Annotated in this window: 40 protein-coding genes (1 of these 40 cut by a window edge); 17 read left to right on the top strand and 23 right to left on the bottom strand. The window is 73.9% G+C overall.

Annotated elements, in window-relative coordinates:
- From AB0J55_RS03725 to AB0J55_RS03705, 5 genes are all read right to left on the bottom strand, one after another.
- Positions 1-296, bottom strand: a 296-nt coding sequence (locus AB0J55_RS03725) for an STAS domain-containing protein (RefSeq protein WP_364242305.1), incomplete at its 3' end; no start/stop codon positions are given.
- A 27-nt stretch (positions 297-323) separates the two neighbouring features.
- Positions 324-2138, bottom strand: a complete 1815-nt coding sequence (locus tag AB0J55_RS03720) for an AGE family epimerase/isomerase (protein ID WP_364242302.1) — start codon at positions 2136-2138, stop codon at positions 324-326.
- A gap of 45 nt (positions 2139-2183) precedes the next feature.
- The gene (locus AB0J55_RS03715) at positions 2184-2816 is read right to left on the bottom strand and encodes a DJ-1/PfpI family protein (protein WP_364242299.1); all 633 of its coding nucleotides are present in this window, start codon (positions 2814-2816) and stop codon (positions 2184-2186) included.
- A gap of 13 nt (positions 2817-2829) precedes the next feature.
- Positions 2830-4446, bottom strand: a complete 1617-nt coding sequence (locus tag AB0J55_RS03710) for a thiamine pyrophosphate-binding protein (RefSeq protein ID WP_364242297.1) — start codon at positions 4444-4446, stop codon at positions 2830-2832.
- Between the two features lie 25 nt (positions 4447-4471).
- Positions 4472-5296, bottom strand: coding sequence for a type 1 glutamine amidotransferase domain-containing protein (locus tag AB0J55_RS03705; RefSeq protein ID WP_364242294.1), 825 nt, complete (start codon positions 5294-5296; stop codon positions 4472-4474).
- A 208-nt stretch (positions 5297-5504) separates the two neighbouring features.
- On the opposite strand from AB0J55_RS03705, the gene AB0J55_RS03700 reads away from it, so the two are divergent.
- Positions 5505-7145 carry an FAD-dependent oxidoreductase gene (locus AB0J55_RS03700; RefSeq protein WP_364242291.1) on the top strand — a complete coding sequence of 547 codons (1641 nt, stop codon included), beginning with the start codon at positions 5505-5507 and terminating at the stop codon, positions 7143-7145.
- Between the two features lie 52 nt (positions 7146-7197).
- Here AB0J55_RS03700 and AB0J55_RS03695 read toward each other — a convergent pair whose 3' ends face one another.
- Entirely contained in the window at positions 7198-7932 is a 735-nt protein-coding gene (locus tag AB0J55_RS03695) for a hypothetical protein (RefSeq protein WP_364242288.1), read from the bottom strand.
- Between the two features lie 173 nt (positions 7933-8105).
- On the opposite strand from AB0J55_RS03695, the gene AB0J55_RS03690 reads away from it, so the two are divergent.
- Positions 8106-9569: an MFS transporter gene (locus AB0J55_RS03690; RefSeq protein ID WP_364242286.1), complete on the top strand. Its 1464-nt coding sequence runs from the start codon at positions 8106-8108 to the stop codon at positions 9567-9569.
- Between the two features lie 68 nt (positions 9570-9637).
- Here AB0J55_RS03690 and AB0J55_RS03685 read toward each other — a convergent pair whose 3' ends face one another.
- Entirely contained in the window at positions 9638-10819 is a 1182-nt protein-coding gene (locus AB0J55_RS03685; RefSeq protein WP_364242284.1) for an amidohydrolase family protein, read from the bottom strand.
- Between the two features lie 67 nt (positions 10820-10886).
- A complete protein-coding gene (locus AB0J55_RS03680) occupies positions 10887-11573 on the bottom strand; it encodes an EthD domain-containing protein (protein WP_364242281.1) in 687 nt (228 codons plus the stop codon).
- A 165-nt stretch (positions 11574-11738) separates the two neighbouring features.
- Here AB0J55_RS03680 and AB0J55_RS03675 point away from each other — a divergent pair, with 165 nt between their 5' ends.
- Genes AB0J55_RS03675 through AB0J55_RS03660 form a run of 4 tightly spaced genes read left to right on the top strand, consistent with a single transcriptional unit; the run spans position 11739 to position 15407 of the window.
- Positions 11739-12533, top strand: coding sequence for an SDR family oxidoreductase (locus AB0J55_RS03675; protein ID WP_364242278.1), 795 nt, complete (start codon positions 11739-11741; stop codon positions 12531-12533).
- Complete coding sequence (locus AB0J55_RS03670; RefSeq protein WP_364242275.1) at positions 12533-13741, top strand: aminotransferase class I/II-fold pyridoxal phosphate-dependent enzyme; 1209 nt, start codon at positions 12533-12535, stop codon at positions 13739-13741. Before AB0J55_RS03675 ends, AB0J55_RS03670 begins: the two co-directional genes overlap by 1 nt.
- Positions 13738-14667, top strand: a complete 930-nt coding sequence (locus AB0J55_RS03665) for a diiron oxygenase (protein ID WP_364242272.1) — start codon at positions 13738-13740, stop codon at positions 14665-14667. Before AB0J55_RS03670 ends, AB0J55_RS03665 begins: the two co-directional genes overlap by 4 nt.
- Complete coding sequence (locus tag AB0J55_RS03660; RefSeq protein WP_364242269.1) at positions 14667-15407, top strand: tryptophan 2,3-dioxygenase family protein; 741 nt, start codon at positions 14667-14669, stop codon at positions 15405-15407. Before AB0J55_RS03665 ends, AB0J55_RS03660 begins: the two co-directional genes overlap by 1 nt.
- A 5-nt stretch (positions 15408-15412) precedes the next feature.
- On the opposite strand, the gene AB0J55_RS03655 is transcribed toward AB0J55_RS03660, so the two are convergent.
- The 5 genes from AB0J55_RS03655 to AB0J55_RS03635 all read right to left on the bottom strand — a co-directional run bounded on the left by AB0J55_RS03655 (position 15413) and on the right by AB0J55_RS03635 (position 20314).
- Positions 15413-16222, bottom strand: coding sequence for an alpha/beta hydrolase (locus AB0J55_RS03655; protein ID WP_364242266.1), 810 nt, complete (start codon positions 16220-16222; stop codon positions 15413-15415).
- 110 nt (positions 16223-16332) lie between these two features.
- Positions 16333-17301, bottom strand: coding sequence for a methyltransferase (locus tag AB0J55_RS03650; RefSeq protein ID WP_364242264.1), 969 nt, complete (start codon positions 17299-17301; stop codon positions 16333-16335).
- Positions 17298-18512: a hypothetical protein gene (locus tag AB0J55_RS03645; protein ID WP_364242261.1), complete on the bottom strand. Its 1215-nt coding sequence runs from the start codon at positions 18510-18512 to the stop codon at positions 17298-17300. Before AB0J55_RS03645 ends, AB0J55_RS03650 begins: the two co-directional genes overlap by 4 nt.
- A 27-nt stretch (positions 18513-18539) precedes the next feature.
- Entirely contained in the window at positions 18540-18848 is a 309-nt protein-coding gene (locus AB0J55_RS03640; RefSeq protein ID WP_033262363.1) for a muconolactone Delta-isomerase family protein, read from the bottom strand.
- A gap of 23 nt (positions 18849-18871) precedes the next feature.
- A complete protein-coding gene (locus AB0J55_RS03635) occupies positions 18872-20314 on the bottom strand; it encodes an ankyrin repeat domain-containing protein (protein WP_364242258.1) in 1443 nt (480 codons plus the stop codon).
- Positions 20315-20549: 235 nt separating this feature from the next.
- Between AB0J55_RS03635 and AB0J55_RS03630 the strand changes: the two genes are divergently transcribed.
- A complete protein-coding gene (locus AB0J55_RS03630; RefSeq protein ID WP_364242256.1) occupies positions 20550-22016 on the top strand; it encodes an FAD-dependent monooxygenase in 1467 nt (488 codons plus the stop codon).
- Between the two features lie 72 nt (positions 22017-22088).
- Positions 22089-22601 carry a VOC family protein gene (locus AB0J55_RS03625; protein ID WP_364242253.1) on the top strand — a complete coding sequence of 171 codons (513 nt, stop codon included), beginning with the start codon at positions 22089-22091 and terminating at the stop codon, positions 22599-22601.
- A 59-nt stretch (positions 22602-22660) separates the two neighbouring features.
- Here the strand turns inward: AB0J55_RS03625 and AB0J55_RS03620 are convergent, their stop codons facing one another.
- The 8 genes from AB0J55_RS03620 to AB0J55_RS03585 form a co-directional block, all read right to left on the bottom strand.
- A complete protein-coding gene (locus AB0J55_RS03620; protein WP_364242251.1) occupies positions 22661-23506 on the bottom strand; it encodes a nuclear transport factor 2 family protein in 846 nt (281 codons plus the stop codon).
- Positions 23503-24396 (bottom strand): alpha/beta fold hydrolase, encoded by an 894-nt coding sequence (locus AB0J55_RS03615; protein ID WP_364242248.1) that lies wholly within the window; start codon positions 24394-24396, stop codon positions 23503-23505. The genes AB0J55_RS03620 and AB0J55_RS03615 overlap by 4 nt, the downstream gene beginning before the upstream one ends.
- Before the next feature lie 51 nt (positions 24397-24447).
- Positions 24448-24690 carry a hypothetical protein gene (locus tag AB0J55_RS03610; protein WP_364242245.1) on the bottom strand — a complete coding sequence of 81 codons (243 nt, stop codon included), beginning with the start codon at positions 24688-24690 and terminating at the stop codon, positions 24448-24450.
- Positions 24687-25730, bottom strand: a complete 1044-nt coding sequence (locus AB0J55_RS03605; protein ID WP_364242242.1) for a phosphotransferase — start codon at positions 25728-25730, stop codon at positions 24687-24689. Before AB0J55_RS03605 ends, AB0J55_RS03610 begins: the two co-directional genes overlap by 4 nt.
- Positions 25730-27412 carry a maltose alpha-D-glucosyltransferase gene (gene treS / locus AB0J55_RS03600; protein WP_364242239.1) on the bottom strand — a complete coding sequence of 561 codons (1683 nt, stop codon included), beginning with the start codon at positions 27410-27412 and terminating at the stop codon, positions 25730-25732. Before treS ends, AB0J55_RS03605 begins: the two co-directional genes overlap by 1 nt.
- A complete protein-coding gene (locus AB0J55_RS03595) occupies positions 27409-29364 on the bottom strand; it encodes a maltotransferase domain-containing protein (protein ID WP_364242236.1) in 1956 nt (651 codons plus the stop codon). The genes treS and AB0J55_RS03595 overlap by 4 nt, the downstream gene beginning before the upstream one ends.
- A gap of 113 nt (positions 29365-29477) precedes the next feature.
- A complete protein-coding gene (locus AB0J55_RS03590; RefSeq protein WP_364242233.1) occupies positions 29478-30482 on the bottom strand; it encodes a DUF5914 domain-containing protein in 1005 nt (334 codons plus the stop codon).
- A gap of 400 nt (positions 30483-30882) precedes the next feature.
- The gene (locus tag AB0J55_RS03585) at positions 30883-31755 is read right to left on the bottom strand and encodes a MerR family transcriptional regulator (protein ID WP_364242230.1); all 873 of its coding nucleotides are present in this window, start codon (positions 31753-31755) and stop codon (positions 30883-30885) included.
- A 268-nt stretch (positions 31756-32023) separates the two neighbouring features.
- Between AB0J55_RS03585 and AB0J55_RS03580 the strand changes: the two genes are divergently transcribed.
- From AB0J55_RS03580 to AB0J55_RS03540, 9 genes are all read left to right on the top strand, one after another.
- On the top strand, positions 32024-33097 hold the full coding sequence (locus AB0J55_RS03580; protein ID WP_364242228.1) for a polyprenyl synthetase family protein: 1074 nt from the start codon (positions 32024-32026) through the stop codon (positions 33095-33097).
- Positions 33094-34569 (top strand): phytoene desaturase family protein, encoded by a 1476-nt coding sequence (gene crtI, locus AB0J55_RS03575; RefSeq protein ID WP_364242225.1) that lies wholly within the window; start codon positions 33094-33096, stop codon positions 34567-34569. Before AB0J55_RS03580 ends, crtI begins: the two co-directional genes overlap by 4 nt.
- Positions 34566-35528: a phytoene/squalene synthase family protein gene (locus AB0J55_RS03570; protein WP_364242222.1), complete on the top strand. Its 963-nt coding sequence runs from the start codon at positions 34566-34568 to the stop codon at positions 35526-35528. Before crtI ends, AB0J55_RS03570 begins: the two co-directional genes overlap by 4 nt.
- Position 35529: 1 nt before the next feature.
- Positions 35530-35871 carry a lycopene cyclase domain-containing protein gene (locus tag AB0J55_RS03565; protein ID WP_364242219.1) on the top strand — a complete coding sequence of 114 codons (342 nt, stop codon included), beginning with the start codon at positions 35530-35532 and terminating at the stop codon, positions 35869-35871.
- A complete protein-coding gene (locus AB0J55_RS03560) occupies positions 35868-36188 on the top strand; it encodes a lycopene cyclase domain-containing protein (protein ID WP_364242217.1) in 321 nt (106 codons plus the stop codon). The genes AB0J55_RS03565 and AB0J55_RS03560 overlap by 4 nt, the downstream gene beginning before the upstream one ends.
- Positions 36185-36916 (top strand): class I SAM-dependent methyltransferase, encoded by a 732-nt coding sequence (locus AB0J55_RS03555; protein ID WP_364242214.1) that lies wholly within the window; start codon positions 36185-36187, stop codon positions 36914-36916. The genes AB0J55_RS03560 and AB0J55_RS03555 overlap by 4 nt, the downstream gene beginning before the upstream one ends.
- A complete protein-coding gene (locus tag AB0J55_RS03550) occupies positions 36913-38457 on the top strand; it encodes an NAD(P)/FAD-dependent oxidoreductase (RefSeq protein ID WP_364242211.1) in 1545 nt (514 codons plus the stop codon). Before AB0J55_RS03555 ends, AB0J55_RS03550 begins: the two co-directional genes overlap by 4 nt.
- A gap of 205 nt (positions 38458-38662) precedes the next feature.
- On the top strand, positions 38663-39892 hold the full coding sequence (locus AB0J55_RS03545; RefSeq protein WP_364242208.1) for an NAD(P)/FAD-dependent oxidoreductase: 1230 nt from the start codon (positions 38663-38665) through the stop codon (positions 39890-39892).
- Positions 39893-40209: 317 nt separating this feature from the next.
- The gene (locus AB0J55_RS03540; protein WP_364242205.1) at positions 40210-42084 is read left to right on the top strand and encodes a Calx-beta domain-containing protein; all 1875 of its coding nucleotides are present in this window, start codon (positions 40210-40212) and stop codon (positions 42082-42084) included.
- A gap of 44 nt (positions 42085-42128) precedes the next feature.
- Here AB0J55_RS03540 and AB0J55_RS03535 read toward each other — a convergent pair whose 3' ends face one another.
- Complete coding sequence (locus AB0J55_RS03535) at positions 42129-43106, bottom strand: 3-oxoacyl-ACP synthase (protein WP_364242202.1); 978 nt, start codon at positions 43104-43106, stop codon at positions 42129-42131.
- On the bottom strand, positions 43103-45184 hold the 3' end of the coding sequence (locus AB0J55_RS03530; RefSeq protein ID WP_364242199.1) for a condensation domain-containing protein. Its footprint extends 3285 nt past the window's final position; only the last 2082 of its 5367 coding nucleotides appear in the window; its start codon lies off the right edge, out of view; its stop codon occupies positions 43103-43105. The genes AB0J55_RS03535 and AB0J55_RS03530 overlap by 4 nt, the downstream gene beginning before the upstream one ends.

Raw genomic sequence — 45184 nt, 5'->3', positions numbered from 1 at the left:
CTCACGGTGAAGAAGCCGAGGAACCCGGTCGCCGCCATCACCTCGCGCACGTCCGGCGGGGCGCACGCGAGCGCCAGCCGGGCCCCGTTGGCCTGCGCCTGCCGGTAGACCAGCAGCAGGACCCGCAGCCCCGCGCTGGACATGTACGACGTCTTGCCGAGGTCGATGAGCACCAGCCCGCGCGGCGGCACCAGGTCGCCGAGCTGCTCGTGCACCCGGGCGGCGGTGCTGCTGTCGAGTTCCCCGTCCAGCGCGATCACGGTGACCGCGCCCTGCATGTACTTCGCGACTTCCATGGCGTTTCTCCGGTCTTCATCGGGCGATCAGCGGTCCACCGGCGAGAGGTGGGCGCAGACGGTCAGTTCGCTGTCGCTGCCGGGCAGGCGCACCAGCAGCCGTTCGGGGTCGTAGTCGGCGTACGGGCGGCCGTCGACCTCGACCCAGTCCAGCCGGACCCGGCCCGGCGGCAGCGCGTCCGGCGCCACCCGCAGCACCCGGCCGGGGAAGCCGTCCGGGCGCGGGCGGAACCACAGGGACAGCGGCTCGCCGCCGATCAGCAGCCGCTGGTACACGGTGGCCAGGTAGCACAGCTCGGAGGCGTGGTACATGCTCATCGAGTGGCTGCCCTTCAGCCGCTCGGTGCCGAGCAGGTAGGGGATGCCGGAGGCGAGCACGTTGAAGTAGACGCCGCCCTCGTCGTGGTCGAGGAAGAAGGCGTTGTAGAACGCCGAAGCCTGCCGGGCCTGGTCGAGGAAGGCCGGGTCGCCGCCGTTGCCCGCGAGCACCAGGTAGGCGAGGATCGCCTGTTCCTGCTGCCACCACGCCTTGCGGTCGTGCCAGACGAACCGGTGCCGGCCGTGCCCGGGCGCCGGTGTCCGCTCGACGACGTCGTACCAGCCGCCGCGGCGGAGGTCGGCACCGTACTCGGGCAGGGACTTGCCGATCCGGGCGGCCAGTTCCCGGTAGGCCGCCTTGGGGCGGATCGCGTTCATCCGCATCAGGTTCCAGGCGATCTTGAGGTTGTGCCCGACCACCGCGCGGTCCTGCTGCCAGCCGTGGCCGGTGTCGGGCGTCCAGTCGGCGTGGAAGCGTTCGCGCACGAAGGGGCTGCCCTCGTCCGGGAAGTGTTCGACGATCAGGTCGAACGTCTCCTCCAGCATGTCCGCGTGCCGCTCGTCGCCGGTCGCGAGGAACAGGTTGACCAGGTACGCCGGGGCGTGGTCGCCGATCGAGTTCCAGTTCTTGCGCGCGCGGTTCGGCCCGAGCGACTCCTCGTGCGGGCTCAGCCGGAGCGGGTCGATGTGCGAGAAGTAGCCGCCGTGCTCGGGGTCCCGGAAGAAGCGGCGGAACAACCGCAGCGTCGCTTCGGCGTCCTCGGCGATCCGCGGGTCGCCGGTGATCCGGTAGGTCTGGGCCGGGCCGGCGAGGGCGTAGATCTGCTCGTAGGCCGGGATGGCGTGGTAGTCGTCGCCGAACTCGGAGGTGAACAGCTTCTCGTGGTAGCCGCCGCGGACGTCGATCCCGTGGTACCAGTAGACGACGTCCTCGTCGCGGTCGACGAACCGCATGTGCTCGCGCAGGTACTCGGTGCCGCTCTCGGCGACCCGCAGGTAGTCCTCTTCGCCGGTGAGCAGGAACGCCGACGCCATCCCGTAGACCAGCCGCGAGATCGTGTCGGTTTCCTGCACGTGGTGGTCGCTCTTGTCGCCGCCCAGGCGCAGGACCGTGCGGTAGTCGGCGAAGTCGGCGTGCGCGGCGGTGCCGAACTGGGCCCGGCGGTAGAACCGGGCCAGCTCGGCCAGCTGCCGGACCCACCACCCGCGCTGTTCGAACGCGTACTCGGTGGCGCCGCGGCCGCAGAACACGATGTCCTTGGCCTCGAACACGTGCCCGCCGCGGTCCGGGTAGAACACGCCGTAGGCGAACAGCGGGCGGCCCGGCTCCAGGAGCTCGTCGAGCTCGCCGGTGGCGTCGGCGCCGGGCTCGCCGAGGTTGTGCAGGAACCGGGCCGACGTCGTCGGGGTCAGCTCGGCGCGGACCGGCCGGCCGTCGTGCGTGCGCAGGTCGGCCACCCGGGTGCGGCGGTCGTAGCCGGTGACGCGCGCGGCCACCAGGTCGGAGAAGGGGAAGTCGGTCATGGCAGGCACTCCCGGCCGAAAGATCCGAAGTGGACAGTGCAGGGCTCAGCTCGCGCGGCGCCACCGGCGGGGCCGCCGCGCCGAGCGCGCCGCGACCAGGTCGATGAGCGCGCGGGCGAACAGGTGGCAGTGGTCGGCGCTGCGCGCGGTGACCAGGTCGCCGTCGACGACGACGTCCTGGTCGGTGTAGACCGCGCCCATGTTGCGCACGTCGCCGAGCAGGTTCACGTGCGCGGTCACCCGGCGGCCGCGGACGTGCTCGGGGATCGGCGACACGAGCCACAGGCCGTGGCAGATCACGCCCTTGAGCACTCCCGGCATGCCGAACGCCCGGCGCAGCAGGTCCACGGCCGGCGCGAGCCGGGCCGCGTCCTCGGTGTAGCGCAGGCGGTCGGAGACCATGCCCGAGGGCACGATCAGCGCGTCGAACCCGGCGAGGGTGTCGTCGTCGACCTGCTCGAGGTCGTCGTCGACGGTCACCGGCAGGCCGAACTCGTGCCCGGTGAAGGTCAGCGAGTCCTGGCCCCAGAGCCGGGTGAGCCAGCGGACGGTGGCGCCCTCTTCGGCGAACCGGCGTTCGTAGTAGTGCAGTTCCGGTTCGACGTAGTCGGCCTCCAGCAGGATCGCGATCGTCCGCCCGGTCAGCACGCCGCCTTCGCGCGGCACCAGCTGTTTCATCGCGCTCCCCCGCTCACGCCGTCACCAGGTCGATCAGGAACGGCCCGGTGGCGGCCAGCATCCGTTCGACGGCTTCGTCCACTTCGGACGCCTTGGCCACGCGGACGCCGTCGACGCCCATGGCCGCGGCGAGCTCGACGAACCCGATCTCCGGGTCGCCGAGCGCGAACGCGCCGGGGTACTCGTGCGGTTCGATGCCGCGTTCGGCCCGGTACTGGTCGAGGTTGTGGTCCAGCAGCCGGTAGCGGCCGTTGTTGCAGACGACGAACCGGGCGGCGATGCCGTAGCGGGCGGCCGTCCACAGCGCCTGCGGGGTGTACATGCTGCCGCCGTCGCCGGTGAACCCGACGACCTCGGCCTCCGGCCGGGCCAGCTTCGCGCCGATCGCGCCGGTGATGCCGACGCCGAGGGAGCCGCCACGGGTGAGGAAGTAGTTCCCCGGCACGCGCGGCGGGAGGTGCTTGACCAGCCCGGGTGACGCGGTCAGCGCCTCGTCGAACACCACCAGGTCCGGACCGGCCTGCGCGGCCAGGGCGGCGGCGAACCGCTCGGCCAGCGGGCTGTCGTCGGTCACCTCCGGGGCGGTCCAGGTGTGGCGGGCCAGGTCGGTCCAGCCGGTGTCGGGCAGCTCGTCGGCGAGCAGGTCGCCGAGGGCGGCCAGGGTCGGCTTCGGGTCGGCCACCAGCGGCACGTCCACCGGGAAGTTCTTCGCCACCTCGTAGTCGTTCAGGTCGACGTGGACGATCTTCGCGCCCGGCGCGAACGGGTTGCGCAGCTCGGGGAACACCTCGGGGAAGACGTAGGTGCCCGCGATGAGCACCGCGTCGGCCGTGCCGACGATGCCCGCGCTGTGCGTGCCGAACATGTGCCCGAGCTGCCCGCGGTAGAGCGGGTGCGTGGTGTCCATGTTGACCTCGGAGTCGTTGACCCCCCACACCGGCGCGTTGAGCAGCTCGGCCACCCGGGTCAGCTCGGCCTGCGCGCCGGACACCGAGACGCCGTCGCCGAGCAGCACGATCGGCTGCCGCGCCGACGCCAGCAGCGCGGCCGCCCGGTCGAGCTCGCCCGGCACCGGCAGCACCGCGCGGGTCGGGACGACCGTGCGCACCGCGGGCTCGGTGGTGAGCTCGTCGAGCACGTCCATCGGCAGCGAGACGAACACCGGGCCGCGCGGCGGGGTCATCGCGATCTTCACCGCCCGCCGCAGCACCCGCAGCAGCGAGCCGGGGTGCAGCACCCGCGTCGCGTACTTCGTCACCGGGCGCGCCATGGCGACGAGGTCGGCCGCCATCTGCGCGTCGAGGGCGTCGTAGCGGACGCCGGCCTCGCCCGCGATCACGACCAGCGGCGAGTGCCCCCGCATGGCCTGGTAGAGCATGCCGATCCCGTTGCCGAGGCCGACGCCCGTGTGCAGCTGGACGAGCGCCGGCCGGCCGCCGGCCCGGGCGTACCCGTCGGCGATCCCGACGACCGCCGCCTCCTGCAGGCCCAGCACGTAGCCGAGGCCGGGGAAGTTCCCGAGCTCGTCGAGGAAGCCCTGTTCCACCGTGCCCGGGTTGCCGAACATCCGGGTCATGCCGTCGGCGGCGAACTGCTCCAGCATCGCCACCCGGCCCGCGCGTGCGGTCATCGTGCTCTCCTTTGTCCGTCGCTGACTACCAGCCGAAGCGGCGCAGACCCTGTTCCAGCACCTCGACCAGCTTCTGGCCGGCGAGGAACGAGTCCGGCGTGGACCGGGCGGTGATGAACGGGTAGTCGACGATCACCGACGTCTCCTTGCCGACGTTGCCGTGGTAGCGGCCGTCGGGGGCGGTGGCGTCGCGGAGGATGTACTCGAGCGGGTACGGCGGCGGCCCCATGTTGAAGTCGACGCCGACGAACCCGGTGCCGTCCTTGTAGTCGTACTCCTTGCAGTGGCCGGTGACGTGCTTGCCGCGGATGATGCTGGTCCGGTCCTCCCAGTCGCGGGCGAAGGCCAGCGGCGCGACGCCGTAGCACTCGCCGACGACCGGCTTGTCCGCGCGGACGAAGGCGAGGATCAGCTCGTGCAGGCGCCCGTTGTTGGCCAGGTCGACGATCGGGCCGCTGCCGCCGACGATGACCAGCGCGTCGTACCGCTCGACTTCGGCGTCCAGAGTGGACAGTTCGCGGTAGTACGCCTCGATCAGCCGCAGGAACCCGGGCTCGCTGTTGTACGGCCGTTCCGGGATCAGCTCGGCCAGGCTCAGCGGGTCGTCCAGCCGGGCGGACTCGTCGAGTTCGCGCGCGGCGACGGCGACCTCGGGCGTGGTGACCGAGCGGCCCAGCGGCGGGTCGACGTAGCCGGGGTCGAGGCTCGGCGGCAGCGCCTGCGGCCGTTTCCCGTTGGGGGTGGCGAACACGCTCTCGTAGCCGGCCGCGTCGGTGGCGGTCACCGGGCCGAGCAGCTCCTCACCCCAGTAGCCGTACTCGGAGAGCACGTACAGGATCTTCTTGGACATCGGCACTCCCGTGCTGGTGCGGTGGAATCCCGGGATCCGGGCTGAAGCCAGTGAAGCAACCGGATCCGCCGCGGAGCCAGGGAAAAGCCTTACGGCACCGTCACTTCGACAAGTCGGGCCGGGCGCCGGGCGTCGGTTCGGGGGTACCTCGGCGGACTTCGTGACGTCCGGATCGCACCCGCGTGCGTGCGGCGCGGACACTGCGATCATGGTGACCGCCAAGCAGTCCGCACCCGCCCTGCTGGTCGTCGACGACGACCCGACCGTCCTCAGCGCGCTGAGGCGGGACCTCGGCCGCTACCGCGACCGGTACCGCGTCCTGGCCACCGGCACGCCCCGGGCGGCGCTGGGGATCCTCGACACGCTCCGCGAGCGCGGCACCGAAGCGGCGTTGCTGCTGGTGGACCAGCGGATGCCGGAGATGACCGGCACCGAGTTCCTCGGGCAGGCGAAGGAACGCTTCCCCGCGGCCAAGAAGGTGCTGCTGACGGCGTACGCGGACACGGCCGTCGCGATCACCGCGATCAACGAGGTGCGGCTGGACCACTACCTCGTCAAGCCGTGGGAGCCGCCGGAGGAGCGGCTCTACCCGGTGCTCGACGACCTGCTCGCGTCCTGGGAGGCGGCCTACTGCCCGCCCTACGGCGGCATCCGCGTGGTGGGCCACCCGTTCGCGCCCGCCACGCACCGCCTGCGCGACTTCCTGACCCGCCACCAGCAGCCGTTCCGCTTCGTCGACGTCACCACCGCCGGCGGGGCCGACGCCGAGGGCACGGCGTGGCCGCGGGTGCACCTGCCCGACGGGACCCGGCTGTCCCAGCCGACGCACCGGGAGCTGGCCGAGGTGCTCGGGCTCGCCCCGGCGGTGGACCGGCCGCACTACGACACGGTGATCGTCGGCGGCGGCCCGACCGGGCTGGCGGCGGCCGTCTACGGCTCGTCCGAGGGGCTGAGCACGCTGCTGGTGGACGCCTACGTCCCGGGCGGGCAGGCGGGCACGTCGAGCCGGATCGAGAACTACCTGGGCTTCCCGGCCGGGGTGTCGGGCGCGGAGCTGACCCGGCGTGCGGTGGCGCAGGCCCGCCGGTTCGGCACCGACATCCTGGCGCCGGTTTCGGCGGTCGCGTTGCGCGCGGCGGGGCGGGCCCGGGTGCTGTGCCTTTCGGACGGCCGGGAAGTGACGGCGGGCGCCGTGCTCCTCGCGACGGGCCTGGCGTACCAGCGCCTGGAAGCGGCGGGCGCCGAGCGGTTCGAAGGGGCCGGGATCTACTACGGGGCCACGACTTCGGAGACGACGACGTGCGCGCGGGGGCACGCGTGGATCGTCGGCGGGGCGAACTCGGCGGGCCAGGCGGCGCTGCACTTCGCCGAGCACGCGTCGCGGGTGACCCTGCTGGTGCGCGGGTCCTCTTTGGAGGCTTCGATGTCGCGTTACCTGATCGACGAGATCCGCCGCCACCCGGCGATCGACGTCCGCCTGGACACGACGGTGGTGGCGGTGGACGGCGACGACCGCCTGCGCCGGCTGACCCTGTGCGACCGCCGCACCGGCCGGGTGTCCACGGAGGACGCGGAGTACCTGTTCACGTTCATCGGCGCGCGGCCGCGCACGGAGTGGCTGGCGGACGCGGTGGCCCGGGACGGCCACGGGTTCCTCCTGACGGGCCCGGACCTGCCACCGGACGACGGCTGGGACCTCCCGCGGCCGCCGTTCCTGCTGGAGACGAACATGCCGGGCGTGTTCGCGGCCGGGGACGCGCGGGCCGGCTCGGTGAAGCGGATCGCGTCCGGCGTCGGCGAAGGCGCCATGGCCGCGTCGCTCATCCACCGCTACCGCGCCGGATCCTGAGCGCGGAAAAGGCCACCCGGGACGACCCGGGTGGCCTTTTCCACGTGCTCGGTCAGGACGTCACCGTCAGCAGGTACTGCAGCAACGTCACCAGCTCGCCGCGCTCGGCGTCCGAGAGGACGTCGAACACCGGGGCCAGCAGCTGGTTGGTCACGTCGATCGCGCTCTGCCAGCGCTTGCCGACCTGGCGGACGCGGGAGGCCTCCAGCTGGCCCGGCCAGCCGAACAGGTCCCAGATCACCGACGGCGAGTGGTAGCGCAGCGCGTCCTGCGGGGCCAGGTCGCCCGCGAGCACCGCGACCATGTGGCGCGCCCCGCGCAGCTCGCGCAGGACGTTGAGCTGGTGCAACGCGTGCGCCTTCGGCTCGGCCGGGACCTCCAGGGCCCGCCAGCCGGCGAACACCGGGGCCAGCTCGGGGCCGGCCGCCGCGACCACCGGGTCCAGGAGCTCGGCCAGGCGGGCCGCGTCGAACTCGTCCGGGATGTGCTCCTGGGCCCAGTCGGCGGCGCACGCCGCGAACTCGACCGACGCCTCCTGCCGCGGCAGCACGTCGCGGCTGCGCTCCCACACCACCCGCAGCGACTCGGCGTTGACGAACGTGAAGCCCGCCGCGACGACGTCGGAGTCGACGTCGCCCAGTACCCCGCCGCGGCCGACGAAGTAGAAGTCCGACTCGACGAACCCCAGTTCCGCGCCGCGGGCCAGGGTCTTGCTGCCGAGCATGAAGCCGGACGGGATCCGGCGGATCGGGTCCTCGGTCGCCGCGGCGACGTCGAGTGAATGCATGGCTGGCTCCTTCTGGGAGGAGGACTGGGGGATGGCGGCCGGGATCGGCACGGCCTCGAGCCAGCATGCGCCCCGGCCGGCGCGGTCAGCCAGAACCGGCCCATGCTGGTACTGCCAATACCACGACTGGTTCAGGCTCTCCACGCGCGCGACGCGTGCCCCAGGCTGGTCCCATGGCTACTGACGCATCCCGGCCGGACCCGCCCACGCGCTTCGGCGCCCGGCGCTGGCTCCTCCTCATCATGCTCTGCGCATCGCAGTTCATGGTCGCGCTCGACTTTTCGATCGTCAGCGTGGCCCTGCCCGCGATCGGGCACGACCTCGGCTTCACCTCCACCGCGGACCTGCAGTGGGTGATGACCGCCTTCATCCTGTTCATCGCCGGGTTCCTGCTGCTGTTCGGGCGGGCGTCCGACCTGTTCGGCCGCCGCCGCCTGTTCCTCATCGGCGTCGCCCTGTTCACGGTGTTCTCGCTCGCCGGCGGGCTCGCCGAAACGCCGTGGCTGCTCATCCTGGCCCGCGCCGGGCAGGGCATCGGCGCGGCGATGGTCGGCCCGTCGGCGATGTCGCTGCTGACGACGTCGTTCCGCGAGGGACCGGAACGGCAGAAGGCGCTCAGCGTCAACGGCGCGGTGCTGATGCTCGGCTTCATCGTCGGCGTGATCAGCGGCGGCATCATCACCGGCGCCCTCAGCTGGCGCTGGACCATGCTGCTGCTGGCGATCATCGGCGGCGTCGTGTTCGTCGCCGCGATCGCGCTGCTGGAGGAGAGCAAGGACGCGAACGCCGCCCGGCTCGACGTGCCCGGCGCCGTCCTCGCCACGGCCGGCATCCTGGCGCTCGTCTACGGCATCTCGACCGGCGACAGCGCCGGCTGGGGCAGCGCGGCGACGATCGGCACGCTCGCCGCCGGGGTGGTGTTCCTGGGCCTGTTCCTCTACGCCGAAGCGAAACACCCGGCGCCACTGGCACCGTTGGACGTCCTGAAGCGGCGGTCGGTGAAGTGGGGCGGGCTGGCCGGGTTCATCACCTTCGGCATGTGCGGTGGCGCGACCGTGCTGGAGACGCTGTACATGCAGGACGTGCTGGGGTACAGCCCGATGCGCACCGGCCTGTCGCTGATCCCCCTCGGGGGTTCCGCGGTGATCGGCGGGCTGATCGGGAACAAGACGATCGGCGCGCTCGGCGTGCCGCGCGCGCTCGTCTGCGGGCTGCTGCTGCAGGCGGTGTCGACCGGCCTGATGGTGCTGCTGCCGCAGAGCGGCAACTTCACGCTGCTGGTGCTGACCAACATCGGCCTCGGCTTCGGCCACGTGACGGCGGTCATCGCGTTCAACATCACGGTGACGTCGGGGCTGCCGGACGACAAGCAGGGCCTGGCGGGCGGCCTGGCCCAGACGGCGCAGCAGCTGGGCAGCGCGGTGTGGCTGCCGGTGCTCGCGGCGGTGGTCACGGCCCGCACGGCGAGCCTGGAAAGTACAGGCGACACGGTGGCGGCGACGACGAGCGGCCTGCACGCGGGCCTGCTGACGGCGGCGCTGATCGCGTTGTTCGGCGCGGCGGTGGCGACGATCTTCCTGCGCGGCCGGAGCACCGCGGCCGCGACGGCGCCGGTCGCCGCGGGCGTCAACGACTGAACCACCCACCCCAGAGCAGGCGCCCGCCGGTCTTCCCAGGGACCGGCGGGCGCCTCCCTTTCGGGTGCTCAGCCTGCTCCCCCCTCGTGCAGCACACCCTCCCGGCACACCGCGACCAGCCGCCGCGTCGCGTAGATGTCCGTCAGCGGGTCACCCGCCACCACCACCAGGTCCGCCCGCTTCCCCACCGCGATCTCGCCGCGGTCGGCGAGCCCGAACCGCCGCGCCGGTGCCGAAGTCGCCGCCGTCAGGGCCGCCCGGGGGGTGAGCCCCGCCTCGACCAGCAACGCCAGCTCCCGGTGCAGGCTCAGCCCGTGCGCGGTCCCGGGCGCGCCGGCGTCGGTCCCCGCGAGCACGCACACCCCCGCCCGGGCCAGCGGCGCCACCGCTCCGGCCGCATACCCGGCCGCGTAGCCGTCGGCCGCCTCCGGTGCCATCGGGGCCGCGAGATTCGCCAGGGCCGCCGGGTCCAGCACCCGCGTGGCCTCGGGCCCGCAAGCGCCCGGCCGGCCGCAGAAGGACTCCAGCACGGTCAGCGTCGGCACCACGAAGACGTCCCGCGCCGCGAGTTCCGCGGCGAACCCCGGTCCGGGCGGCCGGTCGAACGGCAGGTGCGCGAGACCGTCGGCGCCGGCGCGGACGGCCGCCAGCGCGGACCGCACGTCCATCGCGTGCACCACCGCCAGGAGCCCGTGCTCGTGCGCGGCCGCGACCAGCGCGGCCACCGCGTCCGCGGTCAGCGACGGCCGGTGCCCCTCCCCCGGCACCGAGGACGCGAACACCTTCAGGTAGTCCGATCCCTCGGCCACGCGCGCCGCGACGAACGCGGGCGCGTCCGACCGCGACGCCAGCGCCGGGAACGGCCCGAACAGTCCGTGGTGGACCAGCTGGGCCGGGTGCCCGCCGGGCGCGGTGGCGCCGATCCCCGCCGACCGGACGTCCGAGACCGCCCCGCCGCGGGCGGCCTCGGCCCGGACCACCCGCAGCACCGCCGGGTCGGCGAACATGTCGAGCTGCGTGGTGACGCCGAAGGCGAAGCCGTGCCGCAGCCCGGAGGACGTGATGTGCACGTGCGCGTCGATCAGGCCGGGCAGCAACGTCCGGCCCGCGCCCGGGACGACGTCGGCGCCGGACGCCGTCAGGTCGTCGCCGACCGCGGCGATCCGGCCGCCGTCGACGAGCACGCTGGTCCTCGGCCGTACGTCGTGGCCGTCGAACACCCGGATGTCGCGGAAGAGCACGGGCGGCACGGGGAACCTCCTCCTGGCACGGGAAGGCCGCCGTCCGGTGCGGACGGCGGCCTGGGGAGTCCGGGGTTCAGCGCGGCTCGGGACCGATGATCCAGTTTTCGCGGACGACCAGCTCGTGCACGTACCGGGGCTCCACAATGGACAGCAGCTCCTCGTGGGCCCGCTGGTACGCCGGTGACTCCAGCGCCGCCGCGAGGGCGTCGGTGTCGTCGAACCACAGCTGCTGCGCCGCGTCCAGCAGGGCCTCGCCGACGCCGTAGTAGCCGTCGCGGGTGGTGCCCTGCAGGTACCGGCGCAGCCCGGGGACCTCGGCGGCGAGGTCGGCGTACTTGCCCCGCAGCCGTTCGCGGAACTCGGCCAGCGGCAGCCCTTCGCGGCGCTTGACCAGCTGGATCAGCTTGACCCCGCCCGCGTCGGCCGGGCCGGGCACGACCTCGTGCGCGTCGGTGTCGAGGACGACCGTGCGCCAGAAGGCCGCCCAGCGCGGCTCGTCGAGGCGGGCGCCGTTGAGGAACTCGTCGGTCTGCAGGGAGGCCAGCTGCTCCTCGTCGTTGGCCAGCCAGATCTCCGCGACCCCGCTCCACATCGGATCTTCCGGCTCCGGTCCGAACGGGATGCGCGTGTCGATCAGGTACTTCCGGATCTGCGGGATCTTGGCGGCGTACCGGACCGCGTGCTCTTCGACCCAGTAGCGCTGGAACTCCTGCTCGCTCATCCCCGGCTTGGGGTGGGCGAAGATCAGTTGGTGGATCATGCGGTGCTCCCTTGTCGGTGCGCGTGGTGACCGGATCCCATGGCACCGCGCGGCGCGCGCGGGCGGCAAGGGGGGCGCGGACACTCCCCCAAGTCGGCCCGCGACCGCACGAAGTAGCCGCCGGATCCGTGCGGTCACCGGGGTTCCGCCGAGAGAATCCCTGGCATGGCTGGACGTGGAGTGCTCGTGACCGGCGGTTCGAGCGGCCTGGGCGAGGCGATGGTGCGCAGGTTCGCGCTCGGCGGCGACCGGGTCTGGTTCACCTACCGGTCCCACCCGGACGCGGCCGCGCGGCTGGTCGCCGAGGTGGCGGGCGCCGGCGGCAAGGCGGAGGCGTTCGAGCTGGACCAGGGCGACGCCGGAAGCCACCGGCGGCTGCTGGAGCGGGTGCACGGCCCGGTGGACGTCCTGGTCAACAACGCCGCGGTCGGCACCAAGACCGTCGAGAGCGTCGTCGACGGCCCGGTGGAACAGCGCGACGAGGCGTTCCTGCGGATCAACAGCGCCGGTCCACTGTGGATGATCCGGGCGCTGCTGCCGGCCATGCTGGACCGCGGCTACGGCAAGATCGTCAACGTCTGCAGCGTCGGCGGCGGGATCGCCACCTTCCCCGCGTTCGACATCGCCGACGGGATGAGCAAGGCGGCGCTGGCCTACCTGACCCGCCACCTCGCCGCGCAGCTCGTGCACGACCCGGTGCACGTCTTCGCGATCTGTCCCGGCGCGACGCACACGCCGATGCTGCGCGCGAGCCTGCTCGACGCGCTGAGCGAGCCGCAGCTGGCGGAGCTGACCAGCCGGCTGCCCGGCGGCCGGCTGCTCGATCCGGCCGAACTCGCCGAGCTGACCTGGTGGCTGTGCGAGGAGCCGGCGGCCCTGCTGCACGGCGCGGTGCTGGACGCCTCGCGCGGCCTCGGCGTCCACCCCGGTCTGGTCACCGGCCCGGAAGCGGGCTGCTGATGGTGGCCAAGCGCGCCGCCGCGCTGGCCGGGCGCGTGCCGGCGATCGCCGCGGCCCACCTGCGCGCCGAAGCGGACCCGTACCACCCGGTGACCAACCCCGGCGGCTTCCTCAACCTGGGTACCGCGGAGAACCGGCTGGTCTGGGACCTGCTGGCCGGCCGCGTCACCGCGCCGCGGCGGCTGGCCCCGGCCGACGTCCGGTACGGCCCCCTGCATGGCACGCGCAAGCTGCGCGAAGCGACCGCCGCGCAGCTCTCCCGCCTCCTGCTCACCGCGGTGGACGCCGACGAGCTGGTGGTCGTCAGCGGGGCCAGCGCCGCCCTCGACATCGCCGCGAGCGTGCTGTGCGACCCGGGCGACACGCTCGTCGTGCCCGCGCCCTACTACGGCGCGCTCGAGGTGCTGCTCACGGTCCGGTCCGGCGCCCGGCTCCTGCCGGCCCCGATGCGGGCCGCCGACGGCTTCCGGCTCGACCCGGCCGTCGTGGCCGAGACCGTGGTCGCCGCGCGCCGCCGCGGCGAGACCGTGCGGGCGCTGGTGCTGACCTCCCCCGACAACCCGACCGGCCGCGTGCACCCGGCCGGCGTGCTGCGCGAGCTGCTCGAGGTGGCCGCCCGGCTCGACCTCGACGTCGTCGCCGACGAGATCTACGCCGGTTCGGTGTTCGGCCCGGAGCCGTTCACCAGCGTGCTCGACGGCGGCCCGCGCGTGCACGTCGTCTGGGGCTTCGCCAAGGACTTCGGGCTGCCGGGGCTCAAGGTGGGCGCGCTCTGCAGCCGGGACCCCGAGGTGCTGGCCGCGGCGCGCGCCCTCGCGTACTTCGCGCCGGTGTCGAGCGACACGCAGGCGCTGCTGGCCGGGCTGCTCGCCGACGGCGACTGGGTGCGCGGCTACCTCGACGCTTCCCGCGCCCGGCTGGCCGCGGCCTACGCGGGCGTCACGGCCGCGCTGGCGGAGGCCGGTGTCCCGCACGTGCCGGCGGGCGCGGGTTTCTCGGTGTGGCTCGACCTGCGCGCGTGGCTGGCGGAGCCGGGCACCCCGGGCGAGCACGAGCTGTGGCAGCGGATCCTGGACTCGGCGCGGGTGAACGTCCTGCCCGGGTCGGCGTTCGGCTCGCCGGAGCCGGGCTGGTTCCGGCTCTGCTTCGCCACGGACGCGGCCCTGGTGCGGGAAGCCGTCCGGCGGCTGGGCGCGGTGCCGCGATGAGCCGCGGCCCGCTCGACGCGTGGTACGAGGCGGCCGGCGTGCGCACCGGCGTCCGGCGGATGCTGCACGACGACGCCGACGCGGGCAAGGTGTTCTTCCCGGAGCGGCTGGTGCCGTACCTGGCGCACGAGGCTGTCGCGGGGCTTCCGGCGGAGCAGCGGCGGGAGCTGGCCGTCCGGCACCTGTACCAGTTCCTGCTGTCGACGACCCACCTGGAGACCCGGGTGGTCAACCGCGGCGCCGAGCTGATCGCCGACGACCGCTGCGGCGTCCCGCTGGCCACGCCGACCCGGCTGGACGCGTTCAAGGTGTACTGCGACGAGGGCTACCACTCGCTCTACAGCCTCGACCTGGCCGACCAGGTGGCGGCGGCGACCGGGATCGCCATCCCGCGCTGGGACTACGGCGGGTTCGTCGCCCAGCTCGGCGAGGTGGCGGCGGGGAGCCTGCGCGAGTACCCGGATCTCGCGCCGCTGCTGCAGACCGTGGTGTTCGAAACGCTCGTCACCAGCATCCTCAACGAGGTCCCGGCCGACACCGGGGTCGTCACCACGGTCCGGGACCTGGTGCGTGACCACGCGAAGGACGAAGGCCGCCACCACCGGTTCTTCACCGCGTTCTTCCACGAGCTGTGGCACGGCCTGGACGCCGGCACCCGGTCGGCGGTCGCGTTCGCGCTGCCGGAGCTGATGAAGAGCTGCCTGGTCTGGGACCTCGCCCCGGTGCGGTCGTCGCTGCGCCTGGCCGGGCTGGACGCGGCCACCGCGGCCGCCGTCGCCGACGACTGCTACCGCGCCGACGACGAGCGGTTCCGCACGATCTGCCGCGCTTCGCTGCGCATGTGCGCGTCCGCGGGCGTGTTCGAGGTTCCCGGTGCGGTGGACGCCTTCGCGGCGCACGGGCTGCTCACCGGGGAGGAATTCTGATGCCGGGCTACGGGGAATACCTGCAGCTGCCGGCGCTGCTCGGGCTCCAGCGGCCGCAGGCGGGCCCGCAGGCGCGGGACGAGCTGCTGTTCGTGGTGGTGCACCAGGCGTTCGAGCTGTGGTTCAAGCAGCTGCTGTTCGAGCTCGAGGACGCCCGGGACCTGCTGCTGACCGGCGAAGTGCCCGTCCCCCGCCGTCGGCTGGAGCGGGCGGTGGCGGTGCAGCGGATGCTGCTGGGCCAGTTCGACGTCCTCGACACGATGGCCCCGCAGGACTTCCAGCTCTTCCGCGGGGTGCTGGGCACGGGCAACGGCGGGCAGTCGGCGCAGTTCCACGAAATCGCCCTGCTGTCGGGCGCCCGGGACGAGGGGGCTTTCGACCGCCCGTGGTACACGGCGGCGGAGCGGTCCCGGCTCCGCCGCCGGGCGGCCGAGCCGACGCTCTGGGACGGGTACCTGGCGGTGCTGGAGAAGGCGGGCTTCCCGGTGACGACGGAGGAGCAGCGGTTCGAGGCGTACGCGCGGATCGCGGCCGAGCGGGACTCGCTGTGGGAGCTCGCCGAGGCGCTCGTCGCGCACGACCAGGCTTGGGCGGCGTGGCAGGGGCGGCATTTGCTGACGGTGCAACGGCAGATCGGACGTCGGCGGGGTACCGGCGGGACGACCGGGGCCGCGCATCTCGCCGCCCGGCAGCATGCGCGGTTCTACCCGGAACTCTGGGAGCTGCGCGCGCGGCTCTGAGACCTTCACGTGAGCGTGGCCGGCCTTCGGCAGCCGGACCCGAGCTGTCCCGCCACCGCCGCCCCCAGCGGGGTGGCCGGATCCGTGAGGTCGTAAGGCAGGTCGAAGTGGTTGCGGCCGGCGCCGACGAGGTCGGTGACGTCGGCGCCGGCCGCGGTCAAGGTGGCCGCCATCGCGGTGTGCTGACGGATGAACTCGGCCGGTTCGTGCTCGCCGCGGGCCAGGATCACCGGGGGCAACGCCGGCGGCAGCTTGCCCAGCGGGCTGTTCTCCCGGGCCTCGATCACCGAGAGCCCCAACGCGTCGTCGACGGCCGAACCGATCAGCGGTTCGAGCTCGTACAGGCCGCTGAGCAGCGTCACCCCGGCAACCGGCGCGCCGCCGGGCAGCAGCGCCATCGCGGCCAGGTGGGCGCCGGCCGAGCTGCCCGCCAGGTGGATTTTCGCCGGGTCGATGCCGAGTGCCGGGGCGACGTGCGTCAGCAGCCGGATCGCCCTGCGGACCATCGCGGCCATCTCGCCGAGCCGGTAGGCCGGGGCCAGCCCGTACCCGAGCGCCGCGAACGCGACGCCGCGGTCGAGGAAGCCGTCGGCGGTGAACGCGGCCTGGTGCCGCCCCGACTCCTGCCAGAAGCCGCCGTGGACGAACACCATCAGCGGTGCCCGCGTGGCGCCCGGCACCGGGAAGAAGTCGAGGAGTTCGGGTTCGGCGGTGCCGTAGCGCAGGGTCCGGTGCCGGCGCCTCCGCGCGGCGGCAGTCCGTGCGGCGTATTCGCCGAGGTAGCGGCCGACGTCGGGCACCAGCCGGCCGGGCATCAGGTCCCGGTCGGAGAGGACGTCTCGCGTACCTGGAGGGTCGGCTTGCGTACCCCGAGGGTCGGCCTGCGTACCTGGAGGGTCGGTTTGCGTACTCCGGGGGTCGGCCGTCATGCCGGGACCGCCTCGATCACCGATGCCCGCTCGCCGGGCGTCACGCTGCGGACCTCGAACCCGCCGTCCGCCAGGAGCCGCCGCCAGGCGGGCTCGGTGCGCTCGCGGCCGCCCAGCAGGACCAGCATGTGCAGGTCCAGCAGGTGGCCCGGGTGCGGCTCGCCGTCCTCCGGGATCACCTGCTCCAGCACGAGCAGCCGCCCGTCCGCCGGCATCGCCGCGCGGCAGCTGCGCAGGATCTCCACCGCCCGTGGGTCGTCCCAGTCGTGCAGGATCTGCGCCAGCAGGTACACGTCGCCGCCTTCCGGCACCGACACGAAGAAGTCGCCCTCGACGCGGCGGCAGCGCTCCGCCGCGCCGGCGTCCGAACGCACCCCCGGCCGGTCGAACACCGTCCCGCGCAGCCACGGGTGCGCCTCCAGCAGCAGGCCGAGCAGCAGCCCGTTCCCGCCCCCGACGTCGACGACGTGCCCGACACCCTCCCACGACCGCTCCAGCAGCGGCTGCGCGCGCACCTCGGCCAGCCCGGCCTGCGCCCGGTCGAACTCGGCCTGCCGCTCCGGCCGGTCCGCGAGCCACTCGAACAGCGGGGCGCCGAACACCGGCTCGAACGCCGGCCTGCCGGTGCGCAGGGTCAGCGCCGCCTCCTCCCAGACCCGGTACGCCTCGCCGGTCATCAGCCGGGACAGGTGCCGCAGCGAGCCGGGGGCGTCCGAGCGCAGCAGCTCCCCGGCCGGGGTCAGTGCGTACTCCCCCGCCGCCACGGTGAACAGCCCTTCCCCGGCCAGCGCCCGGAGGAACCGGGTCAGCGCGTCGGCGTCGGCGCCGAGCTCCGCCGCCAGGTCCGCCGCCGTGGCGGGGCCGGCCGCGAGCCGGTCGACGACGCCGAGCTCGGTCACCGCGTGGATCGCCTGGGCCAGCACCGCGCCCATGATCTTCCGGCGCAGGCCGGCGTACCCGCTCACGCGGGCACCTCCAGCGGCCGGGCGGACAGGGCCGGGAACAACGGCACCGCGGCCGCCCGGCGCAGGTACTCCGCGCCCGTCGTGCCGCCGGTGCCCGGCACCATGCCGATGATCTTCACCGTGATCCCCCAGTGCGTCCGCTTCATCGCGCACCACGCCTCGTCCAGCCGCGCCAGGTCCGCGCACAGCCGGGCCGTCGCGACGCCGCCGAGCCGCTCGCCCGCCCGCAGCGCCGCCTCCTGCAGGGAACCGCCGCACAGGGTCTCGATCCGGCGGAAGCCGCGGGACTGGATCGCGCTGCGGCCGTCCGTGTGGGCCCGGATCACCGCGAACACCTCCGGCGGCATCGTCGTCACCACCCGGTAGAGCGGGGGCGACAGCGCCAGCAGGCGGGCCGCGTCGGCGACCAGCACCCGCGCGCGCTCGACCGCCAGGCTCACCAGCGCGTCCCGGGCCGCCGCCAGTGCGTCGCCGATGCGCCGGTACAGCGTCTCGAACAGCTGCAGGCAGCGGACGAACATCTGCTCGTCGTGCAGCGGGGTCATCGGCAGCAGGGACAGCTCGGTGACCACCCGCACCCGTGGCGCGATCGTCTCGGCGGTCTCCGCGATCCAGGTCGCGGCGAGGTCGGCGAGGTCCTCGTCGGCGGACGGCGGCGGCAGCGGGACGTCCCGCAGCCGCGCCAGCACGCCGAGGCAGGCCCGGGCCCGCTGCCGCTGCACCCGGCCCGGCCCGAGCCCGAGGGCGCGGACCTCCAGCCCGAGCAGGTCGGCGGACAGGGCCCGCAGGAGGTCCGCCGCCGCCCGGTGCGGCGGCAGGTCGGCGCCGGCCGGGCTGTCCAGCAGCGGCACGGCCAGGTAGCCGTCGTATCCGCCGCCCGCCTGGTCGGCCGTGCTGGGCAGCCAGTCCGGCAGCGGCCACGCGAGCCGCGCGCGGCCGCCCCCGGACAGTCTGCTGTGGACGGTCCGCAGCAGGGCGGTGAGCTCGTCGCCGGCGTAGGCGCGGCCCACCGCCCGGTAGTGGCGCAGCACCGGGGCGAACGGGAACCGGGCCACTTCGCCCGGCCCGATCGGGGCCCGGCAGCCGGCCAGCCACGTGTGCACCGCCGTGACGGCCGCGTGCCGGTCACCGCCGCGGGCCGCGGCCTCGCTCACGCCGCCGACCCCGGTCCCGCCGGGCCACGGGCCGCCGCTGTCGCTTGCTGCCACCACCGTGCTCGCCACCTTCCCGCCGGATTTTCAGACCTGGTAGCGCTTCTTGACGTCCTCGGCGAACCCGAGGTAGTCCCGCAACGGCCAGACCGCCTCGAACTCCAGGTACTCCCGCATCGGCAGCCGCCCGAGCGCGGTCCGGTCGAGCTCCTCGGCGTCCGGCGAGTCGATGATCGCGATCACCCGCTTCTGCGCGGCCACCTTCCAGATCCCGACGCAGAACCCGGAATCGACGGTCTCCTGGGCGTGCTCGGCCTCGTCGGCCTCGACGTCCCACAGTTCGTCGAGGGTGATCCGGCCTTCGTGGTTCCATCTCATCTGGACGTAGAACAACATCGGCGTGCTTCCTTCCGGGTGGCTCAGAGAGACCGGATGCGGGCGGTCAGGGTGTGGTCCGGGCCGAACACCTCGGCGGCGATGTCGAGCGCGGTCTTGCCGTCGTGCCCCTCGACGTCGACCCGGGCGCCGGCGTCGAGCAGGATCGACGCGCAGTCGTCGTAGCCGTGCCAGAGCGCGTCGTGCAGCGCGGTGTAGCCGTTGGTCGCGCCCTGGTAGTCCAGGTCCGCGCCCGGAGCCGAAGCCAGCGCCGAGGTGATCGTCGCGTGTCCGTTGTAGACGGCCTTGTGCAGCGGGCTCGCCCCGAACGTCGGCTCGGTCGCGTTGACGTCGGCGCCGCCGCGCAGCAGCAGCCCGGCGATCTCGGCGTGCCCGTCGCGGGCGGCGACCAGCAGCGGGGTGTGCTGGTCGTTGAAGCCGTTGAGCACCGGGTACCGCGCGTCGACGTCGGCACCGGAGGCGATCAGCGACCGCACCCGCTCGACGTCGTTCGCGGTCACCGCGGCCATCAGCTGCTGCGCCGCGACGGCGTCCTCATCGGACTTCGCGCGGTCCTTCAGCGCCTGCTCGGCTTCGAGCAGCTTCTCCTTGCCGAGCTTGTTGACGTTCAGCTCGTACTCGAAGTGCTCCTTCATCGAGAAGCCGTAGTGCGTCGAGAGGTTGACGCCCGCGCCGAGCTCCAGCAGGTACCGGGCGATGTGCGGCCACTTGTACCAGAGCGCGTCCATCAGCGGGGTGTGGCCGGTGGTCGCGGCCACCGCGTCCACGAACGCGCCCGCGTCCACGAGCACCCGCACGGTCGCCAGGTCGCCGCGCTGGACCGCCTTGTGCAGCGCGGTCGCGCCGCCGCGGCTGTCGGTGGTGAACACGTCGGCGCCGGCGTCGACCAGCTCGCGCACCACCCCGGCGTTCCCGAGGCCGGCGGCCACCAGGAAGGTGGTCAGCCCGGTGGCGGGGTCGCGGCGGTTCGGGTCGGCGCCGTCGCGGACGAGCCGCCCGGCCTCTTCGCGGTCACCGGCGCGGACCGCGGCCAGCAGGCGGTCGTCGATGTCGGAGCGGAACAGCGCGATTTCCGGGCTGGCGTCGAAGAACGCGCGCCAGTGCGTCACCAGGCCGTCGTCGCCGACGGTCAGCACCATCGCGAACTCGAAGTCCACCTCCATCCCGGTCCGGTGGTGCTTGAGCTTCTGGTAGTTGACGACGAACGCCCGGTCGTCCTCGACGACCATCTGCCGCTGCTCGAACTCGGTGACGTCGGCGTAGAGCGTGCGCAGCCGGAACGCCTCCAGCACCTCGTCCTTGCCCCGCCACACGCGCAGGTTGGGCACGATCGTGTTGAACTCGTTGCCGGGCAGGTCGAAGACGATCGCCGGGGAGAGGGCGGCGAGCACGCCCTCGACGTTGCCCGACGCGACGTCGGAGAACAATTGCGTGACCACCGCGCGGGTGCTTGTGCTGTCCGCCATGAGAGATCCTTCGGCCGTTGTGTCTACTGTGGTGTGCCGGGCCTTTCCGCTCCCCAGCACACCGCGCCCGCGCCGCGCCGGGCAAGGCGCCGCCGCGCACTATCCGAAGTCGCGCCGGACCCGCGCCGGCCGGGCTACTCCGTGCATTCGCCCTTGCCCGCCAACGGGTCCGCGCTCGACGCTGGAGGAGCCGCCGTCCACCGCGGTGGCCGGGTGAGCGCAGGAGGGTTTCGCCATGTCCCTGTCCCCAGAACTACCCCGCTCCACCGACGTGCTCGTGGTCGGCGCCGGGCCGGTGGGCCTGACGATGGGCTGCGCGCTGCGCACGCTCGGGATCGACCACGTCGTCATCGACCGCGCGCCGGGCCCCGCAGCGCATTCGCGGGCGTCGGCGGTGCACGTGCGCACGCTGGAGTCCCTGGCCGCGATCGGCGTCGCCGACGAACTGGTGGCGCGGTCCATCCCGGGCCGCACGTTCACCGTCCGCGACGCGGAAAAGGTGCTGCTGTCCATCCCGTTCGCGGAGCTGGACACGCCCTACCCGTACGCGCTGAGCATCCCGCAGATGACCACCGAGGAGGTGCTCGCCGACCGCTACGCCGCCCTCGGCGGCACCGTGCACCGCACCACGTCGCTGCTCGACCTGCGGGACAACTTCCCGGGAAAGACCGCGTCCATTGTGGACTCCGACGGCACCGTCCGGGCGATCGACGCCCGGTACGTGATCGGCGCCGACGGCATCCACAGCACCGTCCGCGACCGGATCGGCGTCGCCTTCCCCGGCGGCGCGCGGCCGCAGACGTTCATGCTGGCCGAGGTCACCATGGACTGGCACGGCCCGGAGGAGGAGGTCGTCACGTTCTACTTCTCCCCGCGCGGACTCGGCGCGGTGGCGAAGATCCCCGGCGACCTCTACCGCGTGGTGGCGCTGGTCGGCGACGACGCCGGCGTGCCCACCCGCGAGGACGTCCAGGAGGTCATCGACACGCGCGGCCCGGGCGCCGCCGGCGGGCGCGTGCGCGAGGTGAAGATGGCCTCCAACTGGCGGGTGCACGAGCGGCTGGCCGACACCTTCCGGCAGGGCCCGGTGTTCCTCGTCGGCGACGCCGGGCACGTGCACAGCCCGGTCGGCGGGCAGGGCCTCAACACCGGCGTCCAGGACGCGCTGAACCTCGCCTGGAAGCTGGGCGCGGTGCTCGACGGCACCGCCGCGCCCGCCCTGCTGGACACCTACGACGCCGAGCGGCGGCCGGTCGCGGCCGGCGTGCTCGGGTTCACCGGCACCCTCACCGAGATCTCCACGCAGACGAACCCGGCGAGCATCGGGCTGCGCAACGAGGTGCTCGACTCGGTCGCGCAGCTGCCGGCGTTCCGCTCGTGGCTGGCCACCCGCCTGGCCGGCCTGCACATCGGCTACGCCGGTGCGGAGGGCCCGCACTCGCCCGGCCCGGGACGGCGGGTCGCGCCCCGGCGCGGGATGGCGCCCGGCATCGGCTGGACGCTGGTCATCCCGCCCGCCGCCGACGCCGTCGCGGTCAAGGAGGCCGCCGAAGCGAGTGTCACGCCGATCACCGTGCTCCCGGCCGACGACACGGCCCACGCCACGCTCGTGCGCCCCGACGGCTACGTCGCGCTCACCGCCGACGCCGCCGACGCCGCGACCCTGCCCGCCGGGCTCGCCGCCTGGCTGCGGCGCTCCTGATCCCGGTACCCGGCCCCGGGTCCCCGGTCCGCACCACCCCCGAAGGCAGTACCCAACCGAGGAGGTAGTCCCATGTCGGCACCCTGGTCCCGCCCGCCCGGCTCGGCCACGCTGATGCACGTCGCGATCCTCTGCAAGGACGTCGACGAATCCCTGCGGTTCTACCGCGACGGGCTCGGCTTCGCGAAGACGTACGAGTGGTCGAAGACGACCAGCGACACCGGTCAGGTGCTCTACTGCGACCGGGGCGTCTACATCGAACTGGACGGCCACACCTACATCGAGCTGTTCCCGGGCGGCCGCGACGACGTCACGTCGATTTCGGGGCCGCTGCAGCACATCGCGCTGATCGTCGACGACGTCGACGAGGCGTACACGAAGTGCCTGTCCGCCGGCGGCGCCGCCTTCCCGATCGAGGACTGGGACGGCGCGCCGACCCAGGTCTTCATCAACGGCGAACCGGAGATGGAGGTGCGGGTCGCGTTCGTCCGCGGCCCCGGCGGCGAACTGATCGAGCTGTACCAGCAGCTCAGCCCGGTGGTGGCGGTCGACCGCACCGCCACGGCCGCCGGCGCTTCGGCGTAGCGGCACAAACGGAAGCGGGCGGTCCCTCCGGGGGCCGCCCGCTTCGTTCGTGCCGGGGGTCAGAACCGCAGCGCGCGGATGATCGAGCACGGGTCGGTGTAGGACTTCCAGCGCACGATCCGTCCGCCGCGCACGGTCAGGCATTCGACGTACTCGATCTCGAACGCGACGCCGGTGCCGCGGGCGACGCCCTTCTCGTGCACGATGCCGACCGCCTGGTCGCCGTCCACCACCAGGCCGCGCAGTTCCTTGCGCTTGACCTCGCAGACCGAGGTGAACGCCTCGAAGCTGGCCAGCACGGCGGCCGGGCCGTGGTAGGTGCCGATCCAGGGCATGCAGTCGTGGTGGCCCGGCACGCCGACGAAGTTGACCCACTCGACGTCGTCGCCGAGCAGGTCCGCGGCCTGCGTGACGTCGCCGCCGCACACGCGCTCGAACCACGCCAGCGCGGTGGCCCGGGTGCTGCCGGTGTCCTCGACGGCGGCCGGCGCCGGCCCGCCGGTCTGCCAGTCGGGGGTGAACGTGACCGCGGTGATCCGCCAGCCGGTGCCGGTGCGGCGCAGGTCCATCCGGTAGTGGCCGCCGAGCACCCACGGCGGGCCGCCGGCGGCGGGCACGTGCGTGGCCTGGACCTGGCAGCGGCAGACCGCGGTGTCGCCGTCGAGGGCGACCACGTGGTTGCCGATCAGGTGCTGGGTGGTGGCGTACCCGGCGAACTCCGCCGTCCAGCCCGCCACCGCGTCGGCGGCCGGCACGGTCACCGGCTCGCCGCCGTGCAGCGCGTGGTAGTCCAGGTGGACGGAGCCCGCCAGCAGCGCGGTCATCGCCGTCCAGTCGCGGCGGTCGGCGTACCAGCCGAACCTGTCGCACGCCTCGATCACGTCCAGCCGGTCGTTCGCGGTCATTCCGTGCTCCTGTCGGCCAGGTGGGCCGCGGCCAGGTCGAGCGCCGCGGCGACGGTGGTCGGATCGTCGTAGAAGTCGAACTGCGTGCCGGTCAGCCAGTGCACTGTGGACGGACCGGCCAGCCGCGCGAGGAACTTCCGGACGCCGCCGGGCAGGGCCGCGTCCTCGCTGTGCACGAGCACGACCGGCGCGGTGACGCGGCCCGCGGCGGCGATGGGGTCGAACCGCAGCCAGTGCGGCCAGGACAGCTCGGCGAACCGGTTGGGCCACTGCGGGACGGCGCCGCGGGCCGGGTCGAGGTAGTAGCGGAACGGGCCGGGCATCGCGGCCGCCGGGTCGGTGGTGCTGGCGGCCGGGACGTACCGGACGGCCCCGGTGCGCGCGAACTCGGCGGCGGCCGCCTCGCCGCGCCGGATCCGCTCGGCGACGCCGGCTTCACCGCCGTAGACCTCGCCGACGAGTTCGGCGTCGTGCAGCCAGGGGGCGATCAGCGCGAGGGAACCGAAGAGGGCGGGTTCCGCGGCCGCCGCGACGGCCAGGTACCCGGCGCCGGCGCAGATCCCCGCCCCGCCGACGTTCGCAGTGTCCACAAGGGAACATCGGCGCAGGAACCCCGCGGCGGCGACCAGGTCGGCGACCTTCCGGTCGGGCAGTTCGGCGTCGCGCGGAGCCCCGGCGGAGGCGCCGTGGCCGCGGAAGTCGAAGGCCAGCGCGGCGATCCCGCGCCGGGCGAGACCGCGGGCGTACCGGCCGGCCATCTGCTCCTTGACGGTGGTCCAGGACCCGGCGACCACCACGGCGGGTGGGGGCGGGCCGCCGCCGGGCGGGAGGTGGAGGTCACCGGCGAGGGTTTCGCCGCCGGACCGGAACTCGACCTGCCGTACCGTCATGTCGTCCTCCCCTTGGTTTGCCCCGCGCGGCGCAGCCCAGCGACGCGCGCGTCACGACGCCTCGTCCAGCACCACGGACCCCAGCTCCGTCAGCGCCGCCGGGACCACCGTCCCGGGCGTGCCCGGCCGCACCGGGCCCAGCAGCCCGGCCCGGGCCAGCTCGTGCACCGCGTGCTGGTCGCAGCAGGCCACCCCGTCCACGAACAGGTCCGGCGCGCAGCCGCAACGGAGGGTGGCCCGGCCGTCCGCCACCGCGCGCAGGATCGCCCGGTCGCGGTGGCTCAGCGCCGTCACCGGAGACCTCCGGTGACCTCGGCCGCGTCCAGTCCGGCCCGGGGGTCCTCCCCCGCGACCTCCGCGTAACCGGAGCAGAACGCGTCGCGCGCCGTCCCGTCGCCGTCGAGGCCGGTGCGGTCGATCGACCGCAGCAGGCTCGCGACGTCCCGCAGCGGCGACTGCACGACCGCCTCGGCGCCGAAACCCGCGAGCAGCCAGCGGGTCGGCGTGCGCAGGACGTTCCCGAGGTGCAGATCCCCGTGGACGCGCTGGACGAGCCCGCCGGAGGGCAACCGCGTCGTCCCCAGCCGCTCGGCGAGCGTCCGGTGCACCGACGCGACCGCCCGGCCGAGGACGCCCGCCTCCGCGGCGAGGGCCGGCCCCGCCAGGCGCCGGCCGTCGACGGCGTCCGTGGCGGAAGACTGCAGCAAGGCGAGGGCGACCGGAGCACCGTCCAGGTCCCCCTCGATCGAGCCGAGCAGCGGGGCGATGTGCGGGCTGCCGGCCGCGTCGAGCGCACGGTGCAGCTCCAGGTCGGGGTGGGGGAGCCGGCGGAACAGCGTGAGGAGGTAGCGCTCGCCCAGCACCACCGAGGTGGCGCCCCGCCCGGTGGCGGGCGGGCGGCCGGTCAGCCCGCGCCGCGGCACCAGGGCCAGCCCGGCCCGCCGGCGGGGGACGAACCGCACGCGATCGCGGGCCGCGCCCGTGCCGATCAACGCGGTCAGTTCCGCGGTGAGCAGGTCGTCGGCCGCGGCGTCGTACACGGCCAGCTCGCCGGTGCTGATGATGGGGACGACGCCGGGCAGCGGCGTGCGCGGCGCGCGCAGGCCCAGCGGCAGCCCGTAGCGCACGACCTCGCCGCCGGTGCGCACCTCCGCCACGCAGAGCAGGCCGGCGGGGCCGCCCCAGGCGAGCTGGTCGGTGAACCGGCCGAGCACCCGGAGGCGGACGCGGTCCACCCGGTGGCCGGCCCACTGCTGCTCCGGCAGCCAGGTGCGCAGGGCCAGCTCGGTGTCGCCGAGCAGGGCGCCGAGGCGGTCGTCGAGGGCGGCGGTCATCAGCGTCCCCTTTCGTCGTGCAGCGAGAACCAGAAGAACCCGTGCCGGGGCAGCACCAGCGGGTACGGCTCCGCGCCGATCAGCGGGAAGCGCACCGAACCGGTCAGTTCCACCGGGCGCCGGCCGGCGAACTCGGTCAGCTCCAGCGCGGCCGGCTGCGGGTGCCGGGACAGGTTGTTGACGCACAGCAGGACGTCGTCCACGCCGTCGTCGCCGACGTGGCGCCGCAGGAACGCCAGCACCGCCGGGTTGCCGGCGTGCAGGTCGCTGTACTCGCCGAGGCCGAACGCGGGATGGGCGCGCCGCACCTCGAGCATCCGGCGGGTCCAGTGCAGCAGCGACGCCTCCCCCGCCAGCTGGGATTCGACGTTGACCGCCTGGTAGCCGTACACCGGGTCGGCGATCACCGGCAGGTACACCCGGTTGGGATCGCACCCGGAGAACCCGGCGCTGCGGTCCGGGCTCCACTGCATCGGCGTGCGGACGCCGTCGCGGTCGCCGAGCCAGATGTTGTCGCCCATGCCGATTTCGTCGCCGTAGTAGAGCACCGGCGAGCCGGGCAGCGACAGCAGCAGCGCGGTGAACAGCTCCTGCCGGTCGCGGTCGTTGTCCAGCAGCGGGGCCAGCCGGCGGCAGATGCCGATGTTGGCCTTCATCCGCGGGTCCTTGGCGTATTCGGCGTACATGTAGTCGCGCTCTTCGTCGGTGACCATCTCCAGGGTCAGCTCGTCGTGGTTGCGCAGGAAGATCCCCCACTGGCAGCCGGACGGGATCTTCGGCGTGTGCGCGAGCATCTCCGAGATCGGGAACCGGGATTCCCGCCGCACGGCCATGAAGATCCGCGGCATCAGCGGGAAGTGGAACGCCATGTGGCACTCGTCGCCGCCGACGGCCGGGTCGCCGAAGTAGTCGACGACGTCGGCCGGCCACTGGTTCGCCTCGGCCAGCAGCACCCGGCCGGGGAACTCCTCGTCGACCACCTGCCGGACCCGTTTGAGGAACCGGTGGGTCTCGGGCAGGTTTTCGCAGTTCGTGCCCTCGCGCTCGAACAGGTACGGCACGGCGTCCATCCGGAAGCCGTCGATGCCCAGGTCCAGCCAGAACCGCACGACGTCGAGCATCGCGTCGGCGACCGCGGGGTTGTCGTAGTTCAGGTCGGGCTGGTGGGAGAAGAACCGGTGCCAGTAGAACTGCCCGCGCACCGGGTCGAACGTCCAGTTCGACGTCTCGGTGTCGACGAAGATGATCCGCGCGTCGCGGTAGCCCTGGTCGTCGTCCCGCCACACGTAGAAGTCGCCGAAGGGGCCGTCGGGGTCGCGGCGGGACTCCTGGAACCACGGGTGCGCGTCGGAGGTGTGGTTCATCACGAGGTCGGTGATGATCCGCAGGCCGCGCCGGTGCGCTTCGTCGAGCAGCTCGACGAAGTCCTCGACGGTGCCGCCCTCCGGCTGCACGCCGCGGAAGTCGCTGATGTCGTAGCCGCCGTCGCGCATCGGCGAGCTGTAGAACGGCGGCAGCCAGAGGCAGTCGACCCCGAGCCACTGCAGGTAGTCGAGCTTGCCGAGCAGCCCGCGCAGGTCGCCGACGCCGTCGCCGTCGGAGTCGCTGAACGCGCGCACCAGCACCTCGTAGAACACCGCCCGCTTGAACCAGCCGGGATCGGCGCGCACCGGCGGGATCATGCCGGGCCGACCGAGCCGATGTGGGCCACCGACCGGTGCGGGTCGAGCTTCACGTAGGCGTCGCGGCCCCATTCGAAGAGCTCGCCGCTCACCTCGTCGTGCACGGTGTAGCGGTGGTCGGGGGCCAGCCCCAGCGCGGCGAAGTCCCAGTGCACGGTGCCCTCCTGGGTGTGGCAGTGGTCGAGCGTGACCACGCAGAGCACGGTGTCCCCGCCCGCCGGATCGGTCTTGGAGTAGGCGAGGAGGTGGTCGTTGTCGACGTGGTGGAACCGCAGGGTGCGCAGCTGCTGCAGCGCGGGGTGCGCGCGGCGGATCTCGTTGAGGCGGCTCAGCCACGGCTGCAGCGAGCGGCCCTCGGCGAGTGCGGCGGCGAAGTCCCGCGGCCGCAGCTCGTACTTCTCCGAGTCGCGGTACTCCTCCGCCCCGATCGCTTCGTGCTCGTACAGCTCGAAACCCGAGTAGACGCCCCAGGTCGGCGACAGCGTCGCGGCCAGCGCGGCCCGCGCGGCGAACGCCGCCGGGTTCCCGGTCTGCAGCTCCGCCGGCAGGATGTCCGGCGTGGTGACGAACAGGTTGGGCCGGGCTTCGTCGGCGTGCTCGACCAGCTCCCGGCCGAACTCCGTCAGCTCGGCTTTCGTGGTGCGCCAGGTGAAGTAGGTGTAGGACTGGCTGAAGCCCAGCCGCGCGAGGCCGTACAGCCGGGCCGGGCGGGTGAACGCCTCGGCGAGGAACAGCACGTCCGGGTGCGCCTCCTGGACGTCCCGGATCAGCCGGTGCCAGAACGCGGGTGGCTTGGTGTGCGGGTTGTCGACGCGGAAGATCCGCACGCCGTGCCGCACCCACAGGCCGACGATCCGGCGCACCTCCGCGTAGAGGCCCTCGGGGTCCTGGTCGAAGTTCAGCGGCAGGATGTCCTCGTAGCGTTTCGGCGGGTTTTCCGCGCAGGCGATCGTGCCGTCGGGGAGGGTGCTGAACCACTGGGGGTGCGCGCGCACCCACGGGTGGTCCGGCGCACACTGCAGGGCCAGGTCGAGCGCGACCTCCAGGCCGAGTTCCCGCGCCCGCGCGACGAACGCGTCGAAGTCGGCGAAGGTGCCGAGCCGGGGTTCGATCGTGTCGTGCCCGCCCTCGGCCGAGCCGATCGCCCACGGCGAGCCGACGTCGCCGTCCGCGCTGACCACGGAGTTGTTGCGGCCCTTGCGGTGCACCGTGCCGATCGGGTGCACCGGCGGCAGGTAGACGACGTCGAAGCCCATCGAGGCGATCCGGTCCAGCTGCGCGGTCGCGGTGGCGAAGGTGCCGTGCACCGGGCGGCCGGTGCTGTCCGTCCCGCCGGTCGAGCGGGGGAAGAACTCGTACCAGGCGCCGTAACCGGCGCGCACGCGGTCGACGCGCAGCTGGCAGACCCGGCCCCGGGTGCACAGTTCCCGCACGGGGTGCTCCCGCATCACCGGCAGCACGTAGTCCGACAGGGCGGCGGAAAGCCGTTCGCGCACCAGCAGGTCCCGGTTGCGCAACGCGGTGGCCGCGTCGAGCAGCGCCTCCCGCTCGGCGCGGCGGTCGGGCCGGTAGGCGACGCGTTCGAGCAGCCGCGCGCCGATCTCGAAGTCGTTGGCCAGCTCGGGCGCCCCGAGCCCGGCGGCGACCTTGGCCCGGACCGACCGCTCCCAGGCGGTCCACGGTTCGCTCCAGGCGTCGATCCGGAAGGTCCAGACCCCGGGTTCGTCCGGGACGACGGTCGCCGCGAAGCGGTCACCGCCGTCGGACTGCAGGCGGGTCCGCCGGGTGGAACCGTCCGGCCACCGCAGCACCACCGCGGCGGCGACCGCCTCGGTGCCTTCGGCCCACACGGTGGCCGACACCCGCACGGCCGCGCCGACCACCGCCTTCGCCGGGTGTTCCGCCGTCCCCACCGTGGGGCGGACGTCCTCGATCACGATGCGCCCGACCACCGCGCTCACCTCCCGCGCCGATACCGCTTCCTGTCTTCAGCGTGACAAGAGCGGTGCCGCCCAAGGGAAAACCCGGGCCGACTTCGGTAACTCGACGCAGTCGGCGAGCGGTTTCAGTGCGCGCGCAGGGCGTACCGGCGTTCCGCATAGGCCAGATCGTCCCGCCACAACCGGGCCGCGGCCCGGCGCATGAGCGGACGCCAAACCGGCGCAAACCGTGCAGCGTGGGCGAAACCCGGCCGTTCCGACGCCGCGATCGTCGCCTCGATCACCGCGGTTTCCGGGCGGCCGTCCGGGCCGGGGCCGAGCGGGGTCGCGTGCGTCTCCACCACGCTGCCGGCGCCTTCACCGTCCACAATGGTCATGAGGACGGTGCGCGGGCCCGGGCAGGTGAACTCCGCGACTACCGGGACGCCGATCTTGCCGGCCAGGCGGAACGTCACCTCGACGACGAACCGGTCGTCCTCCTCGGCGACGTCGACGCCCTGCGGCGCGGACAGCACGCGCAGCCGGGCGAACGAGTACGGGTGGAACCATGCGCCGTGCCACGGGTCGAGCCGGTTGGCCACGACGTCCTCCGGCTCGCACACCCCGGCCAGCGTCGCGACGGCGTCCACCGTGGTCCCGTGCGGCCGGACCGGCACCGGCGGGCGGTCGGTGGGCTGTTCGCCGCCGATCCGGTCGAGGCGGACCCAGGCGAGCACGCCGTCGTCGTGGGCGGGCAGGGCGGTCCACCCGGGACGGTCCGCGCCGACGCGCAGGCCGTGCCAGCGGCAGACCAGTTCGCCGCAGTGCACCCGCGCCTGGTCGAGCGGGGCACCGAGGTGGGGGCACGCACCCGGGCCGACGAGCAGCCCCCCGTCCGGCCCGCGCCACGCCACCAGCTCGCGGCCGCCCACCCGCACCCCGAACGGCCGGTCGGCGCGCACGTCCCGGGAGGCCGCGAAGACGAACCAGTTGCCGGCGGGCCGGGTGCCGGCCCGTTTCACGGCGGCTTCGATGAGGGCGGGACTGCAGTCCCGGTAGGTGGGTTCCTGCCGCGCCCAGGCCGGTTCCCGGAACGGCTGCACCGGCCACCGCGCCGGCCAGCGCTCGATCACCTGCCGCTTGAAGTCCACGTGGCACCCTCCCGCTCGACACGGCCGGCCGAGCGGACCGGCCCGCGAGCCATCCTCAGGCATGTGAAGCGATTGCGCAACGCTTCACCACCGCACCCCACCCCGGCGGGCCGCCGGACCGGACTACGCCCGCGCAAGTCCCCGCCAATCCCACGTGATGCCCCTCCAATCACACGTGATGGCCCTCTAATCACGCGAGATGCCCCTCTAATCACGCGAGATGCCCCTCCAATCACGCGAGATACGCCTCTGATCACGCAAGATCGGTCCGGTACGGGGCTCTCGCGTGATCGAGCGGGCATTTCGCGTGATCGAGCAGGCATCTCGCGTGATCCAGCGGGCATCTCGCGTGATCAGGGGGGCATCAGCCGGCGTCGGCGGGCGGGCCGGGGGCTGCCTCTCATGCCTTCAGCCGCTCCGCCGCCAGATCCAGGGCGGCGGCCAGGTCGTTCACCCACGCCACCTCGCGGCCTGCCCGGTCCTCCCACCCCGGTCCCGCCAGCACGACCTCGAATCCGGTCCGGCACAGGCGCCCGACCAGCCCGTCGTCGACCGTGCCCGCCGACATCGACCACAGGAACACCACCACCGGCTGCAGCTTCGCCGCGGTGGCGGCCGTCGTCTCGGCGGGGACCAGCTGGCCGAGGAAAACCGCCGGGATGCCGATCTCCACCATCGCCGCCCGCAGCACCTCCATCGGGAGGCTGTGCCGCTCGTCCGGGCAGCACGCCAGCAGCACCGCCCGGCCGGGCGGGATGTTCGCGAACCGGGCGCTGTAACGCTGCAGGGCCAGCGAAATCTCCCCGGTCAGGGCCCACTCGGACTCGAAGCACACGTCGCCGCGCAGCCAGCGGCCGCCGAGGTCGCTCAGCACCGGGACCAGCACGTCGGTCCACGCCCGTGCCGGGCCCAGCGCGTCGAGCAGTTCGTCCAGCAGCGCGGCCAGGGACGCGAAGTCGAGGCCCTCCGCCGCGGCCGCCAGCTCTTCGATGCGCCGGCCCGCCGGGACCTCCGGCACTGTGTCGCCGAGGCCCGAGAAGACCGCCGCGGCGGCTTCGCGGGCGCGGAGACCGCGGGCGATGAGCCGCTGCATGTGCTGCAGCCGGCGGACGTCGGTGTCGGAGTACCGCCGGTGCCGTCCGTCGTCCCGCAGCGAAGGGCCGACGCCGTAGCGCGCCGCCCAGGTGCGCAGCGTCACCGGCGAGACGCCCAGCAGCTCGGCGACCTTGCCGGGCGTCCATGAACCCCGGCCACCCACCGCGTCGACGTCCATCCGCACCACGTTCCTGCCGCCGGAACTCTGTCCGCTCCTACCGATACGGCATCGGACGGCCGTCCGGCACTCCCCGCTCCTCACGAGCCCGCCACAGAGGACTTTTGTGACGCAGATCACCGTTTATCAGGTGCGCATTCAGCGAAGCCGTTTCGATGCGGCACCGATCAGCCTGGCCTGCCGCCACGTCTTCACCCGTTCAAGTGGACAAGCTACACCCCATATGAAACGGTTGCGAATCGAATAGCGGACTGTGGGAGGGCGGCGGATGACCGCGACGATGACGGCGGCCGACGGGCTGGACGCCCTGGGCCGGCGCTGCCTGGCCGAGGCGCACGGGTTCGTGGGTGAGCGGGCGGCCGAGCACTTCGCCGGGCGCAGCGAAGGGGCGCTCGCGGTGACCGCGGTGCCCGAGTTCGTCGCGGGCGGCAAGTGCCTGCGGCCGCTGTTCGCCTACGCCGGCTGGCGGTGCGGGCAGCCGGATTCCGACGCCGCGGTCCGGGCGGCCGCCGCGCTGGAGCTGCTGCACTGCTTCGCCCTCGTCCAGGACGACGTGATGGACGGCTCGCAGCTGCGCCGGGGACGGCCCGCGCTGCACGTCCGGTTCGCCCGGTGGCACCAGGAGCAGGGCTGGGCCGGCTCGGCCGCCCGGTTCGGCGAGTCCGCCGCGACGCTGTTCGGCGACCTGTTCCTGGTGTGGTCGGAGCAGCTGCTGCGGGAAAGCGGGCTGGCCGCGGACCAGCTGGCCCGCGGCTGGCCACACTACGACGCGATGCGCTCCGAGCTGGCCGTCGGCCAGCTCGCCGACCTGGTGAACGACGCGCGGGCGCTGCCCAGCTGGGACACCCTGCTCGACGTCCTGCGCCGCAAGTCGGGCAACTACACCGTGCGGCGGCCGCTGGAGTTCGGGGCGGCACTGGCCGGCTGCGGCCCCGAGCTGACGGCCGGGCTGTCGGAGTTCGGCGGCCTGGTCGGCGAGGCGTTCCAGTTCCGCGACGACCTGCTGGGCGTGTTCGGCGATCCGGCCGTCACGGGCAAGCCCGCCGGGCAGGACCTGCGCGACCGCAAGGCATCCAGCGTCGTCGTGCTCGCCGCCGCGATGGCCGACCGGCGGCGGCAGACCGAATTCGCCGAGCTGCTCGACCTGCCCGCCGTCGACGACGAAGCGGTCGAGCGCTGGCGGGAGCTGATCGTGGCGACCGGCGCCCGCGACCGGCTCGGCGAGCTGATCCGGGAACGGGCCGACAAGGCGCTCGCGGCGATCGACCCCGCGGTGGTCCCGGAGCCGGCCGCCGACCTGCTCGCCGCGCTCGCGGCCCGCTGCACGGACCGCGACCGATGAGGACCGTGCCCGGACCGGCGGACCGGGTCGTCGTCGTGGGCGCCGGCCTGGCCGGCCTGGCCGCGGCCCTGCACCTGGCCGGCCGGGGCCGCGAGGTCACCGTCCTCGAGCGCGACCCGGGCCCGGGCGGCCGCGCGGGCCGCGTCGAGCGGGACGGCTACCTGCTCGACACCGGCCCCACCGTGCTGACCATGCCGTCGATCCTGCGGGACACCTTCGCCGCGGTCGGCGCCCAGCTCACCGAGGAACTGCCGCTGACCCGCCTCGACCCGGCGTACGTGGCGCAGTTCGCCGACGGCAGCACGCTGCCCGTGCACTCCGACGCGGACGCGATGACCGAAGCCGTCCGCGAGTTCGCCGGGCCGGCCGAAGCCGCGGGCTACACCCGGCTGCGCGCCTGGCTGACGAAGCTCTACCAAGCCGAGTTCGGCCGGTTCGTCGACGCGAACATCGACTCCCCGCTCGGCATGCTCTCCCCGGAACTGGCCCGGCTCGTGGCCCTGGGCGGCTTCCGGCGGCTCGACGGCCGGGTCGGGGCCTTCCTGTCCGACGAGCGGCTCAAGCGGGTGTTCACCTTCCAGGCGCTCTACGCGGGTGAATCCCCGATGCGGGCGCTGGCCCTGTACGCGGTGATCTCGTACATGGACACCGTCGGCGGCGTGTACTTCCCCACCGGCGGGATCGCCGCCCTGCCGCGCGCACTGGCCCGGGTCGCGGCCGGCGCCGGGGTCAAGTTCGAGTACGGCGACGCCGTGCGCACGCTCGAACGCCGCGGCTCCCGCGTCACCGCCGTGCGGACCGCTTCCGGCGCCCGGTACCCGTGCGACGCCGTCGTCCTCACCACCGAGCTGCCGGAGAGCCACCGCCTGCTCGGCAGGCAGCCGCGGCGGCCGGTCCCGCTGCGGGCCGCGCCGTCGGCGCTGGTGGTGCACGCCGGTGGCCCGTCCGGACACCGGGACGTCGCCCACCACACGATTTCGTTCGGACACGGCTGGCGGTCGACCTTCGACGAGCTGATCACGCAGGGGCGGCGGATGAGCGACCCGTCGCTGCTGATCACCCGCCCGACCGCGACCGAGCCGGGGCTCGCCCCGCCCGGCCGCCAGCTGTACTCGGTGCTCGCCCCGGTGCCCAACCTCGACCGCGGCCCCGCGGACTGGGCGGCCGAAACCGAGGCCTACGCCGAAGAAGTCCTCGACGTCGCCCGGGCCCGGCTGCTGCCCGGCTTCGCCCCGGAGTTCACGCACGTGCTCGGCCCGGCCGAGTGGGCGGACCGCGGCCTGGTCGCCGGGACGCCGTTCAGCTACGCGCACTCCTTCGCCCAGACCGGGCCGTTCCGGCCGCGGAACCTCCCGCGCGGGACGGACAACGCCGTGCTGGCCGGCGGCGCCACCGTGCCCGGGGTGGGCGTGCCGACCGTGCTCATCTCCGGCAGACTGGCCGCCGACCGGATCACCGGAGGGACCCGATGACCCGACGTGAACTCGACGCCGCCGGCATCCGCGCCCCGGGCCTGCGCGCGGCCTACACGTGGTGCCGCGAACTCAACGCCCGGCACGGCCGCACGTACTTCCTGGCCACGCGGCTGCTGACGCCGGCCCAGCGGCCGGCGATCCACGCGCTCTACGGCTTCGCCCGGTGGCTCGACGACATCGTCGACGATCCGGCCGCGGACGCGACCCCGGAGTCGCTCGACACGCGCCTGCAGGAGGTGGAGAACCGCTTCCTGGCCGACCTGAAGGCCGGGGTGAGCGACGACCCGCTGCTCACCGCCGTGATCGACACGGCCACGCGGTACGCGCTCGCCAAGGCGTACTTCGAGGCGTTCTTCACCTCGATGCGGATGGACCTCACCGTCACCGGCTACGCCACCCGCGCCGAGCTCGACACCTACGTGCACGGCTCGGCCGAGGTGATCGGGCTGCAGGTGCTGCCGGTGCTGGGCACCGTCGCCCCGCGCGAGGAGGCCGAACCGCGGGCCGCCGCGCTGGGCAAGGCCTTCCAGCTCACCAACTTCCTGCGCGACGTCGCCGAGGACCTGGCGCGCGGGCGCGTCTACCTGCCGGCCGACGAGCTGGCCGCGCACGGCGTGGACCGCGACCGGCTGGCGTGGTGCGCCCGGCACGGGCGGGCCGACCAGCCGGTCCGGGCCGCGATCCGCAACCAGATCGCCGTCACCCGGGACGTCTACGCCGAGGCCCGCCCGGGGATCGCCATGCTGCACCCGGTTTCCCGTCCGTGCGTGGCCACGGCCGCGACCCTGTACGGGCGGATCCTCGACCGCATCGAGGACGCCGGCCACGACGTCTTCGCCGGCCGCGCGGCGGTTTCCCGCGGACGGCGGCTGCTGGTGGCGTGCGGCGCGGTCGCCCGCACGCAGTGGGCGCGGGCCCGCCACCCCGCGCCGTCGCTCCCGGTGGCGGTGGGCTGAGGTGGGCCAGTTCGAATACCTCATCGTGCTGGCGGCCTGCGTCCTGGTCACGCTGCCGCTGGAGCTGGCCGGGGCGCGCGTGTACCGGCAGCCGCGGCGGCTGGCCCGCACGGTGCTGCCGGTGGCGCTGGTGTTCCTCGTCTGGGACGCGCTGGCGATCGCGGGCCGCGTCTGGGACTACGCGCCGGGCCGCGTCACCGGGATCCGCGCGCCCTTCGCCGTGCCGCTGGAGGAGGTCCTGTTCTTCGTGGTCATCCCGATCTGCGGGCTGCTGACCTACGAGGCCGTCCAGCTCACCGCCGCGCTGGTGCGGCGGCTCGCCCGGAAGGAGGCGCGGCGGTGATCCCCTGGGGCTACACCGTGCCCGCGGCCGCCGCGGTGGCCGTCGTCGTGCTCGTCGAACTCCGGCTGCTGCGCACGGGTTTGTTCCGGCGCCCGGCCTACTGGTTCACGATGGCCATCGTGACCGCCTTCCAGATCCCGGTGGACGGCTGGCTGACCAAGCTGTCCGACCCGATCGTCCGCTACTCCCCCGGGCACATCACCGGCTGGCGCTTCCCCTGGGACATCCCGGTCGAGGACTTCCTCTTCGGGTTCGCGCTGGTGACCGCGGTGCTGCTGGTGTGGGAACGGACCGGACCCCGCGAGGAGCGCACATGAGCCGGCTGGCGAAGGACGGGCTGCCCCGCGGGGCGGTGCCGTCGGCCTTCGACACCGAAGCCCGCTGGTACGACCGGCTGGTCGGGGCCAACCCCGGCTACCACTACCACCTCCGGCTCTCGGCGCGGAGGCTCGAGCTGCCCTCGGCCGGGGCGGGCCTGCGGCTGCTGGACGCCGGCTGCGGCACCGGCGCCTCGACGGCCGCGCTGCTGTCGGCCGCGCCCGGGGCGGAGATCACCGCGTTCGACGCCTCCGGGGAGATGCTCGCGCGGGCCCGGGCGAAGAACTGGCCCCGCAACGTCGGCTTCGTGCACACGCCGGTCGAGGAACTCGACGGGATCACCGGCCCGTTCGACGCGATCCTGGCGGCGTACCTGCTGCGCAACCTCACCGACCCGGCCGCGCAGCTGCGGCGGCTGCGCGGGCTGCTGCGTCCCGGCGGCCGCATCGCGATCCACGAGTACTCCGTCCGGGACTCGCGCCGCGCCCGGTGGGTGTGGAACGCGGTCTGCGCGGGCGTGATCATCCCGCTCGGGAAGGTCACCACCGGGGACGCGACCCTCTACCGCCACCTGCGCCGCAGCGTGCTGGAGTTCGACGGGATCGGCGCGCTCGCCGGCCGGCTCGCCGACGCCGGGTTCACCGACGTCCGGACCGGCACGGTGCCCGGCTGGCAGCACGGCATCGTCCACACCGTCCTCGGCACCAACCCGCAGGAGCAGCCGTGATCCCCGGCCGGGACCGCCGGATCGAAACCCGGCCGGCCCCGCCCGGCCTGCCGGATGCCGGCCGGCTGGGCCGCCGGCCGTCCGCGGCGGTCGTCGGCGGCGGCATCGCGGGCCTCACCGCGGCCACCGGCCTGGCCGAGCGCGGGGTCACGGTGACGCTGTTCGAGCGGGAGGACCACCTCGGCGGCCGGGTCGGCGGCTGGGCCGACCGGCTGCCGGACGGGACGCCGGTGACGATGAGCCGGGGCTTCCACGCCTTCTTCCGCCAGTACTACAACCTGCGGGCGCTGCTGAGGCGCACCGACCCAGGCCTGGACCGGCTCACGCCGCTGGCCGACTACCCGCTGCTGGACGCCCAGGGCCGCACGGACACCTTCGCCGGGCTTCCCCGGACGCCGCCGTGGAACGCGCTGGCGTTCGCCTGGCGCAGCCCGACGTTCACCGCGCGGGACCTGCTGCGCCTCAACGGCCGCGGCGCGCTGCCGCTGGCGACGGTGTCCGTCCCGGAGATCTACCACCGGCTCGACGACATCGACGCCGCGAGCTTCCTGGCGCGGATCAACTTCCCGGAAGCGGCCCGGCACCTGGCGTTCGAGGTGTTCTCCCGCAGCTTCTTCGCCGATCCGCGCGAGCTGTCCGCGGCGGAGCTGGCGACGATGTTCCACCTGTACTTCCTGGGTTCCAGCGAAGGCCTGGTGTTCGACGTGCCGGCCGAGCCGTTCCCGCAGGCGCTGTGGGACCCCCTGGCGGGGTACCTGGCCGATCGCCGGGTGACCCTCCGGACCGGCACCCCGGTGGCCTCCCTCGACCGCACGGCGGACGGGTTCACGGTCACCACGGCGGCGGGCACCACGCCGTTCGACGCCGTCGTCCTCGCCTGTGACGGGCGGGGGCTGCAGGAGATCGTCGCGGCGTCGCCGGGGGTCGGCACGCCCGGGTGGCGGGACGCCGTCGCGGGACTGCGCACCGCACCGCCGTTCCTGGTGCGCCGGCTGTGGCTCGACCGGCCGCTCGAGCCGGGCCGGCCGGCCTTCCTCGGCACCGGCAGCGTGCCGCCGCTGGACAACATCAGCCTGCTCGACCGGTACGAGGGCGAGGCACGGCGGTGGGCGGGCCGGACCGGCGGTTCGGTCGTCGAGCTCCACGCCTACGCGGCCGAGACCGACGACCGCGAGACCCTGGTGAAGGCGGTGGACGACCGGCTGCACGCGATCTACCCGGAAACGCTCGGCGCCCGCGTGACCGGCGCGATTTCCCTGTGGCGCGAGGACTGCCCGCTGTTCGGGCTCGGCGGCTTCGCCAGCCGCCCCGCGGTGGCCACGCCGGATCCGGCGCTGGTCCTGGCCGGCGACGGCGTGCGGATCGACCTGCCGGTCGCCCTGATGGAACGCGCGGCGACCACCGGCTGGGCCGCGGCGAACGCGCTGCTCACCGGCTGGGGCCTCGCCGGGCACCCGCTGCGCTCGGTCCCCAACCGCGGCCGCATCGCCCTGCTGAACCGGCTCGCTTCGACGAAGACATTCGGCGGGAGTGGGCGATGACCGGTCACGAAGCCGCCATGGCGGACCGGCGCACCTCGACCCGGCCCCTCACCGGGGTGGGCGATGACCGGTCACGAAGCCGCCGTGGCCGACCAGCACACCCCAACCCGGCGCCGCCACGGAGGTGCGCGATGACCAACCACAAAGCCGCCACCGCCCTGCCCCACCGGCACACCTCAACCCGGCCCGTGACCGGAGGTGCGCGATGACCAGCCAGGAAGTCGTCATCGCCGGCGCCGGGCTCGCCGGGCTGGCCGCCGCCGTGACGCTGCACCGGGCCGGGGTGCCGTGCGCGGTGCTCGAAGCCGGCGACGATGTCGGCGGGCGGGTGCGCACCGATGTCGTGGACGGTTTCCGCCTCGATCGCGGGTTCCAGATCCTCAACCCGGCCTACCCGGCGATCCGGCGCCTGGTGGACGTCGATGCCCTGGACCTCGGCCGGTTCTGGCGGGCGGTCCGGGTCGCCGACGACGACCGCGTCTCCCTGCTGGGCAATCCCGTCGACACGCCCAAGGCGCTGCGCGACATCGCGGCCCGGCGGTACCTGTCGGCGAAGGACCTGGCCGCGCTCGGCGCGCTGTCCGCCCGCGTCGCCGCGGGACCGGCGAAGGCGATCCTCGACCGCGACGACCGCACGACCCTCGACGAGCTGCGGCGCGCCGGGGTGTCCGCGCGGGCCGTGGAGACCGTGTTCCGGCCGTTCCTCTCCGGGGTGTTCCTCGAACCCGGGCTGACCACGTCGGCGCGCTTCTTCCAGCTGGTGTGGCGCAGCTTCCTGCGCTCGGCGCCGTCGCTGCCGGCGCTCGGCATGGGTGAGCTGCCGCGGCAGCTCGCCCGCGCCCTGCCGACGACGGCCGTCCACCTGAACACGCCGGTCGAGGAGGTCGGGCCCGGCCGGGTCCGCACGGCGGGCGGCGAGACCTGGACGGCCCGCGCGGTCGTCGTCGCGACCGACGGCTCGACGGCCGCCGAGCTCGCCGGCGTCGGCGAGCCGCGGTGGAACAGCGGGACGACGTGGTACTTCGCGCCCCCGCGGTCGCCGTTGCGCGAACCGGTGATCGTGGTCGACGCGCGGGGCGGGCCGGTCGTCAACACCAGCGTGGTCAGCGAAGTGTGCCCCACCTACGCGCCACCGGGAGCCGCGCTCGTGAGCGCGTCGGCGCTGAGCGCGCTGCCGGAGGACGAAGTGCGCCGGGCGCTGGCCCGGCTGTACCGGACCGACACGAGCCGCTGGCCGCTGGTGAACCGGTACGAAATCCCCCGCGCCCTGCCGTCGATGCCGCCGCCGCACGAGATCCGGCGTCCCGTCCGCCTGGGCGACGGCTTGTACGTGTGCGGCGACCACCGGGACACGAGCTCCCTGCAGGGCGCCCTGGCTTCGGGCGCGCGAGCGGCGCGCGCCGTGCTCGCCGACCTCGGCCGGACGGCGCGCTGACCGGTCCCGCGTTACGACATCCGGGCGGAATTCGCTGCCCGGACCCCGAAAACCGCCGCGATTCCCCCGAACAGGCGGCACCCTTCGTGCCGGTTCGCCGGTCCTTCGTCGCTGGATGGAGTGAAACCCGCCCGGCGATCTTCGGTGTTCCGGCGCAGCGAACCCCTGGTTTCGGTAGCCCGGACCGGCGGCCGTACCCCGTTGAGCGCCTTGACACAGGGCGCTCCGAGTGACGTTTTCCCCGCCTGCTAACGAAGTTCCGCGTTTTCCGTCTTCCCGAGGCAACCGCAGCAATCCGGCCTTCGGAAAGGAAGTTCATGACGCGGAGATCGCTGTTCGTCGCACTGACCACGGTCAGTGCCCTGCTCGCCCCGGCCTCGGTGGCCGCCGCGGCGCCGCCCGGCGTCGATCCGGCCACCGTCGACCTCACGCTCGCCGCCGGGGCGAGCGCCGGAGTCACCAAGCACGTCACCACCTCCGCCGTGCCGCCCAACCCCGACCTCGTGCTGCTCGCGGACACCACCGGCAGCATGTTCTCCGCACTCGACAACGTCCGCACGAACGCCGGTGCCATCACCGGGGACGTGCTCGCCGCGCAGCCGACCGCCCGGTTCGGCGTGGCCGAGTACAAGGACTTCACCGACTCCGTGCCGTTCAAGGTCAACCAGGACATCACCGGCAACACGGCCGCGGTCCAGGCCGGGATCGACCAGTGGGTGGCGGGCGGTGGCGGCGACACGCCCGAGGCCGACCTCAACGCCCTGTACGAACTGGCCACCGGCGCGGTCGCCTTCCGCCCGGACGGCACCCGCATCATCGCCTGGTTCGGCGACGCGCCGTCGCACGACCCCAGCGGCGGGCACACCCTGGCCCAGACCATCGACGCGCTCAAGGCGGCGAACATCCGCGTCGTCGCGGTCAACGTCGGTGCGCTGGACGCCGAGGGCCAGGCGAGCGCCATCGCCACGGCCACCGGCGGCGTGCTGCTGAACAACGTGCCGTCGGACCAGGTCTCGCAGGCCATCCTGGACGGCATCAAGTCCATCGAGGTCACCGTGACGCCGAAGGTCACCGGCTGCGACCCGCAGCTGACCCTGACCAACGCCCCGGCGAGCGTCAAGGTGCCCAGCGGGGACGTCGCGACGTTCACCGAGACCGTCGCCGCCGCGGCCGACGCCGCCCCGGGCACGTACCACTGCACGGTCGACTACCTGGTCGACGGCGTGTCCCGCGGCTTCGTCGAGACGACGACCGTGCGCGTGCTGGGCCTGAGCATCAACGACGTCACGGTGAACGAGGGCTCCGGTGGCGCACCGGTGCCGGCCACCTTCACCGTGTCGCTGCTCGGCGGCGCCAGCCCGAACCCGGTGTCGGTGCACTACGCCACCTCGAACGGCACGGCGACCGCACCGGCCGACTACCAGGCGGCGAGCGGTGACGTGACCTTCGCGCCCGGCGAGACGAGCAAGCCGGTGACCGTGCTGGTCAACCCGGACACCGTCGACGAGCCGGACGAGACGTTCACCGTCACGCTCTCGGCCCCGTCGGGCGCCGGCCTGGTCGACCCGGCCGGGGTCGGCACGATCCTCGACGACGACCGGGACGGCGTCTTCTCCTGCACCGGCACCGCCGCGAACGTCGTCGGCATCACCGCGGCCGTGGCGAACCCGGCGAACCTGCCCTGCGCCGACGACAGCAAGTCCGTCCTCGACGCGACGCTCAACGCCGGCCTGATCAAGGTGCAGACGCACGCGCTGACCTCTTCGACCGACCTGTCCCCCGACGACCAGTCGGCGGCTCCGGCGGCCGGTGACCACGCGCAGGCGTCGGCCAGGATCGACAAGACGGTGATCAGCACGGTCGGCCTGACGATCGAGCTGGGCGTCATCCAGTCGCAGGCGGCGGCGACCTGCCAGCCCGCCCCGGGCGGCCTCGCCCCGGCGCTGACCGGCAGCTCGAACGTCGCTTCGCTGAAGATCAACGGCGTCCCGGTCACGGTGGGCTCGGCGCCGCTGACCATCGCGCTGGTCATCGGCTCGCTGAAGCTGAACGGCCAGACCATCGCGAACGGCGTGGTGAAGCAGCAGGCCGTCTCGCTGGAGACCCCGCTGGCGAAGATCGTGCTGGCGGAGTCCCAGGCCGACGTGCACGGCACCGCCGCGCACCCGGCGGGCCACCCCTGCCGGCGCTGACCCGGTGCACCACCCGGGGCGGGCGGGTTCCGCCCGCCCCGGGCTCACAGCTCGTGGGCGGTGCCTTCTTCGGTGGTGACCAGCAGGGCGCTCCAGGCCGCGGCGGGGCTGATGTTGAGCAGGACCGCGCGGCCGCCGAACTCACCGGTTTCCCGGGCGGTCGACAGGTTGAAGAAGACGTCGTTGGGCCCGAGGTGGCCGTACCGGGCCAGGTTTTCGGAGCACGCCTTGGCGATCGGGACGCCGATCGCCTCCGACCAGTTCCGGAACGCGGCCGTGGACAGGTTCTGCGTGAGGTAGCACGGGACGTCGGCCGGGGTCAGGCCGTTGCGGCCGAGCAGCCGGGCGAGGAGGTCCCGCAGCCGGTTGCGCGTCTCCACGGCCAGCCGGAACGCATAGGCCGCCGGATCCGTGCACTCCTCCCGCCAGCGCGCGAACTCCTCGTCGCGGTACTCGACGCGGAACAGGTCCGCGTAGGCGCCGTTCGTCTCCAGCAGGATGTCCCGGATCCGGAGAGCTCCCCGGCGGCGCAGCAGCAGGGCGCCGCCACTGTCGCCGTTGACCGTGACGGGGTGGCGGTAGCGGCCGGGGGTCGCGGGTTTGCTCCCGTGCAGCACCAGCACGGTGGCGAGGTCCGGATCGGCGCACAGCAGCCCCCTGGCCGCGAGCAGGGCCGGGGTGAGCGACGCGCAGCCGAGCCCGCCGACCGAGAACGCCATCGCCCGGTCCGCGCCGAGCATCGCCTGCAGCCGGGTGGCTTCCGAGCTGACCAGGGTCTGCGGCGCCCGCGGTTCCACGGTCACGACGACGTCGACGTCGCCGCCGTCGAGGCCGGCCGTGGCCAGTGCGCGCCGGCCCGCGCGGGCGGCCAGCTCAGCCGCGGTGAGCGTGTCGTCGGCCGGGACCCGGTCGATGCCCAGGGCGGCGCAGGTCGCGCGTTCCGGATCGGACAGGCCCGGCAGGTCGGCGACGCGCACGGACGTCTCCGGCAGGTACCAGGCCGACGCGGCGAGCGCGATCACGGCAGTTCGGTGAAGGCGCGCACGATCTCGCCGGCGAGCGCTTCCAGCCGGTCCTCGCCGACCCCGCCGGCCACGGCCAGCCGCAACGCACCGTCCCGCACCGCGCTCGTCACGACCAGCGGGAACCAGGACGCGACCGCGCGTTTCAGGTTCACCGACAGGTCCCAGCGGGTCCGCAGCAGGCGGACGCCGGAGTCGAACGCCGAGGTGTCGCTCGGCCCGTGGAGCACGAGCACCTCAGGTTCGGGCAGGGCCCGCAGCTGCGCGGTGCCGGGCGAATCCGGCGAGAGGTGGCGCAGCATGCCGTAGCCGACGCCGTCGTTCGGCACCGACCGCGCGCGGTCGGTGATCTCCGGCAGGCAGTCGCGGGCCGGGGTGCCCGGGGCGACCGGCAGCACCAGCGGGTGCAGGGTGGTGAACCAGCCCACCGACGGGCCGCGCCCGGCCAGCCGGAACGGGTTCGGGGTGGCCTCCCCCTCGGTCATCACGAACGCGCTGGGCGCGTCCTGCCACCGGGCCAGGCCGCACGACACCGCGCACAGGGCCGCTTCCCGGCCTTCCGCGCCGCCGGCGGCGAGCAGGGTCGCCACCGCCGGGTCGTCGAGGGTCCGGGTGGTGATGCCGTCGCCGGGCGAGCCGCCGATCGTCCCGGCCGCCGCGCCCGCGCGCAGGGTCGCCGTCCAGTACGTCAGCTCCGCCGAGAGCTCGTCGGAGGCCGCCATGGCCCGCAGGTGCTCCGCCCACTCGCGCCACCGCGGCGGCCGGGGCGCCAGGGACGGCGTCCGGCCCGCCGTGAGCTCGCCCAGCAGGACGTCGAGGTCGTCGAGGACGACCACAGTGGACATGTTGTCGAAGACGAAGTGGTTGACCAGCAGCACGAGCAGGCCGCCGCGGGCCCGGCCGCGGTCGTAGTGCCGGACGCGGAACAGGGGCCCGCGCGCGGGATCCATCTCCGCCTTCATCGCCTGGCAGTCGTCCGCGACGATCCCGAGTTCCTCCTCGGCGCCCAGCGGCGGCAGCACCTTCGTGTCGAAGACGTCCGCCGCGGTGAGGTCCGCGACCTCCAGCCGGACGCCCAGGGCGTTGCGCCGCAACCGGTAGCGCAGCGGCTCGTGCAGGGCCAGCAGGTGCGAGATCGCCGTCCGGATCGCGGCCGGCGCGACCTCGGGCGTGGTCTCCACCGTGTGCACGTCGACGAAGTCGCCGACGTCGTCGGGCATCCGGCGCAGGAAGCTGTGCATGATCGGCGTCGGCGGGATCGCCCGGAGCGGCTCCGGCGCGGAGACCGGGGCCGCCGGCGCGGCGGGACCGTCGACGACCGCGGCCCGGGCCAGCTCGGCGAGCGTGCGGCACTGCAGCAGCTGCTGCGGCGTGAAGTGGACGCCGTCCTTCGCCGCCCGCGCGGCCACCCGCACGCCGAGGACCGAATCGCCGCCGAGGTCGAAGAAGTTGTCCTTCGGCGACACCGGGCCGCCGGTCAGCAGGTCCGCGCAGAGGGCGGTGAGGACGCGCTCGGCGTGGCCGATCGGCTCACTGTCCACAGTGGAAGGTGTGGTCACGGCGGGCCCCCGGTGGAAGGTGGTGGCGGGGACCGGCTCGCCGTCGACGGCCGGCAAGGTGGCGAGCGGGCGGCCGGGTTCGCGCAGCACGGCGTCGAGCAGGCCGGGCAGCAGCCGGGCGAGCGCCTCGGCCGTCTCGCGGTCGAACAACGCGGTCGCGTACTCGAAGTAGCCGTCCATCGGCCCGTCCTGCTGGTCGATGACGCCGACGGTCAGATCGAACTTCGCCGTGCCCGGCGCGATGCCCGCGATCGTGCCGCTCTCGGAAAACCGGGAGCAGCCGAGGCCGCCCAGCTCGGCGGTGTCCTGCGGGACGTTCTGGTAGGTGTAGGCGACGTCGAACAGCGGCTGGCGGCCGGGCTCGCGCGGCCCGCACACCGCCGAGACGATCTTCCCGAGGGGGATCTCCTCGTGGTCGAGGACCTGCGCGACGGTGTCCGCGCAGCGCCGGACCAGGCCGGTGAACGACAGCGCTCCCTCGACCCGGGTGCGGAACGGCGGCAGGTTGTTGAAGTACCC

This window comes from Amycolatopsis sp. NPDC049688 (assembly GCF_040674975.1).
Lineage (GTDB): Bacteria > Actinomycetota > Actinomycetes > Mycobacteriales > Pseudonocardiaceae > Amycolatopsis.
The sequence above is the reverse complement of the archived record's forward strand: the minus strand, read 5'-3'. Positions and strand labels throughout refer to the sequence as shown.

What these genes read in the sequence shown, in the direction of transcription:
- AB0J55_RS03710 (WP_364242297.1), bottom strand. Translation starts at nt 4,446, where the DNA reads ATGACCGCACGCGCGGGCCGGGTGGCGATGCTGGAGCAGTTCGCCGCC.
- AB0J55_RS03570 (WP_364242222.1), top strand. Translation starts at nt 34,566, where the DNA reads ATGACCCGACGTGAACTCGACGCCGCCGGCATCCGCGCCCCGGGCCTG.
- treS (WP_364242239.1), bottom strand. Translation starts at nt 27,412, where the DNA reads ATGATCCCGCCGGTGCGCGCCGATCCCGGCTGGTTCAAGCGGGCGGTG.
- AB0J55_RS03680 (WP_364242281.1), bottom strand. Translation starts at nt 11,573, where the DNA reads ATGATCCACCAACTGATCTTCGCCCACCCCAAGCCGGGGATGAGCGAG.
- AB0J55_RS03705 (WP_364242294.1), bottom strand. Translation starts at nt 5,296, where the DNA reads ATGTCCAAGAAGATCCTGTACGTGCTCTCCGAGTACGGCTACTGGGGT.
- AB0J55_RS03720 (WP_364242302.1), bottom strand. Translation starts at nt 2,138, where the DNA reads ATGACCGACTTCCCCTTCTCCGACCTGGTGGCCGCGCGCGTCACCGGC.
- AB0J55_RS03605 (WP_364242242.1), bottom strand. Translation starts at nt 25,730, where the DNA reads ATGACCGCCGCCCTCGACGACCGCCTCGGCGCCCTGCTCGGCGACACC.
- AB0J55_RS03670 (WP_364242275.1), top strand. Translation starts at nt 12,533, where the DNA reads ATGGTGGCCAAGCGCGCCGCCGCGCTGGCCGGGCGCGTGCCGGCGATC.
- AB0J55_RS03540 (WP_364242205.1), top strand. Translation starts at nt 40,210, where the DNA reads ATGACGCGGAGATCGCTGTTCGTCGCACTGACCACGGTCAGTGCCCTG.
- AB0J55_RS03625 (WP_364242253.1), top strand. Translation starts at nt 22,089, where the DNA reads ATGTCGGCACCCTGGTCCCGCCCGCCCGGCTCGGCCACGCTGATGCAC.
- AB0J55_RS03660 (WP_364242269.1), top strand. Translation starts at nt 14,667, where the DNA reads ATGCCGGGCTACGGGGAATACCTGCAGCTGCCGGCGCTGCTCGGGCTC.
- AB0J55_RS03665 (WP_364242272.1), top strand. Translation starts at nt 13,738, where the DNA reads ATGAGCCGCGGCCCGCTCGACGCGTGGTACGAGGCGGCCGGCGTGCGC.
- AB0J55_RS03655 (WP_364242266.1), bottom strand. Translation starts at nt 16,222, where the DNA reads ATGCCCGGCCGGCTGGTGCCCGACGTCGGCCGCTACCTCGGCGAATAC.
- AB0J55_RS03620 (WP_364242251.1), bottom strand. Translation starts at nt 23,506, where the DNA reads ATGACCGCGAACGACCGGCTGGACGTGATCGAGGCGTGCGACAGGTTC.
- AB0J55_RS03675 (WP_364242278.1), top strand. Translation starts at nt 11,739, where the DNA reads ATGGCTGGACGTGGAGTGCTCGTGACCGGCGGTTCGAGCGGCCTGGGC.
- AB0J55_RS03630 (WP_364242256.1), top strand. Translation starts at nt 20,550, where the DNA reads ATGTCCCTGTCCCCAGAACTACCCCGCTCCACCGACGTGCTCGTGGTC.
- AB0J55_RS03580 (WP_364242228.1), top strand. Translation starts at nt 32,024, where the DNA reads ATGACCGCGACGATGACGGCGGCCGACGGGCTGGACGCCCTGGGCCGG.
- AB0J55_RS03635 (WP_364242258.1), bottom strand. Translation starts at nt 20,314, where the DNA reads ATGGCGGACAGCACAAGCACCCGCGCGGTGGTCACGCAATTGTTCTCC.
- AB0J55_RS03615 (WP_364242248.1), bottom strand. Translation starts at nt 24,396, where the DNA reads ATGACGGTACGGCAGGTCGAGTTCCGGTCCGGCGGCGAAACCCTCGCC.
- AB0J55_RS03715 (WP_364242299.1), bottom strand. Translation starts at nt 2,816, where the DNA reads ATGAAACAGCTGGTGCCGCGCGAAGGCGGCGTGCTGACCGGGCGGACG.
- crtI (WP_364242225.1), top strand. Translation starts at nt 33,094, where the DNA reads ATGAGGACCGTGCCCGGACCGGCGGACCGGGTCGTCGTCGTGGGCGCC.
- AB0J55_RS03545 (WP_364242208.1), top strand. Translation starts at nt 38,663, where the DNA reads ATGACCAGCCAGGAAGTCGTCATCGCCGGCGCCGGGCTCGCCGGGCTG.
- AB0J55_RS03585 (WP_364242230.1), bottom strand. Translation starts at nt 31,755, where the DNA reads ATGGACGTCGACGCGGTGGGTGGCCGGGGTTCATGGACGCCCGGCAAG.
- AB0J55_RS03695 (WP_364242288.1), bottom strand. Translation starts at nt 7,932, where the DNA reads ATGCATTCACTCGACGTCGCCGCGGCGACCGAGGACCCGATCCGCCGG.
- AB0J55_RS03640 (WP_033262363.1), bottom strand. Translation starts at nt 18,848, where the DNA reads ATGTTGTTCTACGTCCAGATGAGATGGAACCACGAAGGCCGGATCACC.
- AB0J55_RS03555 (WP_364242214.1), top strand. Translation starts at nt 36,185, where the DNA reads ATGAGCCGGCTGGCGAAGGACGGGCTGCCCCGCGGGGCGGTGCCGTCG.
- AB0J55_RS03690 (WP_364242286.1), top strand. Translation starts at nt 8,106, where the DNA reads ATGGCTACTGACGCATCCCGGCCGGACCCGCCCACGCGCTTCGGCGCC.
- AB0J55_RS03700 (WP_364242291.1), top strand. Translation starts at nt 5,505, where the DNA reads ATGGTGACCGCCAAGCAGTCCGCACCCGCCCTGCTGGTCGTCGACGAC.